Here is a 57,671-nt window from a genome sequence, read left to right on the forward strand (position 1 = left end):
CTTGGCGTTGTGATGCTGGCGCGTCTTGCATGCAGTTTTATGACACCCGGACGCACGACCGATACGAACGGCTGAGCAGGATTGCCCGGGGCGGGCGTCACCGCCGTTGTTGGGGCTGGGCGCTGGCGGCGCTGGTAGTGCTGTGGCTGCCGGCCATGGCGCTGGCGACGGACGGAATGGATGCTGGCCGTGGCAACGAGCAGCAACGCTACACCTTCGACATCCCGGGCCAGTCACTGCCGGATGCCTTGCGGCTGTATGGGGAGATCACTGGAGTGGCAGTACTGATAGATGCCCGCTTGCTGGGCGAGCTGCGCTCGGCCCCGCTATCGGGGCGTTACGGTTGGCGTGAAGCCTTGCAGCGGATACTGGAGGGGACCGGGCTGGCGCCGCACTTCGTTGGGAACGGTGCGTTCACGCTGGTGCCGTCTTCATCTGTTGGCAATGGCACGCTGCAAGAGACTACAGATCTGCCTGTGCAGGCGAACCTGTCCGAGCCGGATCGCCGCCGCGGCGCACGGGTGATCCAGCGCTCGCTTGAGCAGGCGTTGTGTAGTCACCCGCTCACCCGCCCCGGAGACTACCGGGCCAGCCTGCGCTTCTGGCTGGGCGCATCGGAACAGCGTATCCGCGCGCCCGAGTTGCTCGAATCCAGCGGCGACCCGGAACGTGACAGCGCCATCCTGTTGCGCCTGCGCGATCTGTCATTGCCTGGCCTGCCCGCCAACATCCCGCAGCCGATCACCTTGCTGCTGCTCCCGGAATCCCCCGGCGCGACACCGCCGTGCCGGGGCCGTTGATGAGCGGCCTGCGTAGTCTCTTCCTTGATCACTATGAAGGCTTCCGCAAGCGTCTGCGACGGCGGCTTGGATCGGATGACCTTGCGCTGGATGCATTGCAGGAAACCTGGCTTCGGGTCGAGCGCATGGGTAGCAGCGAGCCGCAGCGTAATCCGGTGGCGTACCTTTTCCGGATGGCGCTCAACGCTGCAACCGATCAGCGCATCGCTCATAGCCGTGTGCTCACCGGTGCCGAGGTCGAGGCGTTGATGGATGAAGCCGCCGACCACCTTGATCCGGCGACGGTGGCTTTCAGCCAGTCGGAGATGGAGGTGTTGGCTTCCGCCCTGCGTGAACTACCTGAGCGCCAGCGGGCGATCCTGATTGCCGCACGTATTGAGCAACAACCGATTGACAGTATTGCCGACCAGCACGGGGTGTCCTCGCGCATGATCGGCAAGGATCTCAAGAAAGCGCTGCAACACTGTGCGGGGCGACTCGACCGCCCGCTGGTACAGCGTTTCGGTCCGGGGGCGGGAAAACCGTCATGAAGGATATGAACACCACATCAAACGTTCCGAGCATTCCCGTCGAGCTGCAGGCACAGGCGCAGGATTGGCTGCTGCGGCTGCAAAGCGGCCCGGTGACGGCTGCCGATGCCGAGGCGTTCCGGCGTTGGCGCGCGCTTGATCCACTGCACGCAGCGGCGTTCGCACAGGTACGACGCCTGTGGGTGGCGCTGGCACCGGCAATGCAGTCGGCCGTGGCGCCAGCCATCGCGCCAATGCCGACTGGCGCAGCTGTCAGCACACTGCCGCCGAGTAGCCGGCGTCGTCCGCGGCATGCGGTCAATCTGCGCCGACGTGCGTTTCTCGGCGGAGCGGCCGCTGCGGCAGCCGGTTGGATGGTGGTGCGCTCGCCCTTGGGCATGTGGCCGGAGCTCACTGCATTGGCGGCCGACTACCGCACAGCTACCGGTGAGCTGCGCACGCTGAAGATTGCCGACGTCGATGTGACGATGGCCGCACGCACCACCATGAACCGGCCCGCCGATGGATCGCCCGGCATTGAGGTCAGCCAAGGCGAAGCGCAGTTCGCGCTGCAGGCAAGCACTCCGCAGGGCTTCGCCATTGCGGTTGCGGGTGCGCGTCTGCTGCCCGCACCCGGAGCCCGGGTGAATGTGCGCTGCGTCGGCGCGGACGTCCGTATCACCTGCCTGGCAGGTCGTGCGCAGCTGCTGCGCGGGACGCGTGCGGTGATGCTGGAAGCCCCCTGGCAGGCGCGCTTGATGGAAGATCGTATTGCTTCGGTCGCGCCTGTCGCTACCGACGCCATCGATGCCTGGCGCAATGGTTGGCTGCTGTTCGATGATCAGCCGCTGCAGGATGTGGTGGATGAGATAAACCGCTATCGCACCGGACGCATCGTGCTGGCCGGTGGCGCGCTGCCGCAACGCAGGGTGCAGGCGCGCATTCCGCTCGATCGCATCGATACCTTCATCGATCTGGTTCGGGACGCTTATGGCGCCAAGGTGATCACCATGCCTGGTGGTGTGGTTCTGCTCAGTTGATGGGCAGCGCGCTGGTAGCTGCGCAGCGATGCCTGCAATAGCGCGTCTCGCTCGATTCGAGCACGGCAGCATGACATTGGCGTGACGAAAGTGGGCTGGACTTCTGTTGCGTCGTCATTGCATGAATTTTCTATTACAGCGGTTCAGTCGCTGCCAACCAGTGCGGTCTTATCCAGCGTAACAAGCGCAACGCATTGCAGTGTCAATCTCGCTTCCGGTCGGAACAGGTTCGTATTGCAGCGCGGGGATATGCGCTTGCCCTTATCAGCGAACGATATTGCGACGGGTGACGGCGATGGTGAAGCAGCACAATGGTTCGGTTGTTCCCGGTACCACGCGGGCGCCGCAGGTACGGGTACTGTCACAGGCAATCGCGGTGCTGCTGATGGCCGGCAGCGTCAGCGGCGGCGTCAGTGCACAGCAGGCCTTCAGTCCCGCCTGGTTTGCCAGCAAGGGCGCGCAGCAGCAGACCGCAGCGCAGACCGGCAGGCTTCCCAATGGCATGCCGTCGAACCTGCAACGCAGCGACCAGCAGGCGCAGCAGGCGCGCGATACGCTAAAGACATCACTGGAAAACCTCAATACCGCCGCGCGGGCTATCGCCATGCAGCAGCGCCTGCAGCAGACCGCGCGCGATGCGGCACGTGCACGTCCCAGCCAGGTGCCGGACGGCCTCGGCGAAGGCGGCTTGAAGATCGATGACGATGCACTGACCCGTGGTTGGCACAACGCCAATGCGGCAAGCCAGAGCAGCAAGGATGGCGTCACCACGGTCAGTATCCAGCAAACCGCTGACAAGGCGATCCTCAACTGGGAGACCTTCAACGTCGGTCGCAATACCGTGGTGGACTTCGACCAGCAAGCGAGTTGGTCGTTGCTCAACCGCATCAACGACCCCACCGGTCGTCCCTCGCAGATCCTGGGGCGCATCCAGGGCGAAGGCACGGTGATGCTGATCAACCGCAACGGCGTAGTATTCGACGGCAGCAGCCAGGTCAATGTAAAGAACCTGGCCGCATCCGCTGTCAACATCAGCGATGCGCAGTTCGGCAAGGGCATTTACGGTGATGCGCAGGGCAATGGCTTCATTCCCACCTTCGCCAATGACCTGACCACCACCACGACCACGTTCAACCACTCGGCTGCAACTGGCGACGTGATCGTCGAGCGTGGCGCGCAGATCAGTACCCACGCGCCTTCCTCGGTGACGGAAGGCGGCGGCTATGTGCTTTTGCTCGGTCGCCAGGTACACAACGACGGCCAGATCAGCACCTCCAACGGACAGACGATGTTGGCCGCTGGTGATGCCTTCGTGATCCGCAAGGGCATGGGAACCGAGCAGAACCAGACCTCGACGACGCGCGGCAACGTGGTCACCACGCTGCGCAAGCCAGTTGCCGGCGGGGTTGATGTGGTCGCCGCCAGTGGTGTGGTCAGCAACACGGGCCTGATCCAGGCAACGACCGGCGATATCACCCTGGCTGGCCATGACGTGCGCCAGGATGGCGCGCTGGTCGCGACCACGTCCGTGCACACACGCGGCACCGTGCATCTGCAGACCGCGCGCGATGACGCCGATGGAGAAGTAGCGCTTGGCCAGGGCAGCACCACCGCAGTGGTGCTGGACAATAGCGCCACCACCGCATTGGATGTGCAGCGCGAGACCCTGGTGCAGGAATCGGACAAGGCCGGTGACGGCATCCTGCACCGTCGTGACCAGTCGCTGGTGCAGATCGTCAGTGGCGGTGATGTGCGCTTTGAGGATGGCAGCCTGACCCTGGCGACCGGTGGCCAGGTCTTTGTGGATGCAGCTGATGCCGAAGTTGAACGTGGCGCGCGCATTGATGTATCCGGCCACGTTGGCGTCAAGATCGCGATGGAAGCGAACAACGTCCAGATCAATGTGCAGGGCAATGAGCAGCGCGATGCATCGCTCAACCGCGATGACAAATCGCTCAACAGCAAGAACATCTGGCTGGATCGTCGTGATCTGGTCCTGGTGCCGGCCGGCACCAATGGCTATGAGACCGACCGCTGGTATACCGCCGGTGGTCTGCTGGAAGTTGGCGGCTACCTGGGCGTCACCGGCCATGGCATCGGTGAGTGGTCGGCGCAAGGTGGCACCGTGCAGTTCAACGGTGGCCGCGTGGTTACCCAGGCGGGCTCGCATATCAATCTTTCCGGCGGCACGCTTGACGTGCAGACCGGCTATATCCATCAGACCCATCTCAAGGCCGCCGATGGCAAGTTGTACAGCGCCTCGAGCGCACCCGGTGATCTGTTGTACACCGGTCTCTACCGTGGTTTCGAGGATGTGCACGCGCGTTGGGGCAACACCGAGTATTACTACAACCCGGTGATCGGCCCGGACAAGCGGCTGGAGAATGGCTATGTGGTCGGCCGCGACGCCGGTCGCATGGTGGTGGCCACGCAGTCCGCGCAGCTGGAGGGCGGGATCGAATCCACCACCTTCCAGGGTGATCGGCAGACGCGTGCACGCGATGCCGTGCTGGACGGCTACCAGCAGGCGCAGACCGCAGTTGCACGTGGTGGCCAACTGGTCATCGGCACCTACGACCCGTTCTACGACAAGGACACCGGCCAGCTACGCTTTGGTCCTGGCGCAGTTGTCGATGAAGTCTCGATTGGTTCCGGTGGTACTGCAGGCGAGGCCGGGCACATCACACTGGATGCGGCCTGGCTCAATGCACAGAAGTTCGCCGCGCTGGATATCCATGCGCTTGGCAGGGTGAGCGTGGATGAGGCGCTCACCGTCGCTGCTGGCGGTGGTATCGCCTTGCATGCAAGTGATGTAACCGTGAATGCCGACCTCACCGCCCGTAGCGGCAGCATCCGTCTGGGCAACATGCTGGTGCAGCACACGGCCAGTGGTGATCCCTGGCAGGACCGGCCGATCGGCGCGCTGGCCGCCGCCAGCTATGAGCGCAAGGTCGACATCGCCGATGGCGTGACGCTGGACGCGCGCGGGCTGTGGAACAACCAGTGGCAGGACCCACAGTCCATTGCCGGATTGCCTTTCATCAACGGCGGCGAGGTGATGCTGCGCAGTAGTGGCAGCGTCAGTCTTGGCCAGGGCAGTCTGATCGACGTGTCCTCCGGTGCCGCGGTTGCTGTTGATGGCAGTGTTGCCGGTGGCAAGGGTGGCAGCGTCACGCTGGCGGCTGGGCAATTCCAAGGCAATGGTGTGCTTGCACTCGATGGTGCCATCCGCGGCTACGGTGTCAAAGGCGGCGGTGCGCTCAACATCGAGCACGGCACGCTGGTGAGCATCGGCGGTGAGCTGGCCAGTGCGATCGAGCAGCTGCCAGCGGGCGAGAAGAGCGATCTGCCGTTGCGCCTGGCTGCCGATGTGGTGTTGCAACCAGGAGAGGTCATTCCGGTCAGTTTCAGCGTGGTGCAGACCCGTGTGCAGGGCGGCCAGGCGATGCCGGTGACGCTGCGGCCCTCGGTGGACAGCATCAACACGGTGACCACGCATGCCCCCTGGGTGCTGCCGGTGACGGTACAGCTGGCCAATAACGGACCGGTGATGTACGCCGGCCAGACCCTGCCCGCCGGCACTACCTTGTCGACCATCACCGATCTTCCTGCGGGTTATGTCGTCCCCGCCAACGTGTTTCCTGCCGGTTTGCCGATCCCACAGCAGACCTACAACTACGTCGCCGGTAGCGTCACCGATCGCGTGCTGGTGATGCCTGATGGCACCCGTATTCCGCCTGGCACGTCGTGGCACCGTGACCTGCCGGTGCAGTCGTTCCTGGCCCTGGACAGCAAGCTGTTCCAGTCAGGTTTCAAGAGCTACAGCGTCAGCGGTCGCGATGGTGTGGTGGTTGTCGATGGCGCACGCGTCGATGTGGCAATGCCACTGTTTCAGGTTGACCGGGCTGCCGCGCGTGATCTGGCCAGTGGTGGTGACCCGGATGAGGCCTTGTCGGTGTGGCTGCCGCCGTTGCAGCAGGACCAGCCGGGCAAGGGCACGGTCAGCCTGCGGCAGGGTGCAAGCCTCGCGTTGTCGGCAGGCACGGTACTGACCGCCGCCGACCTGTTGCTTGGCAAAGGCAGTCACATCGGCGTTGATCCGGGCCAGTCGATCACCCTGACCGGCAACGCCCAGATCACTCTGGAAGGCAGCCTGCAGGCCAATGGCGGTCGCATCTCGGTGCTGGGTGGCGACTTTGGCACCGGCAATGACGCGAACCTGCCGGCCGGTCTGCCTTCAGCGCGCTCGGTGTGGATCGGCGACAAGGCTGTACTGGATGTTTCCGGCAAGGCATTCACCGCGAACGACGATGCAGTTGGTCGTTATGGCCGTCTGCTCGACGGCGGCACCATCGAAATTGGTGCCAAACACAATCTGCTATCGCAGAACATCGGCGCGATAAACGCCTTCGTCGTGGTCCGCGAAGGCGCACGGCTGGAGGCATCGGGCGCGCAGGCTGTACTCGACCTGCCTGGCATGGGTGAAACAACGCTGGCCAGCCACGGTGGCGTGATTGCCTTGAGCTCGGACAATGGCCTGTTCATCGATGGCACGTTGAACGCTGCCGCAGGCGGCGCCGGTGCCATGGGCGGCACGCTGGCGTTGAATCTGGAGACGCCGATCTACGGGCCGGTAGATCGCTGGAGCTCCAAGGGCGAACTGGTCGACGACGCCGTCCGCGTGCCACGTGAGCTGGTGCTGGAACAGAACTACAGCGGCAGCGGGCTGGCCGCGGATGTCGGCGTGGGTGAGCTGGATGCGAGCCTGGCTTTTGGTCATGCCCGCTATGGCGTGGATGCCATACGCGCTGGTGGTTTCGATACCGCGTCGCTGTACGTCAATGGCTTGCTCAGCATGGATGGCGACATCGACCTGAGCATGCGTCAGGCCTTGTACCTGACTGCCAGCGCGATCGGCCTGTCCAGCAATGCGGCGCGCGACAGCCAGGTGCACCTGGCTGCGCCGTACCTGCGTATCGCAGGCGCCGCCCGTCGCCAGCGTGACAACACCTTGATGCCGAATCCGATCATCGGCTCCAGCAATGTTTCACCCGCCGCAGGGACCTTGGGCGTGCCGCTGGTGGCGGATGACGCCAACCTGACCCTGGCCGGCAGCATGGTCGACATCGTCGGCATGTTGGGCTTCGGCAGCCGCGGTGAGATCAAGCTCAACGCCGCTACGCCGTTGGCGGTCGAACGCGACGCGTTCGGCCAGGTCCGGATCCAGAGCGAGGGCGACCTGCGCCTGCAGCAGGCCAGCCTGTTCTCACCGGGTGACACCACCTTGGCGGCGGCACAGATCTACGGCAGTGGCAACGTCAGCGTCGGCCTGCACACCACGCTGAACCAATGGGGCCTGCCCCAGATCGAGCTGGACCCGGCCCGTGCACTCACCATCGAGCGCATGGGCAGCGCACTGCCGCCGATGCCGTACAGCGTGTTCGGCGCGATGGAGTTCAGTGCCGCCACCATCAACCAGGGCGGCGTGCTGCGCGCTCCGCTGGGCAGCATAACGCTGGGCAGCAACAGCAATGGCTATACGAGCGTGGTCAATCTGCTGCCAGGCAGCATCACCTCGGTCAGTGCCAACGGTCTGTTGATGCCTTACGGCGGTACTGTCGATGGCCTGACCTACAACTACAACGGCATGGACGCCGACTACCGTGGTATCGGCTGGGAACCGAAGGTGGAGTTCAAGGCGCATGCAGTGAATGCGCAGGCTGGCGCGGTGCTGGACCTGTCCGGTGGTGGCGAGCTTACCGGTGCGGCCTTCCTTTCCGGCCGTGGCGGTTCCACCGATGCGCGCTTCAATCCACTGGTGCAGATGGGCGTTGATGGTTTCACCCTGCCGGGCCTCAAGACCAACCCGGTGTATGCGATCGTGCCGGGCGTGCAGGCCGGATACGCACCAGTTGGCGCGGAGAAGGGCGCAGGCGATCCGGCCATCGGCCGCCAGATCACCATCGGTGCAGGTGTGCCCGGGCTTCCTGCCGGTACCTATACGCTGTTGCCGTCAACCTATGCCCTGCTGCCTGGCGCGTTCCGCGTCGAGCTCAACGGGCTGGCCAGCAGCGCGGCAGCCTTCGGTACGACGCAGGGCATGCGCAATGGCTCGTGGAGTACATCGGCGCAGCTCGGTATTGCCAATACCGGCGCGGTCGACGTCCTGCCTACCCAGGCGATCCTGACTTCGGCCGATACGCTGCGCAGCTATTCGCAGTACAACGAAACCAGTTATGCCAGCTTCGCTTTGCAGCAGGCCGCGCGCGAAGGCGCACCGCGGCCGCTGCTGGAACGTGATGCCAAGGCGGTGAACTTCGCCTTGATCAGCCCCAGCCAAGCGGGTGCGGTGGATCAGCCTGCGTTGCAGTTCGATGCCACGGTGCTGGGTGCGCCGGGCAAGGACGGTAATGGCACGGTGGCGCGTGTGTGGAGTGCGTCGAACTACGAAATCCTTGCCGACGGTGCGGCCGCTACCGATGGATACGACGGCGTTTCGGTCCATGCCAGTGAACTCAATGCGATTGGCGCGTCCCGTCTGGAGATTGGCGGTCAGTTGAGGAGCACCTACCTGGACCCCGCCACCGGCTCACTGCAGTCAGCCAACGTCATCTCGATGTCGGCCAGCGGCAGCAACAGCATCGTGCTGCGTGAGGGCGCGCAACTGCAGGCTGCGGATGTGTTCCTGATGACCGGTCGCACCGCCGGTGGCATCACCCTGGAGCAGGGCTCGGGCATCAATACGCTTGGGCGCGGCGCATCGGGCTACGGCGCCGAGCAGGGCTACGTCTACCAGCCGGGCAGGAACTCGGTGCTGGCGGTATCCAATGCGCAGCTGGATCTGCTTGCACCGCAAGCGCCTGATTCCGACGGCAATGGTGCCGGCGCCATCGAGATCGGCGTCTGTGCTGTCAATGCGAGCTGCATCGGTGATACCCGACTCTATTCGGAAGGCACCATCGCCACCGCCACCGACAATCGCTTCGTGCTCGGCGACACGGTCCGCTACGGTACCCGCAACCTGACGCTGGCGGTGGGCGGCATCAATGTCGGCAGCGCTGAGGCAATTGCCGCGGCCAACGCGAGGGGCACCCTGCCTGCTGGCATGGTCCTCAATCAGGACGTGCTGAGTCGGCTGTTGCTGGGTGATGCCAGCACCGGCGCGCCGGCCCTGGAAGCGCTGTCCTTGAAGGCGCGTGAATCGGTCAACTTTTTTGGCGACGTAAGTCTGTCCACCTATGATGCGGTCACCGGCAAATCCGCGCTGCAGCGGCTGGTGTTGGGGACCCCGGCCATCTATGGCTACGGCAATGCCGGTGATGTTGCCCGCATCCACACCGATACGTTGATCTGGAGCGGAGCGCTGACTCCGGCGGGCAGCGTGGTTGCGGGAGGACCGGGCACCGGTACGGGGCAGCTGGTGGTCGATGCACGCGACATCGTGCTTGGCTTCGGCCCCAAATCCCAGCCCGATACCGTGCGTGCGCAGGACCGGCTGGCACTGGGGTTTGCCTCGGTGCATCTGAATGCAAGCGAACGTGTGACAGCCAACAACAAGGGCACGTTGGCGGTATTCGAATCGCAGGGTGACTGGAACGCAACGACCAAGGCCTATGACCGTCAGGGCGGCGATCTGTTCATCAGTACACCGGTGCTGACCGGCAGCGCCGGCTCGGTCAACAAGATCACCGCTGGCGGTGATATCCATGTAAGCGGCAATGGCGCGCTGGTCACGCCGGACAACGCAACGCTGGCGTCGGCTCTGGGCGCCGAGATTGCCCTGGACAGCCGCGATGGTGCCTTGGTGGTGGATACGGCGGTTCTGCTGCCCAGCGGCAAGCTGTCGCTGTCGGCGCAGCGGGATGTGACGCTTGCCGATGGCGCGCGCCTAGACCTGGCCGGCCGTCGCATCGACTTCTTCGATACCAGCAAGTACAGCTGGGGCGGCGACGTGGTGTTGGACAGCCGCGCGGGTGGTGTCACCCAGTCGGCAGGTGCGAAGGTCGATCTATCCGCTTTGTTCAACCGCGGCGGGAAGCTGTCCGCCTTCGCCGAGCACGGCACCATCGGCCTGTTCGGGCAGCTGCTGGGCAGCAGCAGTGGGCACTACGATGCCGGCGGTACCGAGGTTCCGTTCTTGGCCGGGCGTATGGATCTGCAGGGGCGCTACATCGCGGATTTTGCCGGGCTCAATACACGCCTCAACGCCAGCGGCGTCAGCGGCAGCCGCAGCTTCCGCATCGGCGAGGGCGACCTGAGCATCGGTGATGAGCTCAAGGCGCACGAAATTTCTGTGGCGCTGGATCATGGTCAGCTGATCGTCAACGGCACCATCGATGCCAGTGGTGAGCAGGCTGGCAGCATTCGTCTGGCGGCCTCCAACGGCGTCACTGTGGGCGGTTCAGCTGTGCTCGATGCCAGCGCCGATGTGCTGCGCAAGGACAGCTATGGCAAGGCCATCGATGCCCCCAACCGGGCGCTGATCGAGATCGATTCGGGCAAGGGTGTGTTGGCGCTGCACAGTGGTGCGCGCATGGACCTGCGCGTGGCCGGCAGCACCAGCAACTTCGGCAGTGTGGCGCTGAATGCGCCGCGGCTGGGGGGCAACGATGTGGCCATCGATGCCGCCGGTACCGTTGCCATCGACGGTGCCAAGTCCATCCAGCTCAACGCCTTCATCAGCGATGCAAGTGCCGGGCTTGGCAGCGAGGTCACCACCGACGGCAAGAGCTACCAGGTCATCGACCAGACCTATCTGGATCGTCTGGACGGCCAGAGCCGGACCTTCATCAATGCCGCGCTGAACAACGCCGATTTGATGGATCGCAAGTTGGCCGGCCTGCGCACGCATGGGCAGCAGTTCCATCTGCGACCGGGTGTGGAAGTGGTGGCGGACACCTCGATCAACGTCGACGGCAATCTGCATGTCGATGGCGACATCGACCTGTCGGGACATCGCTATGCCAGCGTGAACCCGAACAACCAGCAGAGCCTGACCCGTGGCTCCGGCGAGGCCGGCTCGCTGTTGATACGTGCGCAGGGTGACCTGGAAGTGTTTGGCAGCATCAGTGATGGCTTCGACGGCAGCGTACTGGGTAGCACGCTGGATGACAGCGGTTGGTATCTGACCGCTGGTCGCCAGCTGTTTGGTTCGGATGTGGTGGTGCCGCATGGTGGACTGGTAACGCTGGCGAGCGGTACCGGATTCAACTCCGGCAAGGTGCTCAACTACGACCTGCCGATCGCCGCCATGCAGATGGCAGCCGGCACGCAGTTGCCTGCGGAGGCCACCTTGGCGTTGCCTCTGGCATTGGCCAAAGGCACGGTGCTGAGTGCAGCGGTGCACGACGCCTCCGGCGCACTGCTGTTCGCCGCCGGCGCGGTGCTGGCCGATGCGATCACCCTGCCACAGGGCACGCGTCTGTCCGCGGGCATGCGCCTGCCCCTGGCCGCGCGCATCGATGCGATGACCTGGCCGGCAGGAGTCGCGCTGCCGGCACCACCCATCGGGGAGATCGTTACCTTGGCTGCCGACCTTGCGCTGGCCAAGGGTGCTTTTATTCCCAGCGATACCGATGTGAAGCTGCCGGGTGGCGCCAAGACCGTCGACCTGCGCCCGACCGATGCCGATGGCAATCATGGGCGGATCTGGGCAGTGGCGCCAATGTTGCAGGCAGGTTCGCAGTCCTGGGATATCAGCCTGGTTGCAGGCGCCGATACAACTGCTGCCGATCGTCTCACCGTGATGCGTTCGAGCAAGGGCGATCTGCGCTTCTCCGACCCGCACTACGGGCAGGGCGGAGTGGTGGTCGAGGTGCCCGGCACCGGCTCGCCTGCAACCTACCTGTGGGGCGATATCGCCGGGTTCGAGCGCCTGGTGATGGATTTCTTTGGCGAGTACCTGCTCAGCTTCATGCCCGTGTCAGGCACGTCCATCACTGCTGACCAGGCTGGCGAGCTGCAGGGGTACGGCTTCTTCAGCGCGGATGTCAGCGAGCTCGACAGTTACGGCTACGGCCAGCTGACCGCGATTGATACGCCTGCTACCCCACCGGACAAGGAGTTCAGCACCGAGTCTGGCCGCCAGCAGATCGCCAGCGTGGTGCGCACCGGCACCGGTGACCTGCGCCTGGTGTCTGCCGGTGACATCGCCACCACCTCGCTGTTTGGCATCTACACCGCAGGCACACAATCGGCCTCGTTGGCAGGCGGTGCTGCCAGTGATCCCTACAACCTGCCGCGCGACAGGCCCACGACCGATGCAGGCACCGCTGGCACCGTGCTGGGTGCGCAAGGCAGCGTGTTCGAGCATCTGGTCGATGGCGGCAGCCAGAGCCTATATCAGGCCTGGTATCCCGAAGCGGGCGGCAACCTGTTGCTGCGGGCCGGCGGCAACATCAGTGGCGATAGCCTCGGGCGCCCGTCCTCAACCCTGCGCTACGAGACCTTGGGTGTGGCCACCCCGGGCTTGCTGCCCACAGCCTCGCTGGGCAACTGGCTGTGGCGGCAGGGCAGCGGCAGTGTGCAGCGTGGTGCCGATGGTGTGCCCACCGCATGGTGGATCAACTTCGGCACCTATGTGCGGCCAACCGACGGACCCAACTACTACAACAACTATGTGGGCATGCCACGCCAGGTCGGTTTCACCGGCTTCGGCACGCTGGGTGGTGGCAACCTGGTGCTGGAAGCCGCTGGCGATGCCGGCATGCTGCAGGGCCGCGGTGATGTTGGTTCGTACTTCCTGATGCGCAGTAGCGGCGTGAATCTGGCCGTGGCCAGTACCGGCCGTGTTGCTGCCAATGGGGAGTTGGTGCAGACCGGTGGCGGTGATCTGGATATCCGTATCGGCGGTGGCCTCAATGCTGATCCGGCGCTGCGTGCGTTCAGTGGCAGCAACACCGTGCCGGTCGCCAACGTGATCAACAGCGGCAACGCCCACCGCCTGGAACTCAATGGCAGCTTCACCAACCTGCGTGGCGCATTGCGCCTGGAGTCCGGCGCGGTAGGCGGTGTCGAGCTGCGCTACGGCGGCAAGGATGCCAAGGAATCGCGTGTCTATGACGTCTTCCAATCCACGGTGGGCATCGGCAGCGGCGGTCCAGTGCTGGTGCTGGGCGATGCGGGCGCGCGTCTGGACGCACGCGGCGACCTGGTGCTGGGCAGCGTGGTCGACCCCGGGCGAGTGCCGCTGGTCAGCGGTGGTACGCCGTTCAAGGCGAATGGTCAGGCCTACAGCGATGGTGGCTGGAGTTGGTTCTCGCTATGGACGCCATCAACAGCGGTGGACCTGCTCGCTGCCGGCGGCAATCTCACCCCGACCCTGGCGATGAATGATCCCGCCGTGCGTACCGATGCGCAGGCCACCGATGGTGATCACGTGTACCCCTCGGTACTGCGTGCGGCAGCGGCCAGCGGCAGCATCTTCTATGGCAAGGCGCGGACGTCGCCGATCATGGGCACGAACAACGAGCGCTTCGTGGCAGGCGTGGTGTTGGCGCCTTCACCGGTGGCCGATCAGTTCGTGGTGCAGGGCACGGGCCAGCTGGAGCTGCTGGCGGCAGATTCGATCTATTCAAACGGCACCGCGTTCTCGACCTCCGGTGCTGATCCGACCGCACTGTCCAATCCGTGGAATCCGGGCTTTATTGGACAGGGTCCGAAGCTGTGGTACGGGCGCCAGTTCCTGCATAACGTCAGCGCCAACGCGTTGGCTCCCAGTGTGCTGCTGGACGCGACCGATCCGCATGGCAGCGCCCAGGTGTATCCACTGTTTACTTTCACCTCACCCACCGCTTCGGGTCACGTCTATGTGGGGCAGACACCTTCGCGCTACTACGCGGTAAGCGGTGACCTGGTTGGCTTGCGCATGGGCAGCATCGTGACGGGGGTCAACTGGTACGACGGCGGCGGCGCGGTAGCGCTGCGCGCCGGTCGTGACATCGTGAACTCCGGCACGCCGTTAGGTGCCTATGACAACCAGGGTACGGTTTACAGCAATACCGTGGGTGCTTTGGGTTGGTTGGGCCAGGCCAATGGCAATGATCCATCTGCGCCGCAGCGGCCCATCGCTGCCACCAACGCGACCGCACGCGGCAACCTCATCGTGCATACCAGTGCCGATGATGTATCGGTGGTGCAGGCCGGGCGCGATATCCGCTTCAGTACGTTCTACATTGCCGGCCCCGGTTTGCTGGACATCAGCGCTGGCCGTGATGTGTACATGGCGGACAAGGGAGAGCTGCGCAGTCTCGGGCCGGTGGTCAACGTGGTTCCTGGCGACCGCAGCAGCGGCGCCGGCATTTCGGTGGCCGCTGGCATGGGCAGGCATGGTGCCGACTGGTCGGCGTTCGCAGCACGCTATCTGGATGCGGCCAACCTCGCCGATCCGGGCGCACCGCTGGCAGACCAGCAGGGCAAGGTGGTACGCGTCTATGGCGGAGCGGTCAGCCTGTCGCAATGGCTGCAGGCCGAGTTTGGCTATGCTGGTGACGAAGCCGGTGCCGAGCGCTTCCTGGCAGACAAGCAACTGGAGCTGGTTCAGATCCGCAACACCGCGCTGGCCAATGGTGGTACTGCCGCCAACCGCAGCCTGGCACGCGAGTACAAGCTGGAAAGCCAGCTGCACCTGGTCAATTGGCTGAGTGCCCGCTTTGGCGGAGCCAACGGACGCGGTCTGCATTTCGATGCAGCCACGATGGATGCGCGTGCTTTCTTCGCCGCCTTGCCGGTAGAGCAGCAGAGTGCATTCCTGCGCAATGTCTACTACGCCGAACTCAAGGCCGCTGGTCGCGAGTACAACGACGTGGACGGCTCGCGCCAGGGCAGCTATCTGCGCGGCCGCGAGGCGATTGCCACGCTGCTGCCGTCCAAGGACGCACAAGGTCGGGAAATCGCCTACGAAGGCGACCTCACCATGTTCAGCAGCGCGCTGTACTTCGATCAGAACGTTGACAGCGTGGCACGCCGTCGGCCGCTGCTTGGGAAGACCTACCTGAGCGAGGCGGAATGGATTGCCGCTGGCAGGCCCAGCTACGACGTGCCGTACTACACCGTGAACGATGCAGGCATCCACACCGACTTTGGCGGTGACATCAGTTTGATGGTGCCGGGGGGCCGCACCCTGGTCGGTGTCGATGGTGGCTTCAGTCCAGGTGCGGGTTCCGGCGTGCTGACCCAGGGCGAGGGCGACATCAACATCTACTCGCGTGACAGCCTGCTGCTGGGCCAGAGCCGCATTTTCACCACCTTCGGCGGCAATATCCTGGCCTGGTCGGCAGAGGGTGACATCAATGCCGGTCGTGGCAGCAAGACCACCGTGGTCTATACGCCGCAGCGCCGTGTGTACGACGCGATGGGCAATGTCGCGCTGTCGCCGAACACACCCAACACCGGTGCCGGCATCGCCACGCTCAATCCGATCTCCGAGGTTCCGCCGGGCGACATCGACCTGATCGCACCGCTGGGCACCATCGATGCCGGTGAAGCGGGCATCCGCGTGTCGGGCAACGTCAACCTTGCCGCGCTGCAGGTATTGAATGCCGACAACATCCAGGTGCAGGGCGAAGCAGTGGGCATCCCGGTGATCGCCGCGGTCAACGTCAGCGCATTGACCTCGGCCAGCGCCGCGGCCAACAGCGCGGTGCAGGCGGCGCAGGACATGGTCAAGCGGCAGACGCAGCAGACCCGGCCGTCGACGATCAGCGTGCAGGTGCTCGGCTTCGGCAATGAAACCAGCAGCGTGGCACCGCCGAGGCGCGAAGACGGCTACGACCCCGACAGTGTGGTGCAGGTGGTCGGCATGGGCAGCTTGAGCAACGAGCAACGTGCTCGTCTCGAATCGTCGACGACGAAGCGGCAGTGATGTGCATGCCCGCGCTCCGCGTGGCCAACGTGCGTGGTCGTGACCGCGCACGTCTGGCCGCATGCAATTGCCTTGCAGGTGCAATACGGCTGTTACCGCTGATGCACACACTTTCCGCATACGCAGCGCCCGCACATGGCGTCGGCCGATGTGCGCACCGGGGAACCGCTGCATCGGCATCACTTTCCGCATCGAGAAGCCACTGATGTCTTCAAATTTTCCGGCGCTGGCTTGGGCGCCGCTACCGTTCTTCCTGTTGTGCGTGATTCCGCTGGCCAGCGCGCAGAATGCTCCAGCAACCACGGCGGATGCGGCACCAGCTGCAGCGCCAGTGGAGCAGGCGCCGGCCGCCCGCGTCACCATCAACGAGTACCTGGTACGTGGCAACACCGTCCTGCAGGCGCGTGATATCGAAAAGGCGGTGACTGCCTATCTTGGCCCCGGTCGCACCATGGAAGATGTGGAAGCCGCGCGCAATGCCCTGCAGCAGGCCTACCAGGGCAAGGGCTACCAGTCGGTCTATGTCGATCTTCCCGAGCAGCAGGTTACCGGTGGTGTGGTGATCCTGCAGGTCACCGAGACCCGCATTGGCCAGGTCAGGGTGGTCGGTGCCGAGCACAATGATCCGCAGCGTCTGGCCGCTCGTGTGCCTGCCCTGCAGGCAGGTGCTGTTCCGGATTTCGAGCGTGCGCAATCGCAGCTGACCGAGCTGAACCGCAGTGGCAAGCGGCAGGTGGTACCGCTGGTAAAGCAGGGTGCCGCCGACGGCACCATGGACGTGGAACTCAAGGTCGATGACAAATCGCCGTGGCGCTACAGCGCGACGGTGAACAACGATCACAGCGTCGATACCGAGCCGCTGCGCAGCATCCTGACCGTTGGCCACGACAATCTATGGCAGCGCGAGCACACCGCTTCGCTGACGTTCTTTGCCGCGCCGCAGGACCTGGATCAGGCCAATGTATGGTCCGCTGCCTATGGCATGCCGCTAGGCAGTCCTGACTGGATGCTGGAGTTCTCCGGCTACCGCTCGGACAGCAACGTCGTCTCCACGGGGCAGACAAATGTCACCGGCAAAGGCCATGCGCTTGGCGTCAAGCTCAGCCATACCTTGCCGATGACCGGGGCATGGTGGCACCAGCTCTCGGCCGGGATCGATTTCAAGGATCTGGACGAATCCGTGGCGATGGTGGGCCAGGCTTCGAACTTCGCCCCGCTCAAGTACGCGCCGCTGACATTGGCCTATAGCGGCTTCCGCCAAGGCGACAAGCACCAGTTCAACCTCGGCCTGCAGGCGGTGTTCGGTGCACGCAGCATGTTTGGCTATGGCAGCAGTGATGACGAGTTCGACTGGAAGCGTGCTTATGCCGATCCCAGCTTCTTTGCCCTCAAGCTTGAGCTGAGCGACACCTATACGCTGGAGAGCGGCGCGCAGTGGTATGCGCGGTTGTCGGCACAGATGACCGACCAGCCTTTGGTGTCCGGCGAGCAGTTTGCCGCTGGCGGCATGTTCACCACCCGCGGTTACCGCTCGGCCGAAGGTATCGGCGACTACGGCGCGCTGGCCACGCTGGAATGGCGTACGCGGCCATTGGGCCTCTGGGGCCTGCAGGACTGGCGCTTCTATGGCTTCGTTGATGGGGCTTGGCTGGGCTTGCGCCAACCCTTGCCCGAACAGGCCGACAGCGCCTCGATGAGCGCCGTCGGCGTGGGCAGCAGCTTGCGCATCGGCCAGCACTACAACCTCCGCTTCGATTACGGCCGCACGCTCAGCGACGGCCCGACCACGACCAAGGACGCCAACCGGCTGCATCTCAGCGTTGGCGCCAGTTACTGATCCCGACATTCCACGACTTTCTGGAGATACCTTCAATGCAACGCTTCATTGCCCTGCTGTTGTTCTGTCTGAGCATGTCCATGCTCAATGTCGCGCACGCCGAAACCACCTGGTGGCAGGCCGACTGGAAGTACCGCAAGCCGATCACCGTGGATGCCAGCCCGAACGGCGCTGCGCTGGGTGGCAATCTTGGTCGCACGCCCGTGCTGATCCGCCTGCATACCGGCAACTTCGCCTTCGACGGCGTTGCGCCCGAGGGCAAGGACCTGCGCTTCATTGGCGCCGATGGCCACACCGTGCTCAATCACCAGGTCGAGCAGTACGACGCGGATCTCGGCATGGCGCTGATCTGGGTCGACGTGCCGACGATCAGCGGTACCGCCGCGCAGACGCTGTGGATGTACTACGGCAACCCGGGCGCCCCGGCTGCGGGCAATGGCCAGCGCGTGTTCGATCCGGACTACAGCGCGGTCTATCACTTTGCTGATAGCAGCGCCGAGGCGCGTGATACCACCGCATACGTGAATACATTGAGTGGCGAGTTCAAGCCGGCAGATGGCGCCATCATCGGTCGCGGCGCGCAACTTGGTGGCGCGCCGCTGCACTTGCCGGGTGCGCCATCGCTGGCCATCGCCGCTGGCGGTGCAATGACCTTCTCTGCGTGGATCAAACCGGACCAGCTTGGCCCGGACCAGGCCATCTATGCGCGTCGCGAAGGTGGCAATGTGTTGCTGGTGGGTGTGGACAACGGCGTGCCGTACGTGCGGGTGAACCAGCAGCGCAGCCAGCCGGTGCCGGCACTGGTGAACGGTCAATGGGCGCACATCGCAATGACCGCCGCCGACGGCGTGGTGACCCTGTACGTAGGTGGCCGCGAGGCCGTGCGGATGGACGCGGCCCTGCCCGCATTGGCCGGTGAAGCACTGCTCGGTGGCGACGCCGTCGCTGCTGACGCGGTCGGCGATGCCGCTGCTATTTCGGCCGCGCAGCCGTTCGCTGGCGTGGTCGATGAAGTGCGCGTGTCCAAGCTCGCCCGCCCGGCAACAGCCTTGCTGGCTGATGCCACTGCGCAGGGCGCAGAGTCGCGGTTGATCGCATTTGGTGAAGACGAGCAGTCGGCAGGCGTGAGCCACTTCGGCTTCATTCTCAAGGCGATGCCGGTCGACGCCTGGGTGGTGGTGATCGTGCTCGGCCTGATGCTGCTGTTGTCGTGGGCGATCATGATCGCCAAGAGCCGTTACTTCGGCACTGTTGCCAAGGCCAACGAGCGCTTCACCTCGCAGTACAAGAAGGTCACCGGCGCGCCGGTTGCTTCGCTGCTGGAACTGGAACGCACCGGCACGCTTGCACCGGAGATCCGCGAAAGCTCCACGTTGTGGCGCCTGTACCGCATTGCCATGGATGAAATGGACGGCCGCGGCTCGCATCATCATGGCTTGACCGCCGCCGCGATCACCTCCATCCGCGCATCGATGGACGCCGAAGTGACGCGTGAGACCGAGCGCATGTCCAAGCGCATGAACTGGCTCTCGACCACGATCGAAGGTGCGCCCTATATCGGCCTGTTCGGCACCGTCATCGGCATCATGCTGGTGTTCGCGGTGGCTGCCATGGCGGGTGCGGTTGACATCAACTCGGTCGCGCCGGGCATGGCTGCGGCACTGCTGTGTACCGCAGCCGGCCTTGGCGTCGCCATTCCCGCCCTGTTTGGCTACAACTGGCTTGCCTCACGCGCTGAAGCCATTGCCGCCGACATGTCGGTGTTCGTCGATGAGTTCACCGCACGCCTGGCCGAAGAGTTCGACCGCAGCACGCCGGCGACCGCGGCACGTCCGGTCCAGGCCTGAGGAGAACATCATGGCCAGGGCAAAGCGGTTCGGCATCAAGAAACGCGAGAAGGGCATCAACGTCACCCCGTTCGTCGATGTATTGCTGGTGGTGCTGGTGATCTTCATCCTCACCAGCAACGCCACCATTCCAGGCATTGAGGTCAACCTGCCGAAGGCCAGCTCCAGCATGGCGCTGGAGAAGCCCAAGACCAAGGCGATCACGGTCGACAACGCCGGGCAGATCTTCCTGGATGCCTATCCGGTGAGCCTGGCCGAGCTGGAGGACCGCCTGCGTACCGAGAAGGCACTGAGCCCGGACTTTCCGGTGATCGTGCGTGGCGACGCACAGGTGCAGTACGCACGCGTAGTCGAGGTGCTGGACCTGCTGCGCAAGATCGAGCTGACCCAGGTCGGCCTGGTCACCGGCAAAGTGCAGGGGTGAGGGCGTGACTTCCCTCCACTCCCACAGTGATGGCGCGGCACCGGCGTGGCGACGCTGGTGGCCGCTGCTGGCGGTGATCGGCGGCATTGGCGTGCTGGCGCTGCTGGTCTGGTTGTTGCTGTTCAAGAACACCGCCAGCACCCGCCGCCCGGTGGCCGATGTGCCAATGGTGATGCTGCCACCGCCACCTCTACCGCCACCGGAGCCCGAGCCGGAACCGCAGGACACGCCGGAAGAGGTGATGCCCGAACCGGAACCGCTGGATGAGGTGCCCAAGCCCAGCGAGGAAGCGCCAACTCCTGACACCGCCGACCCGGTGACGATGGACGCTGATGCGCAGGCGGGCAGTGACAGCTTCGGCATCCAGTCCGGCAGCGGCGGTGGCCGCAGCGGTACGGGCGCCGGTGGCGCCGGCAATGCCAGCTACGGCCGCTACCTCGGCTATGTGCTGCAACAAGCCGTCGCAAGTGACGACAAAGTGCGGCGACTGGCGTTCCAGCTGATGGTCAACGTGTGGCTGGACGAAAGCGGGCAGGTGACGCGCGTCGAGCTGGCCCGTGGCAGCGGCAATGGCGAGGCCGATGAAGCAGTGCTGCAGGCGATCCGCGCGATCGGCCGTATCGACGAGCGGCCACCGGCATCGCTGAGCTTCCCTGCGCGGGTACTGGTGCAGGGGCGCCGACCGGCCGGATGAGCATCCCGATCTCTTTTTTTCCCGATTCTTCCTTTCTGCGAGCAAGCCGATGACCTGTTCTACCTTACGTTCCGCGCTGCGCGGGTTGCGCACTACCACCCTCGCCGCCGGCGTCGCGCTGGTGCTTGCCAGCGGCGCTGCGCACGCCCAGGCCGGTGCCGGCGACAGCACCATGATCAAGTTGATCCGTGGCTTGATGGATAGCGGTGCGCTCAAGCCCGAGGTTGGCGCAGCCCTGTTGCTGGAAGCGCAGCGTGAAGCCGCACCGGCAGCTGCCACTGCCACCGCGGTGGTGGCGCAACCCGGCGATGTCCGCGTGCCCTATATCCCGCAGAGCGTGCGCGATGAAATCCGCGAAGAGGTCAAGGCCAGCGTGATGGCCGAAGCCAAGGACCAACGCTGGGCCGCACCCGACCAGGTGCCGGAGTGGACGCAGCGTTTGAAGGTGCAGGGCGATGTGCGTGTACGCAACGAAAGCCGCCTGTATTCCCAGCGCAACAGCGACATCGAGGTGGATTGGGCGCGCATCAATGCCGGCAATGGCTATGACGTCAACGGTAATACCAACCTGGATCTGCCAGCGCTGCGCAACAGCCGCCAGGACCGCAACAACTCCTGGCGCATCCGCGCGCGTCTTGGTGTGGTAGCCGAGCTGGGCGCGCACACCCGTGCCGGTGTGCGTCTGGCGACCGGCAACGACAATGGCCCGGTATCCACTACCCAGACACTCGGTGGCGGCCTGGGCAAGAAGGACGTGTGGTTGGACCAGGCGTGGTTGTCATGGTCGCCGCTGGCGGGACTGGACATCCAGGGCGGCCGTTTCGGCAATCCGTACTGGTCCACCGATACATTGTTTTCCAATGACCTCAACTTCGACGGTATGGCGATCAAGTACGCGCATCCCATCGGAGGCGACGGCCTCTCTCTGTTCGCAACGCTGGGTTTGACGCCGCTGGAGTATTCCTCCGACAGCTTCCCCAGCACCAGCCAGAACAAGATGAAGAGCGAGAACAAATGGCTCAATGGCCTGCAGGTGGGCGCGGACTGGCAGTTCGGTGACGCGCAGAAACTGCGCGCCGCAGTGGGTTACTACGACTTCCGCAACATCGCCGGTGAGTACTCGCAGCCCTGCGCGTTGTATGCAGGTGCCGATTACTGCAGCAGCGACTGGACGCGTCCGGCGTTCATGCAGAAGGGCAATACGCTGATGCTGCTGCGTAACATCGCGGTCAACCCGCTGGATCCGGCCAATACGCCGATGCCGCAATACGTGGGACTGGCCTCGGAGTTCGAACTGCTCGACCTCAATCTTGCATGGGAAACCCCCTTGTTCGACGGCATGGGTCTGCGCGTCGAGGGCCACGCCATCAAGAACCTTGCCTATGATCCCAAGCAAATGTGGAAGCGCGCACAAGGCGGCATCGTCACCAACCTTGCTGCGCCGGTGAATGGCGTGGCGGGCCCGCAGGACATCCGTAGCGGTGACATGGCCTATATGGCGCAGGCAACGTTTGGTCAGTTGGCACTCAAGCAGGCCGGCGATTGGAACCTGGCCCTGGGCTACAAGCGGCTGGAGGCGGATTCATTGCCCGATGCCTACAACGACTCCAACTTCCATCTCGGCGGCACCAATGCGAAGGGCTACTACCTGGGCGGCTCCTACATGTTCGACAGGAACGTGTGGCTGACCGGGCGCTGGATGGCAGCCAAGGAAGTGACTGGCGCACCGCTGTCGATCGATGTCTTCCAACTGGAAGTGAACGCAGGCTTCTGACCGGCGTCCGCACGCTCTCAATCGAGGAGGCAGCTTCTGCTGCCCCGACATCACAACTGGAAGGACCTGCTAAATGACGACCGATACCGTACTCGACCAAGACACGACACCGGCTGCAGATGCTCCGGCGGTGCAAGTTGAAAGTGATGCTGGCAGCACGCCTCCCGCTTGGCCGATGCTTTACCGCAACCCGGTGGTGCTGTCCTCGCAGGCACATGGCCATTGGCGGTTGCGCGCTGGCGATGCCGCGTTTGCCGCTGGCAGCCATTCCGTGCCGCTGATGATCGGCGAGTTTGCCGCTGCCTCGCGGGCCTACCCGATGGTGTTCGCCGGTCCGGACCACCTGCCGGTGGCCGTGCTTGGCCTGGAAGCGGAGCAGAACCGCTTCGTCATTGCCGACCTATGGCGGCCGCAGACCTATGTGCCTGCTTACCTGCGGCGCTATCCGTTCGTGTTCGCCCGTACCAGTAATCCCGATGGCTATGTACTAGCCATCGATGCCGATGCGGACATGCTGGTGCAGGATGGCGAGGAAGGTCAGCCGTTGTTCGAAGGTGACCAGCCGGCGGCGATCACCCGCCAGGCCATGCAGTTCTGCGAAACCTTCACCCGTGAAGACGCCGCCACCCGCGCGTTCAGTGCGGCGCTGGCCGATGCGGGCGTGCTGGTACCGCGGCAGGCCGATGTAGCCCACGCGGATGGCCGAAGGCACAGCCTGCAGGGCTTCCATGTGGTCGATCCGGCGCGCCTTGCGGCCTTGCCGGACGCCACCGTGTTGCAGTGGCATCGGCAGGGCTGGCTGGCCCCGGTGCACTTCCACCTGGCCTCGTTGGCGCGGTTCGCCGACTTGACCACCGACTGATCCTGTTCACGCGTGGCGCCGGGCAGGTGCCGTCGCAGTCCTTGCCGATTGCAGGCGGCAAGGTTGACGGTGACTGCCCGGTGACCACGCCCTTGGTGTGGATGCGCGGTTTTGCAGAAATGCCTGCAAGCGTCTTTGCACGGGTGCTGGCGGCGGCACCTCCGTCGCATCCAGTTGTGATCCGGGTGTCTGAAAGGGGTTAGCTGCACAGCACGCAATGGTCGCCAAGCCAAGGGCGAATGGCGGTACTGCGTCCAAGCCTTCGGCTCGAAGGCGACGACATCCAGGGTTGTCAGCGGATTTGACCCGCCCGCGTCACAGGTGCAAGCTCGGGTACAGCGCTGCGCAACTCAGGAGTCCCGATCATGACTGCTGTAGGTTCGATGAGTACCCCGGGCGACAAGCTGCCGCCCTCACGTTTGTGGCGTGTGTTCTGGCTGCAGGGGGTGATTCCCAGCAACCTGTTATGGGCCGCCGCGCTTTGGGCGCTGGCACAGGGCAAGACCAGCTTGCTACTCGGCCTGTTCGCCGTCTTGCTGCTCTACACCGGCTGGATCATTCCCACGGTGTGGCGGGCCGCACCCAGTGCACATACCCCTGGCTATGGCATGGCCGCACGCGGCCTGACCGTGGCATGGGGCGTGAATACCGTGCTGGTGATCTTCTTCCTGTTGCTGCAGCTTGCGACCTGAGCGGGTTGCAAGCTGGCAACGCTGCGTGCTGGTTGAGCTGCGCCCTAATAGAACTGCACAGGTGCGCCATCGCGGTCAAACGCGGCGAAGCGGCTGATCTGGCCGTCGTTGACCGCATTGACCATCAAACGTAGTGGCTGTGCGGCTTCATCACTGGAGGGAGCAATGCCGGCGCGGCCGTCCAGCGAGGCGACGAATACCAGGTCCCAGGCCAGGCCGGTATTTGCGGATTCGGCGGCCAGTGCAGCGAACGAGGCGATTTCCTGCGGGGCTTTGTCCACGCACAGCACCGGACTCAGGGTGCCGCCTTCACCGCTGTCATGGCGCGCATGTTGATCGGCGGTTGGTGATTCGGGGAGGTCGGCTTTGACGAACACGAACAACAGGCGTTGTGGCTCGGTCTGCTCCAGCGCGGCACGCAGTAGATCGTCGAAATCACTCAGCATCATGATTGTTTTCACAAGGAGGAAGCCATTGAGAAGCCATGCTGCCACAGCTGACCAAGGTCTGGCTGGGGTCTGAATTGATTTAAGTCATGCCATCGTCGCAATGCCCCGCGTAGGCTGGCAGCCTGTCAACAAAGGCGAGGGCATCCCGGCATGCCGGGCGAGCGTGCAAACGTGGAGTCAGAAGGTGAAACAGCCATGAGCCAACTCACCGACGGCTTCGGTCGCAGCTTTCCATACCTGCGTCTGTCGCTGACCGAGGCCTGCAACTTCCGTTGCAGCTACTGCCTGCCCGACGGTTATCAAGCCGATGGTCGGCCGCAGTTCATGGCGGTGGATGAAATCGAGCGCCTGGTGCGCGGTTTTGCCGCACTGGGCATGCACAAGATCCGCCTGACCGGCGGCGAACCCAGCCTGCGCAAGGACCTGCCGCAGATCATCGCTACCGTGGCGCAGGTGCCGGGTATCCGCAAAGTGGCCATCACCACCAATGGCTGCCTGCTGCCGCGGCATCTGCCCGGCTGGCACCGCGCCGGGCTGACTGCGCTCAATGTCAGCATGGACAGCCTGCAACGTGATCGCTTCCACGCAATCACCGGCCACGATCGGCTGCCCGAGATCATGGAAGGCATCGCTCTCGCCCAGGAGCTGGGCCTGCAATCGATCAAACTCAACGCGGTGCTGCTGCGCGGCCTCAACGATGACGAGCTGCCGGCGTGGATGGAGTTCCTGCGCGAGCGCCCAATCAGCGTGCGCTTCATCGAGCTGATGCGCACCGGTGACAACCGCGAGTACTACGAGCGCCATCATCTGCGCGCCGACGTGGTGATCGAACAACTGTTGGCTGCCGGTTGGAGTGAGCGCAAGCGCGCCGCCGATGCCGGCCCGGCACGTGAGTTCAGCCACCCCGAGCATCGCGGCAGCATTGGCATCATCGCCCCGTATTCAAAGGATTTCTGCAAAGGCTGCAATCGCCTGCGGGTTACTGCGCGCGGCGATCTGCGCCTGTGCCTGTTCGGCGACTTCGGCGTGGCGCTGCGCCCGCTGCTGCAGTCCGACGCGGACCAGGATGCGCTGCTGGCGCGCATCACCACCCAGCTTGGGCTCAAGGCGGCCGGGCATGGACTGCACTTCGGCCAGACCGGGCTTACCCCGCACCTGGCCTCGATTGGAGGATGAAACAAGCAATGAGTGGGCAGATAAGTGCGGCATTCCATATGGCCGATGTACGCGACAAACGCATCACCCGCCGTCGCGCGGTGGCGGTGGGTGAACTGATCGCCGGGCCTGTTGCCTATCCATTGATCGTCGAGCGCCGCCTGCCCAAGGGTGATGCGCTGGTGATGGCTGAGATTGCCGGTCTGCAAGGCGCAAAGATGGCCTCGGCATTGATGCCGATGTGTCATCCGCTGCCGTTGGAGCTGGTGCGCGTGTACTGCGCGCCGGTGCCGGAACGGCAGGCGATCCGGGTCTGGTGCGAGTGCGCCAGCGAAGCGCGTACCGGTGTGGAGATGGAGGCACTGGCCGGCGTCAATGCGGCCTTGCTGACCTTGTACGACCTGAGCAAGCCGGTCGAGCCGGCGCTGGAAATCAGTGCCATCCGCCTGCTGTTCAAGGAAGGCGGCAAGAGCGGGGTGTGGACACACCCGCAAGGCATGGATGCCGGCGAGCTTGAACGTTTCCGGCCGCGCCCGCCCAAGACCCTGGGGGCCGCGCGCTGTGCGGTGATCACCCTCAGCGACCGCGCCAGCCGTGGCGATTACGTCGACGAGTCCGGGCCGGTGCTGGTCAAGGGCCTACAGGCCTTGGGCGGTGACGTGGTCAGCAATGAAGTATTGGCAGACGGCATCGAACCCCTTGTCGCGCGGCTGCGTGCGCTGTCTGCCGATGGCGTGCGTCTGTGCCTGTGCACTGGCGGCACTGGCTTGGGCCCACGTGATCTGACACCCGAGGCCTTGCAAGCATTGGGCGGACGCCCGGTGCCGGGGATGGCGCAGATGCTGCGCGGGCTCAGTGCCCAGCACACACCGATGGCCTGGCTGAGCCGCGCAGAAGTCGTGCAGCTGGACGATCTGCTGGTCATCGCCCTGCCTGGCAGCCCGCGCGCCGCCGCACAGTGCATGAACATCCTCACCCCCGTGCTCGGCCATGCGCTGGCAATGATGGATGGGGGCGCACACGCATGATCAGTTATGCGCAGGCCCTGCAGCAGTTGCTGGCAGCCGCACCGGCAGCACGCAGCGAACAGGTTTCCATCGATGCTGCCGCCGAGCGGATACTGGCCGCACCGGTAAACAGCGCGCAGGACCTGCCGCCGTTCGACAACGCTGCGATGGACGGCTTCGCGCTTTGCGCGAACGGGCAACCGGTGGCAGCGGGCCGCGTGCTGCAGGTGCAGGGTTGGCAGGCCGCAGGCGATACCGCCGCTGCAGGTGGCGATTCCGCGCAGGCCTGGGAAATCATGACCGGCGCGCGCATGCCGTCGGGTCTGGACAGCGTGGTGCCTATTGAACAGGTCGAGGTGCTGGAGGCCGTGGATGGCCGTCCCACTCGCGTGCGCCTGCAGGCGCTGGTGAAGCCAGGACAACACGTCCGCCTGCGCGGTCAGGACGTGGAGCAGGGCGAAACCGTGCTGGCTGCGGGGGCGCCGCTGGACGTCAATGCGATGACCTTGCTGCATGCGCTCGGCGTAGCCACGGTGCAGGTACAGCAACAGCCAAAGCTTGCGGTGATCAGTACCGGCAAGGAACTGATCAGCGATGCGACTGCGGAACTGCAGTCCGGGCAGATCCGCGACAGCAACCGCCCGTTCCTGGTCAGCCGCCTGCGTGCAGCAGGTGCTGATGTGGTCTGGAACGGTGTGGTCAGCGATGACGTGGCCGCGTTTGATGCCGCTCTGGATGCGGCCTTGGCTGCCGGCGCCCGCGTGGTGTTGAGCACCGGCGCAGTGTCGCAGGGACGCTATGATTTCATTCCCGATGCGCTGCGTGCACGCGGTGCCGAGATTCTGTTCCATAAGGTCGCCATCCGTCCGGGCAAGCCGCTGCTGTTCGCGCGCCTTGCCGATGGCACGCTGTACTTCGGCTTGCCGGGTAACCCCATTTCTGCCGCAGTTGGCCTGCGTTTCTTTGTCGAGCCGGTGTTGCGAAAGATGCTGGGTCTGGCCGAAGAGGTCGTTCTGCAGTTGCCACTGCAGGCTGACGTGCGCAAGCCACCGGGCCTGCGTTTCCATGCGCGCGCACGCGTGCAGGCGGATGCAAGTGGGCAGCTGAGAGTGAGTGTGCTGGCCGGGCAGGAATCATTCCGCCTCAAGACCATGCTGCGCGCCAATGCGTGGGTGGTGCTGGAAGGCGAGGGTGACCTGGCCACCGCCGGCAGTCTGGTACGTGTACAGGGCTGGGGCCACCGCGAGCCGGTGCAGCTCAGTCCGCAGGAGATGTCATGAAAGAGATAGTGGTGCAGCTGTTTGGTGCGTTCTCCGAGCTGGACCCGCAGCGCGAGATCAGCGTGCCGGTCGAAGGCGGGCAGGTCATCGACCTGCGCAGGGCGCTGCGCGCATTGCTGCAGCAGCGCTACCCGCAGTTCCGTGCCGGCCTGGTCGATTACTCGGCATTCGCCGACGAACAACGCGTATTGCGCGACAACGATGTGCTGCCCGGCGACGGGCGGGTGGCGATCCTGCCACCGGTAAGTGGAGGCTGAGATGAGCTTCGAAAGTGTATGGAAAGTGGTGGACCGTGCCGATGCGCCGATTGATCCGAGCGAAGGTATTGCCGCCGTGTCCGATCCGGGCTTCGGTGGTATCGACGTCTTCATCGGCAAGGTACGTGATCTGAACCAGGGCCGGCCGGTGCTGGGCATTACCTACGACCTGTTCGAGCCGTTGGTCATCAACGAGTTCCAGCGCCAGATTGCTGAGATCACCGCTGACTTCGGCCCGCGTATCAAGTTGTACGTGGCGCATGCCAAGGGTCGTCTGGCGGTAGGTGATGTCGCCGTGGTGGTCGCCGCTGGCAGCCCACACCGTGATGAGGCCTTCCGCGCCTGCCGGCAGTTGATCGAGGGGGTGAAGCACCGTTCGCCGATCTGGAAGCAGGAGCATTACCAGGATGGCGACAGCGAGTGGAGCGAGGGCTGCAGCCTGTGCCAACCCGACACCGAGCATGCGCACATCGACGGACATGTCCACGACCACTCACATTGAGCCGGCACCGGTCGCCGGCATCGTGCTGGCCGGCGGGCTGTCCAGCCGCATGGGCCAGGACAAGGCGCTGCTGCGCTGGCGTGGGCGCACGCTGCTCGAACACAGTTGTGCGCTGCTGAGTACGCTTGGTGCCCATCCGGTAAAGGTGAGCGGCGACTATCCCGGCTTCGATTCGGTGCCCGATGCGGTACCGCGCTGCGGCCCGCTGGGCGGCCTGCACAGCGTGGTGGAAACCCTGGATGACGGACCGGCATGGGTAGTACCGGTGGATATGCCCTTGCTGGATGTGACATTGCTGCGACAGCTGGCTGGGGCGGGAGCCGCGTCGTGTGCAACTTTTTGCGGGGAACCGGTGCCGATGTACTTGAACATCGACGGCACATGTCGCAGTCTGCTGTATGAAATGGTCACGGGTACAGACGGGCCACGCTCGCTACGGATGTTCCAACGCCGCCTCGGTGGCCTGGAGTTGCCGCTGCCAGCCGGTGCCGAAGCCCGCCTTGTGAACTGCAATACCCCCAGCCAATGGGAGGAAGTTGCGTCATGAAAGTCCAGATCCAGTCGCAGTCGCTACGGCTGCGCATTGATGAAAGCGAGCTGGCACGCCTGCTCGCTGGCGAGGTGCTGGAGAACCAGACCTGGCTTGGCACGCCCGGAGCCCTGTCGCAGCGCTTGCAGCTGCACGACATGGCGGAGGCGCTGCTGGATGGCGATGCAAACACGTTGATGATCAAGCTGCCGCGCGAAGACGTGCTGGCGCTGCAGGCGCGTCTGCCATGCCGTGACGGCTTGAGCTTCACCCTGCAAGCGCAGGCGCAACCATTGCAGCTTCAGTTCGATGTGGATGTACGTGACAGCGTGCGTCAACGCGGCGTGCAGCGCCGCAATCCGGCCGACGCCGTAAGCATCAGTTGATATTTGTCAGGTAGTCGGCGCGAGAGCGCCGTTGGATTGATCAAGATCAAGACTGCCCCAGGGGGCGCCGGGCCTAATGACGCCGTGGCGACTGGGCAAGCAACAGCACAGCAAGCCAGCGCCGTATCAAACAGCCTTGGAGCGATGCATGAGTGCCAGTCGCGATGTAGCAAAGCAGAGCAGTTCCGGTCCCGGTCGCGTCATCAACGATTGGAGGCCGGAGGATCCTGATTACTGGGAACGCACCGGCAAGAAGGTCGCCACCCGCAATCTGGTCATATCGATACCGTCACTGCTGCTGGCGTTCTCGGTTTGGGTGTTGTTCTCGGCGGTGACCATCAGCCTGCCCAAGATCGGCTTCGCCTTCACCACCGATCAGCTGTTCTGGCTGGTGGCCCTGCCCAGCCTGTCCGGCGCCACGCTGCGCATCTTCTATTCCTTCGTCATCCCGATCTTCGGCGGCCGCCGCTGGACCGCGTTGTCGACCGCATCGCTGCTGCTGCCGACCTTGTGGCTGGGCTTTGCGGTGCAGAACCCGGCCACGCCGTATTGGGTGTTCGTGCTGATTGCCATCCTCTGTGGCTTCGGCGGCGCCAACTTCTCCTCGTCGATGTCCAACATCTCCTTCTTCTATCCCAAGCAACGCCAGGGCATGGCGCTGGGTTTGAATGCGGGTCTGGGCAACGTCGGCGTATCGGTATCGCAGGCCGTCGTTCCGTTGGTGATCAGCGTTGGCGTGTTTGGCGCCATGGGTGGAGCGCCGCAAGCGGTCGTGGATGGCGGTTCGCCGCTGTTCGTGCAGAACGCAGGCTTCATCTGGGTGCCGTTCATTGCGTTCTTCGCGATTGCCGCCTGGTTCGGCATGAATGACCTGACCAGCGCCCGCTCCTCGTTCTCCGAGCAGGCGGTGATTTTCCGCCGCAAGCACAATTGGTTGATGTGCTGGTTGTATATCGGCACCTTCGGTTCATACATCGGCTTTTCCGCTGGTTTCCCGATGTTGGTGAAGAGCCAGTTCCCGGACGTGAATCCTCTGGCCTATGCCTTCATCGGCCCGCTGCTTGGCGCACTGATGCGCTCGGTGGGCGGCAGCATGGCGGATCGCTGGGGCGGCGCACGCCTGACCTTCTGGGTATTTGCGCTGATGATCGCGGCGGTATTCGGTGTGCTGCACTTCCTGCCCAGCAATGGCCAAGGCGGCAACTTCTACGGTTTCCTGCTGTCGTTCATGGCCTTGTTCGTGCTCAGCGGCATCGGCAACGGCACCACCTTCCGGATGATCCCGGTGATCTTCCGCACCCTGCACGATCGCCTGTCGGCCAATGAAGGTGCCGAAGGCAAGAAGGCCGCTGCCCATCAGGCCAGCATCGAATCCGCCGCCGTTGTCGGCTTCTCCGGCGCCATCGGTGCCTATGGCGGCTTCTTCATCCCCAAGAGCTACGGCTCGTCCATCACCTTGACCGGCAGCCCGGACATGGCGCTGTACGGCTTCATTGCGTTCTACATCACCTGCCTGGTCGTGACCTGGTGGTGGTACTACCGGCGCGGGGCTGAAACCCCCTGCTGAGTAACACACGCACCGCAGCCAGATTCCACACATAGCCACGATGCAGCAGTTTGCGAACGGAGATTCACCATGAGCTATTTCCTTGATCGCTTGCAGTTCTTCAAGCGGGATCCACAACCCTTTGCCGATGGCCACGGGTTCAGCAAGAGCGAAGGGCGGGACTGGGAAAACAGTTATCGCGCCCGCTGGCAGTACGACAAGATCGTACGTTCCACCCACGGCGTGAACTGCACCGGCTCCTGCAGCTGGAAGATCTACGTCAAGAACGGCCTGGTCACCTGGGAAACCCAGCAGACCGACTACCCGCGCACCCGCCCGGACCTGCCCAATCACGAACCACGCGGCTGCCCGCGTGGCGCCAGCTATTCCTGGTACCTGTACAGCGCCAACCGGCTCAAGTACCCGTTGATCCGCGGCACCTTGCTGCGCATGTGGCGGCAGGCGCGCAAGACCATGTCACCGGTCGAGGCCTGGGGCAGCATCGTGCAGGACCCGGCCAAGTCGCGTGAGTACAAGCGTCGCCGCGGCATGGGCGGTTTCGTGCGCCTGAACTGGGACGAGGCCAACGAGATCATCGCCGCCTCCAACCTCTACACCACCAAGGAATATGGCCCGGACCGCATTGTCGGTTTCTCGCCGATCCCGGCGATGTCGATGGTGTCCTACGCCGCCGGTGCGCGCTATCTGTCGCTGCTCGGTGGTGCCTGTCTGTCCTTCTACGATTGGTACTGCGATCTGCCGCCGGCCTCGCCGCAGGTATGGGGCGAGCAGACCGACGTGCCGGAATCGGCCGACTGGTACAACAGCCGCTACATCATCGCCTGGGGCTCGAACGTGCCGCAGACGCGCACGCCCGACGCGCACTTCTTCACCGAGGCGCGTTACAACGGCACCAAGACGGTGTCGATTTGCCCCGACTACTCCGAGCTGGCCAAGCTCACCGACCATTGGCTGCATCCCAAGCAGGGCACCGACGCCGCATTGGCATTTGCCTTCGGCCACGTAATCCTGCGCGAGTTCCACGTCGACACGCCCTCGCAATACTTCCAGGACTACTGCCGCCAGTACTCGGACATGCCGATGCTGGTGCGCATCGAGCGCCGCGCCGATGGTCGCCTGGTGCCGGGCCACTTCCTGCGCGCCAGCGAGCTGGGCGGTCTGGGCGAGAGCAACAACCCCGAGTGGAAGACGCTGGCGTTCGACGAGAACAGCGGCGACATCACCGTGCCGAATGGCTCGGTCGGCTTCCGCTGGGGCGAGAAGGGCAAGTGGAACATCGAAGAAAAGGCCAGCGATGGCCATGACACCCGCCTGCGCCTGAGCCTTGCCGACATCCACGACGGCATCGAGGCGGTGAGCTTCCCGTACTTCGGTGGCATCGAGAGCGACGGCTGGACCGCCGCACCGGCCGAAGAAGTGCTGGAGCGCAATATCCCGCTGCGTCGCCTGCCGCTGGCCGATGGCGGCGAAGCGCTGGTTGCCACGGTCTATGACCTGCTGCTGGCGCAGTACGGCGTGGATCGCGGCTTCGGCGGTGCCAATGTCGCCAAGAGTTTCGATGACAACGTGCCGGGCACACCCGCCTGGCAGGAGCGGATCACCGGTGTGTCACGCGCCGAGGTGATCGAGATCGCCCGTGAGTTCGCCCGCACCGCCGACAAGACCCATGGTCGCAGCATGATCATCGTCGGCGCCGGCATGAACCACTGGTTCCACAACGACATGAACTACCGTGGCCTGATCAACATGCTGGTCATGTGCGGTTGCGTCGGTCAGACCGGTGGTGGCTGGGCACATTACGTGGGCCAGGAAAAGCTGCGCCCGCAGACCGGCTGGCAGCCGCTGGCCTTCGGCCTGGACTGGAGCCGTCCGCCGCGCCAAATGAACGGCACCTCGTTCTTCTACTTCAATACCGGGCAGTGGCGTTACGAGAAGCTGCAGGTCGACGAACTGCTTTCACCGCTGGCCGATGCCTCCAAGTACAGCGGCAGTCTGGCCGACCTCAACCTGCGCGCGGTGCGCATGGGCTGGCTGCCGAGCGCGCCGCAGCTGGACCGCAATCCGCTGCAGCTGGTGCGCGAGGCCGAGCAGGCCGGTATCGCGCCGGCCGACTACGCGCTGTCCAAGTTCAAGGATGGCTCGCTGGACTTCGCCTTCGCCGACCCGGATGCCGCGCAGAACCACCCGCGCATGATGTTCATCTGGCGCTCCAACCTGCTCGGCTCCTCCGGCAAGGGCCACGAGTACATGCTGCGGCATCTGCTCGGCACGCGTCACGGCCTGCAGGGCAAGGACCTGGGCGAGATGGGCGCGGTCAAGCCCGAGGACGTGAAGTGGCATGACGAAGCCCCGGAAGGCAAGCTCGACCTGCTGGTGACGCTGGACTTCCGCATGTGCACCACCGCGCTGTACTCGGATATCGTGCTGCCGACCGCCACCTGGTACGAGAAGGACGACCTCAATACCTCGGACATGCATCCCTTCATCCACCCGCTGTCCAAGGCGGTGGACCCGGCCTGGGAATCGCGCAGCGACTGGGACATCTTCAAGGGCGTTGCACGCACGCTCAGCGAGATGGCACCGGGCGTGCTTGGTGTCGAGAAGGATCTGGTGCTGGTGCCAACCCTGCACGACACGCCCAACGAACTGGGCATGCCGTTCGGCGTCGCCGACTGGAAGAAGGGCCAGTGCGAAGCCATCCCCGGCAAGACCATGCCGAGCATGGCGGTGGTCGAGCGCGACTACCCCAATCTCTACCGCAAGTTCACCTCGTTGGGCCCGCTGCTGGACAAGCTCGGCAACGGCGGCAAGGGCATGAGCTGGGATACCAAGCACGAGGTGGAATTCCTCGGCAAGCTCAACCACACCGTGCTGGAGGAAGGCATCAGCAAGGGCCGCCCGTCCATCGACACGGCGATCGATGCCTGCGAAGTGGTGCTGCACCTGGCACCCGAAACCAATGGCCATGTCGCGGTCAAGGCCTGGGAATCGCTGGGTACCTTCACCGGTCGCGAGCACACCCATCTGGCGCTGGGCAAGGAACACGAGGCGATCCGCTTCCGTGACATCCAGGCGCAGCCGCGCAAGATCATTTCCTCGCCGATCTGGTCCGGATTGGAAGACGACAACGTTAGCTACAACGCTGGCTACACCAACGTGCACGAGTTGATCCCGTGGCGCACGATCACTGGTCGCCAGCAGTTCTACCAGGACCACGAGTGGATGATCGACTTCGGTGAGGCCTTCATGAGTTACCGGCCACCGGTCAATACACGCACGGTGGAACCGCTGCTCAACAAGCGCCAGAACGGCAACAAGGAGATCGTGCTGAACTGGATCACCCCGCACCAGAAGTGGGGCATCCACAGCACCTACAGCGACAATCTGATCATGCAGACCCTGTCGCGTGGCGGCCCCATCGTCTGGTTGAGCGAGGACGACGCGCGCAATGCCGGCATCGAGGACAACGACTGGATCGAGCTGTTCAACGTCAACGGTGCGATCGCCGCGCGTGCGGTAGTCAGCCAGCGGGTGATGCCGGGCATGGCGATGATGTACCACGCCCAGGAACGCATCATCAACGTGCCGGGTTCGGAGATCTCCGGCACCCGCGGCGGCATCCACAACTCGGTGACCCGCATCGTGCTCAAGCCTACCCACATGATCGGCGGCTACGCGCAGCTGGCCTGGGGCTTCAACTACTACGGTACCTGCGGTACCAACCGCGATGAGTTCGTGATCGTGCGCAAGATGGACAAGATCGATTGGCTGGATGACGAGCAATCAAACTCGAATGCCTCGGGCGCTGCACGGGAGGTGGTGTGATGAAAGTACGTGCCCAGATTGCGATGGTCTTGAACCTGGACAAGTGCATCGGCTGCCACACCTGCTCGATCACCTGCAAGAACGTGTGGACCTCACGTGAAGGCGTGGAGTACGCCTGGTTCAACAACGTCGAAACCAAGCCCGGCATCGGCTACCCCAAGGAATGGGAAAATCAGGAAAAGTGGAACGGCGGCTGGGTGCGCAACAGCGCCGGCAAGCTGGTGCCGCGCGCCGGTGGCCGCTGGCGGATGCTGGCCAAGATCTTCTCCAACCCCGACCTGCCGCAGATCGACGACTACTACGAGCCGTTCGACTTCGATTATCAGCACCTGCACGACGCGCCCGAGCTGAAGCATCAGCCGACCGCGCGCCCGCGCTCGCTGCTGACCGGCCAGCGCATGGAGAAGATCGAGTGGGGCCCGAACTGGGAGGAAATCCTCGGTACCGAGTTCTCCAAGCGATCGCGCGATTACAACTTCGACAAGGTGCAGAAGGAGATCTACGGCGCCTTCGAAAAGACCTTCATGATGTACCTGCCGCGCCTGTGCGAGCACTGCCTCAACCCGGCCTGTGTCTCGGCCTGTCCCTCCGGTGCGATCTACAAGCGCGAGGAAGACGGCATCGTGCTGATCGACCAAGACAAGTGCCGTGGCTGGCGCATGTGCGTATCGGCCTGCCCGTACAAGAAGATCTATTACAACTGGAAGAGCGGCAAGTCCGAGAAGTGCATCTTCTGCTACCCGCGCATCGAGATGGGCGAGCCCACCGTGTGTTCGGAAACCTGCGTGGGTCGCATCCGCTACCTCGGGGTGATGCTGTACGACGCCGACCGTATTGCTGAGGCTGCATCGGTGGCGGCGGAGAAGGACCTGTACCAATCGCACCTGGACATCTTCCTGGACCCGTTCGACCCGGCGGTGATAGCCGCCGCACGTGCCGAAGGCATCCCCGACAGCTGGCTGGAATCGGCCAAGCAGTCGCCGGTCTACAAGCTGGCCATCGACTGGAAGCTGGCGCTGCCGCTACACCCGGAATACCGCACCCTGCCGATGGTCTGGTACGTGCCGCCGTTGTCGCCGATTCAATCGGCGGCCGAGCGTGGCCACGTTGGCATGAGCGGTGAACTGCCGGATATCGCCTCGCTGCGCATCCCGGTGCGTTACCTGGCCAATCTGCTGACGGCTGGTGATGAAGCGCCGGTTATCCGCGCCTTGGAACGGTTGATGGCGATGCGCGCCTGGCGCCGTGGCAAGAATGTGGACGGCGTGGAAGACATGCGCGTGCTCGAACAGGTTGGTTTGACCCCGGCGCAGGTGGAAGAGATGTACCGCTACCTGGCCATTGCCAACTACGAGGACCGCTTCGTCATTCCGAGTGCGCACCGTGAGTACGCCAACGATGCCTTCGGCGAACGCGGCGGTTGCGGCTTCACCTTTGGCAATGGTTGCAACGGCGACAGCCCGGCCGACCTGTTCACCCAGCGCAAGAGCACCACCTTTGCGGTGCATCCCAATCGCCAGCACCGGCACGAGGTGACGAAATGAGTGTGCTCAAGCTGATTGGTGTCTTGCTGGATTACCCACGTGACGAGCTTTGGCAGCATGGCGAGGAGCTGCTCGAGGCCTGCGACGATCCGGCGCTGTCGACGGCCCGTCGCGGGCAGTTGCAGGCCTTCGTCCGTGACCTGCTTGCTACCGACCCGCTGGACGCGCAGGACCGCTGGCTGGCCACTTTCGACCGTGGCCGCTCGATGAGCCTGTTGGTGTTCGAACACATCCACGGCGAATCACGTGACCGCGGCCAGGCCATGGTCGACCTGATCGATGCCTATCGCAAGAACGGTTTCGAGCTGGATGCGCGCGAGTTGCCCGATTACCTGCCGCTGCTGCTGGAATACCTGTCGCACCGGCCGCAGGCCGAAGCCAAGGACTGGCTGCACCACATCGGCCACATCGCCGGCATGCTCGCCGCGCGTGCCGCCGAACGGCAGCTGCCGCACGCGGTGCTGCTGGAGATCCTGGTCGAGGCGGGCGAGGGCAAGGTCAACTTGGCCGTGCTGCGTCAGCGCGCAAGCGAAGAAGTGCGCGACGACACCGTCGAAGCCATGGACCGCCTGTGGGAAGAGGAAGCAGTGCGCTTTGGCGCCGATGCACCTTCGCAGGAGTGTGATCCACCCCATCGTTCACCGGCACGCGCGCAGCCGCGGGAGATCCAGCCATGAATTACCTCAATCAGTTCGCCTTCCAGTTCTATCCCTACATCGCGGTGGCGGTGCTGTTGATCGGCAGCTGGGCGCGCTATGACAAGGCCATGTACAGCTGGCGTACCGGCTCCACCCAGTTGCTGTCCGACCGCGGCATGCGCTTTGGCAGCAACTGCTTCCACATCGGCATCATCGCCATCCTCGGCGGCCACTTCGTCGGCCTGCTGACCCCGCATGCGCTGTACGAGCCCTTCATCACTTCCTCGCAGAAGCAGTTGCTGGCGATGGTGGTGGGTGGCTTCTTCGGTGCGCTGTGCTTCGTCGGTATCACCATCCTGCTGGTGCGGCGACTGACCAATGCGCGGGTACGCGCGATCGGCAGCTTCGGTGACACGCTGGTGCTGGTGCTGCTGTTCGCCCAGCTCTGCCTTGGCCTGTACAGCATCAAGGTCTCGGCCGGGCATCTGGATGGCGGCGTGATGGTGATGCTGGCCGAGTGGGCACAGCACATCGTCACCTTCCGTGCCGGTGCGGCGGATTATGTCGAAGGCGTGCATTGGGTGTACAAGGCACACATCTTCCTCGGCCTGACGCTGGTGCTGATCGCACCGTTCACCCGCCTGGTGCATGTGTGGAGCGTGCCGATCAGCTACCTGTGGCGGCCATATCAAGTGGTGCGTCGCCGCCAGGCCACGCTGCGCTACGGTCCGCGGGAGTAAGTCATGGGCAGCCTGCCACGCATTCTCCCGATCACCGTCATCGACTCGCAGACACCGGTGCCGGCCGAGGCCGGCCACCATCATGAGCAGGACGCAGGCACCCGCGGACTCGGCCAACCGGCGCCGTGCAGCCTGTACGTGCAGGACACCGCGATCAGCGAGGCCGATATCGCCCGCGAGATGCAATACCACCGGGCGATGCGCCCGGAGCAGTCACGTGCCGATGCGGCACGTGCGCTGGTGGTACGCGAGCTGCTGCGGCTTGAGGCCGAGCGGCTTGGCCTGGCCGACGCCACTGGCGTTGGCCAGGAGACCGGCGAGGAAGCACGCATCCAGCAACTGATCGAACAGACGCTGGAAGACCGCGTGCCCAGCGAGGACGACTGCCAGCGCTACTTCGCGCAGAACCCCGAGCGCTTCCGCTCACCGGACCGCATCCGTGTACGCCACATCCTGCTGGCGGCACCGGCCGACGATATCGCCGGCCGGCTGAAAGCCCGCACCCAGGCCGAAAAGCTGATCGCCGAGCTGTTGGAGCAGCCACATCTGTTCGCCGATCTGGCTGCGCGCCACTCGCAATGCCCGTCCAGCAGTGAAGGCGGCGATCTTGGCTGGCTGCAACGCGGCCAGACCACGCCCGAGTTCGATCGTCAGGTATTCCGCCTGCGGCAGGGCTTGGCGGGTTTTCCGGTGGAATCGCGCTGGGGCTACCACGTGGTCAACATCGATGTACTGGAAGCCGGCGTAGCACTCAGCTACGAACAGGTGCAGCCACAGATCAGCGATTACCTGGAGCTGCAGGTGCGCCAGCGCGACGTGCAGCAATTCCTGCTCGAGCTGCGCGAACGCTACCCGGTACGCGGGCTGGAAGACATCGAAGCACAGGCTGAGTAAGACGTAATCCCCAGGAGCGGCAATGAGCCAGAATCTACAGAACATCAGCAGCGGCGAACAACAACGTGCGCTATGGCTGAGCACCTTCGCCTTCACCGTGTGTTTCGCGGTGTGGATGATCTTCGCCATCATCGGTATCCAGATCAGCGAGCAGCTGGGCTTGAACGACACCCAGTTCGGTCTGCTGATCGCCACGCCGGTATTGACCGGCTCGGTGATCCGCGTCTTCCTCGGCATCTGGTCCGACCAGTTCGGCGGCCGCAAGGTGATGACCTTGGTGATGCTGTGCGGCGCGGTCGCGACCTGGCTGCTGACCTATGCGCAGACCTATCCACAGTTCCTGCTGGCGGCCTTGTTCGTCGGTATCGCCGGCGGCAATTTCTCGGTCGGCGTCACCTATGTGTCCAAGTGGTTCCCACCGGAGAAGCAGGGCACCGCGTTGGGCATCTTCGGTGCCGGCAACATCGGCTCGGCGGTGACCAAGCTGCTGGCGCCGTTGGTGATGGTGGCCTCTGGCTGGATGATGGTGGCCAAGCTGTGGGCGGTCGGTCTGGCGGTTACCGCCATCCTATTCTATCTGTTCAGCAAGGAAGATCCCTCGCTGGAAGACCGCCGCCGCAGCGGCGTCAAACCGATGTCCTTCGCCGAGCAGATGGCACCGCTGAAGAACCTGCAGGTATGGCGCTTCTCGCTGTACTACTTCTTCGTGTTCGGCGGTTTCGTCGCGCTGGCACTGTGGCTGCCGCACTACCTTGTCGGTGCCTACGGCATGGACGTGGGCACGGCCGGCGTACTGGCTGCGTGTTATTCGATCCCGGCCAGCCTGTTCCGGGTGGTGGGTGGCTGGATGTCCGACCGCATCGGTGCACGCCGGGTGATGTACTGGACGCTGGGGGTGTCGGTGATCTGTACCTTCATCCTGGCCTATCCGGATACCCGCTACATCGTGCAGGGCATACACGGCGAGATCAGCTTCCATCTGGCGATCAGCGTGACCATGTTCACCGTGCTGGTGTTCGTGCTCGGCTTCTTCATGTCGCTGGGCAAGGCCGCGGTCTACAAGCACATTCCGGTCTATTACCCGCAGCATGTGGGCTCGGTTGGTGGCGTGGTCGGCATGATCGGCGGCCTTGGCGGCTTCATCCTGCCAATCGTCTTTGGCGCCTTGAACGATGCGCTGGGCATCTGGAGCAGCTGCTTCATGCTGCTGTTCGTGCTGGTCAGCATCTCCCTGGCCTGGATGCATTTCGCCATCCGGCGGATGGAGCGTCGCAACTTCCCGCAGCTCGATCGCGAGACCGATCTACCCGAAGCCATTGATGCCGGAGCAGCGGAGAAACAGCGCCGCGCTTGATCCAGATCAGTGAAAACCGGCGGTCGCTACGCGAGGATGCTTGCATGTCAGTAGAGACCGCCGGGATGGATGACGCCACATTGCATGTTGCACTGCTGCAGCAACCCGCGCACGTGCTGTTCCCGGCGCCGGCGGAGCTGAGCCCGGGCTTTGCCGAGGCCGGTTGGCGTGCAGCCATGCAGGCCAGCAACGAGCATCTGATTCCACGTGCGCTGACCTTGGGCTTCTGTGCGCCGCCGCATGACCTGGAGCGCGCCGAGAACGTCCTCGATGCGCTGCTGGTATGCCTGCGTCTGCACGCCGACATGCTGGCCAGCGACCGCGAAGTGGCGGCGATGGTGCTGCAGCCCGGCATCGTCGAGCATCTGCCGCCCGCCCTGCTGGGCCGCCTGTTGGACGCGGTGCCGGAGCAGCTGTGCACCATCGCCCGGCCGCAGGTCGAGGTGCGTCTGGATGCGGCCAGCGATGTCGCGCCGGCTTCACTGCGTGAGGTCGGCTGCACCCGGATGACGGTGATCGACCACGCTGGTGTGGACGGGCCGGCAATGTTGGCGCAAGCCCAGCAGGCCGGGTTCACCGCCTGCTATTACCAGCTGCGTGTGCCCTGCTACGCCGATGTGTCGTTCCTGCAGCGGCTGCAGCGGGTAGTGGAGCTGGCACCCGAGCGTATCGTCCTGCCGTCGCCAGCCCTGCTGCCCGAGTACCCATTGCCGACGGACTGGCTGCAGGCATGGCGGCTGCTGCGTGCAGCAGGCTACCTGCCGCTGGGCGGCGATCACTACCAACGGCCGGACCTGCCAATGCCGCTGCGCAACGGCGACGGTCAGCGTCATTGCGATCTGCTCGGGGTACCGCGCCGCGAGCGGCATGACCTGCTCGGCATAGGCGTTGGCGCCTGCAGCCAGATCGGCGATGTCATCTGCCGCATCGAGCCCGAGCCGAGCCATTGGCGCGCCTGCCTGGTGGTTGGCCAGCCGGGCATTTCCTCCGGGCTTATTCTTTCAGAGCATGAACGCATGACCGATGAGGTGGTGCAGAGCTTGGCCTGCGACCACGCATTGGACATGCGCGCCTTCGAATGGCGCAACGCACAGCCATTCGACGCCTGTTTCGAGCATGCGTGGAGCCGCGTCGCCATGTTCATCGAACGTGGTTGGCTGCGCCGTGACGGCGACATGCTGTTGATCCAGAACGAAGGTGAGCTGCTGTGGCGTATGATCGCAGCGTGCTTCCGCCCCTTGGCCGCTGTTGCTTGAAAACGGAATGACGTCACCTACACCCCCACCGCGCGGTCCCTTGGGCACCGCGACGCCGAATCCAGCCGCTGCCGGCGACGGTGACGCGCTGCATTTCTGCACGACCTGTGCGTTCTCCGATGCCTGCAGCTCGCAGGGCTATGACAAGACTGCGCTGAATGAGCTGCACGTGATGGTCGATCACGTTGGGCCCTACCATGCGGGCGATTACATCTTCCGTGCGGGCGAGCCCTTCGATTCCATCGCTGCGGTACGCGCCGGCATGGTCAAGACCTTTGTCGATGACAGCCTCGGCAACGAGCAGGTGCTGGGCTTTGCCTTGCCCGGTGAAGTCATCGGCTTGAACGCCATCCATGGTTCGCGCTATCCCTGCAATGCGGTGGCACTGGATACCGTGCATCTGTGCCGTATCTCGTTTCCGCGCATCAGCATGCTGGCCAGCCGCATGCCCGGCCTGCAAGCCAAGCTGTTCAGCCTGCTCAGTGCCGAGATCGGCAAGGCGGCGCTGCTGGCCGCCAATTACCGTACCGAGGAGCGCATGGCCGCGTTCCTGCTGGATATCTCCAACCGCTACGCGCGGCGCGGCTTCTCGGCACACCGCTTCAACCTGACCATGACCCGCACCGAGATCGCCAATTACCTGCGCATGGCGCCGGAAACCGCCAGCCGGGTGCTGCGGCGCTTGAGCGACGAAGAAGTCATCGCGGTGAAGCAGCGCGAGATCATCCTGCTGCAACCGGAGCGTCTGGCGTTGATGGCGGCCACCGATGACGCAAGCGAATGATGCCCAACCGAGGAAGCATGCATGAACAAGCTGTGGGCGTTGTTGTTGCTGGCTGCCACGCTGCCGGCAAGCGCTGCTGAACTGACGGTCTCCGCTGCTTCCAGCCTGACTGAAAGCTTTCGCGAGATTTCCGCTGCGTATGAGAAGGCCAACCCGGGCACGAAGGTTGATCTGAACTTCGCCGCCTCCGGCACCTTGCTGCAGCAGATCGCGCGCGGCGCGCCGGTCGATGTGCTGGCCTCGGCCGACCAGACCACGATGGCGCAGGCCAACACCGAAGGTCTGATTGATCCAACGACACAGCACGTATTCGCCCAGAACAGCCTGTGGGTGGTGGTGCCGCCGCAGGCCAGCAACAAACCGACCACGTTGGCGGCACTGGCCAGGGCTGATGTGAAGCGCGTCGCCATCGGCAACCCCGACAGCGTGCCGGTTGGTCGCTATGCACGCGGCGCGCTGCAGCAGGCCGGTTTGTGGCCGGCAGTGCAGGCCAAGATGATCAGCACCCAGAACGTGCGGCAGTCACTGGACTACGTGGCGCGCGGTGAGGTGGACGCAGGCTTTGTCTACGCCACCGACGCACAGGCGATGAGCGAGCGCGTACAGCGCGCCTTCCAGGTGCCGGTTGCCGGCGGTATCAGCTATCCGCTGGCAATGGTCAAGACCAGCCGCAATGCCGCCGAAGCCAAGCGCTTCATCGCCTTCGTGCGCTCGGCGCCGGGCCAGGCGATTCTGCACAGGCACGGATTCGGCAGCCCTTGATGGTGGATCTGGACTGGAGCGCGTTGTGGTTGTCGCTGAAGGTGGCCGGCTGGGCGACCGCGATCAACCTCGTGCTCGGTGTTGGATTTGGCGCCTTGCTGGCGCGACGGCGCTTTCCCGGCCGTGAGTTGCTGGACACCATATTCACCTTGCCGATGGTGCTGCCGCCTACGGTGCTGGGCTATTACCTGCTGGTGCTGATCGGCAGCAAGGGGCCGCTTGGTGCATGGCTGGAAAACAGCTTCGGCATCAATCTTGTGTTTACCTGGCAGGCGGCGGTGATCGCTGCGGCGGTGGCGTCGTTTCCGCTGGTGTTCAAGCCGGCGCGTGCGGCCTTCGAGGATGTGGATGGGCAGTTGGAGCAGGCCGCGCGTACCTTGGGCGTGTCCGAGCTGGCGCTGTTCTTCCGGGTAACCTTGCCGCTGGCATGGCGCGGCATTCTTGCCGGCCTGTTGCTGGCGTTCGCCCGCGCGATGGGCGAGTTCGGCGCCACCATCATGGTCGCCGGCAGTATTCCCGGCCGCACCCAGACCTTGTCCATCGCCATCTACGAGGCGGTGCAGGCCGGTAACGATGGCCGCGCAAACGCCCTGGTGCTGCTGTCCTCGCTGGTCTGCATCAGCGTGCTGCTGCTCGCCGCGCGACTGGTGGGGCGGCGACAGGAGGGGGCACGCAATGTGGCTTGAACTGGATATCCGTCGCCAGCTGCAGGCAGCAGGCCAGCAGTTCCAATTGCATGCGGCGCTGCGTTGCACGCAACCCAATGTTGTGTTGTTCGGCCCGTCCGGTGCTGGCAAGAGTTTGACCTTGAAGGCGGTGGCCGGGCTGCTGCGACCAGATGCCGGTGTGATCCGCATGCACGGACAAGCGCTGTTTGATGCGGCGGCAGGTATCAACCTGTCACCGCAGCGGCGCCGTATCGGCTATGTGTTCCAGGACTACGCCTTGTTCCCGCACCTGACGGTGCGGCAGAACGTCGGCTTCGGTCTGCAGCAGGGTCTGTTGAACCCACCGCGCGGTCGTCGCATCGACGCGGTGGAACAATGGCTGCAGGCCTTCCGCATCGATCACATCGGTGACCTGTTGCCGGCGCAGATCTCCGGCGGCCAACGTCAGCGCACGGCCTTGGCACGGGCGCTGGTGACGAAGCCGCAGGCGCTGCTGCTGGATGAGCCGTTCGCGGCGCTCGATCACGCCTTGCGTGCGCATCTGCGCCAGGAGCTCGAGACGGTGCTGGACCAGACCGGTATCCCGCTGCTGCTGATCAGCCATGATCCGGAAGACGTAGACATGTTCGGCCAACAGGTGGTGCATCTGGCCGACGGCCGCGTACAGGCCTGAGCGCCGTGCCGCGCGATCTGCGCGGCTTGTTGGACGCAGTTTGCTTAGTCCGGTTTGCCATCCGCACGCGGGCGCCAGTAGATCCACCCCAACCGCAGCAACCACGGTGCAAGCACCAGCAGCCAGCCTGCGGCGGCGACGGCATGCCAACGCCAAGGATCGTCCAGCAGCGGCGCGAGGATGCGCAGCACTGCGACCAGTTGCAGGCCGAGCAGGGCGATCCAGGCGACCACCGGCATCACCAGCGCCCGCCCGGAATGGCCTTGGGTTACGCGGGTGACCATCGCCACCAGCAGGCTGCCGAACAGGCCGATCGCCAAGGCATGCAGCGGCGCGCGTTCCAGCCAGCCAACGTGGCCGGCGAGGGCGGCGATGTCCTGCAGCAGATACAACAGCATCGCCAATGGCCACCACGCCAGCCCGTAAAACAGCACGCTCAACAGCGGCGGCTTTGGTCCGCGCGGCCACCAACGCCACAGCGAATACAGTGACAACAGCAGCAGGCCGGCGTCGGCCAACAGTGTGACCAGTGGCAGCAGCAGCGATTCGCCGAGCAGGTGCAACAGGGACAGCGCCCACAGGATCGCCAGCCATTGCGGCGGCCGCCACGCCTGGTAACCCGGCACCACATTGCCGGCGAAGAACGGAAACATGCGATGGGCGACGCTGGCGTAGATTGGCAGCAACAGTCCGAAGGTACCGATCGAAACGCTCAGTGCCTGCCAGCGGATATCGCCGCCTGCGGCGGCGATAGCGAAGCAGAGCAGGCCTATCCAGCCCATCAGCAAGCCGGACCAGCACGACCACGCATGCCAGGTGCGGCCTTTCTCCTGCAGCAGCAAACGGCCGAGTGCGACCAGGCCGAACGCCCAACCCAGCACCGCCAACAGCAGGGCCAGCCACACTCCCGGCTGCCAGCCGAGACTGGCAGCAAGCAGCGCGATCTGCGCACCGAACAGGCCGCCGCCAACGCACGCGTACTGCCAACGCGGAAGTGCAGACAATCCCATCCAGCGCGGGAACACCGTCAGCAGGAAGCCGAAGATGAAACTGGGCAATACCAGGTATTGCATCCACAGCCCGTGCAGCCAGGCCGGCGGCAAGCCGGGCGCTGGCAGGGGGTTGCCCAGCTGCAACCCGCCCAGCCACAACGCCCACCAGCCCATCGCCAGGCCGAGGTTGCAGACACCAATGAAGAACAGCAGCCGGTGCGGCGTGTTGAAGATGTGCAGGCGGGTGGGAGTGGTGTTCACGACGAAAGTATCCGTCCGCTGGAAGCCGGCTGTACTGATCAATGTCAACGTCGGTGACGGCAGGTGGAACCCCAGGCAGGGATACCCAAAAAATCAAAACCGGTGCTGCAACGCAGCGTCGTCGTTCCGGCCAGCGTCGTCTGGGGTGTTGTGCAGGCCAGCCTGCCTGTTGCGTGCATCCAGTGTTTTATCCGTAGAGCGCGGGCATATCCCAATTCAGCGTCATGTGCGGGATCTGCCATATGAAATCCTTACGTCATAGTGCGCTTGACAGCGTTTTTTTCTCGGCTATATCTTTGCCGAACCGGGCACAACTGCATCAACGTCGATGTGGGTGTGCCAACCAGATTGAGTAACAAGAGCAAATGGGCTCTCCCGGAATTCTCCGGGAGGGCCTTTTTTTGTCCGAAAAAAACCATCAGGAGAGGCAAATCATGCGTCATGGTGATATTTCCAGCAGTGATGACACGGTTGGCGTAGCGGTAGTCAACTACAAGATGCCGCGCCTGCACACGCGTGCAGAGGTATTGGCCAATGCACAGAAGATCGCCGACATTGTTGTTGGCATGAAGCAGGGCCTGCCAGGCATGGACCTGGTGATCTTTCCGGAATACAGCCTGCAGGGAATCATGTACGACCCGGCCGAAATGATGGAAACCGCGGTTTCCGCACCGGGCGTGGAGACAGAGCTGCTTGCCAGCGCGTGTCGCAAGGCCAATACCTGGGGCGTGTTCTCGCTTACCGGTGAGCGCCATGAGGAACACCCGAACAAGACGCCTTACAACACCCTTGTGCTGATCAACAACAAGGGCGAGATCGTGCAGAAGTACCGCAAGATCATTCCGTGGTGCCCGATCGAAGGCTGGTACCCGGGCGGCCAGACGTATGTCAGTGACGGCCCGAAGGGCATGAAGATCAGCATGATCATCTGTGACGACGGTAATTACCCGGAGATCTGGCGGGATTGTGCGATGAAGGGTGCCGAGCTGATCGTGCGCTGCCAGGGCTATATGTATCCAGCAAAAGAGCAGCAGGTCTTGATGGCCAAGGCAATGGCCTGGGCGAACAACAGCTACGTTGCCGTGGCCAATGCGGCAGGTTTCGATGGGGTCTATTCCTACTTTGGGCACTCCGCGATCATCGGCTTCGATGGTCGTACGCTGGGCGAGTGCGGTGAGGAGGAGATGGGCATCCAGTACGCGCAGTTGTCGGTGTCGCAGATACGCGATGCGCGTGCCAATGATCAATCGCAGAACCATCTGTTCAAGCTGCTGCACCGTGGTTACACCGGCTTGCAGAACTCAGGAGAGGGCGACAAAGGCCTGGCCGAGTGCCCGTTCGAGTTCTACAAGACCTGGGTCAACGATGCGGAGCAAGCCAGGGAAAACGTTGAAAAGATGACCCGGTCCACGGTAGGCGTGGCGCAATGCCCGGTTGGGCGTCTGCCTTACGAGGCAAAGGAAAAAGAGGCCTGAAACCAGCGGAAACAAGCGTGATGCGCTGTTGCCGCAATGCGGCCGGCAACAGCGCAGTTGCGCCTTGTCCTGCAACTGCACAAGGAGTGAAGCAATGCCGTTTCTAACCGATATGCTGGAGCAGACCCAGCGCAAGCGCGCGCTGGACGGCGTACTTTCCGTCGAGAACAGGGCCCCGGACGGCCTTGTCCAAGCGCACCTGTGCGCAAGCAGTTCGCTGGAGAGCCGGTATCGCTTCGATATCGGCGTCATCATGGCCAGCCTGCGCAGCGAGATCCTGGGCCAGGACGCAGCACTACAGTCGGTCGAGGACATGCTCAAAGTGGTGCGTGCGGATATCACCGACCCGCGCCGGCCACTGTTCACCGCGTTGTTTCTGGGGCCAACCGGCGTGGGTAAGACCGAAATCGTGCGGGCGCTGGCCCGTGCACTGCACGGCGATGCCGATGCGTTCTGCAGGGTAGATATGAATACCTTGTCGCAGGAGCACTACGCCGCCGCGCTGAGCGGCGCACCCCCTGGCTACGTCGGCGCCAAGGAAGGAACCACGCTGCTGGACCAGGAAAAGCTGGAGGGTAGTGTTGGCCGTCCCGGAATCATGCTGTTCGACGAGCTGGAAAAGGCCAGTCCGCAGGTAGTGCAGACGCTGCTGAACGTGCTCGACAACGGGATGCTGACGGTGGCGTCCGGCGAGCGTACCTACAGTTTCCGCAATACCTTGATCTTCATGACCAGCAATCTTGCCGCACACGAAATACAGCGCTACGACCAGCGCCGTACAGGCTGGCGAGGTCTCATCCGCGGAGCGACGGCGGCGTCGCGCCAACGTGCCGTGGACGGCCTGGTGCGCGCCAGGCTGCTGAAGGCATTCGCACCTGAGTTCATCAACCGGATCGACAAGGTCATCACTTTCAATTGGATAGAGCAGGGTGTTGCCGAACAGTTGGCCGCGCTTGAGGTCAAACGGCTCAATCGACGCCTGCAGAAACATGGCTGCGCGTTGGAAGTGACGCCGCCGGTGCTGGCCAGGGTCATCGCCAAGGGCTTCGACAGGCAGTTTGGCGCGCGTGCGCTTCGTCGCAGCATGCGCCAGCATCTGGAGGTGCCGCTGGCCGGTTACCTTATCGATCACCATGCCCGGACAACGGCAACTGCGAACATCGTTTACCTGGCCGTGCTCGAGCACGGTGAGGTCCACTTTCTGCGCCGCTGAGCGACGCCAAACCGGGAGCAGTGCAGCATGGCAAAAACCAGCGACCAGCCGAGCTTGGGGCTTCTGTTTTCCGAGACAGGCGTTACTGCCGATATCGAGCGCTCTCAACGGCATGGTGCGCTGCTGGCGGTCGATCAGCTCAATCGTGAAGGTGGCGTCGAAGGGCGTGCCATCGAGGTGCTTTCGCGTGATCCAGGCGGGGATCCCGACCGCTACCGGCTATATGCGGAAGACCTCATCCGCAATCATGGGCTGCGGATGTTGGTGGGCTGCTACATGTCGCACACGCGCAAGGCGGTGATGCCGGTGGTGGAGCGCATGGACGCGCTGCTGTGCTTTCCAACGCCGTACGAAGGTTTCGAGTACTCGCCAAACATCATCTACGGCGGCCCAGCGCCCAACCAGAACAGCGCGCCATTGGCGGCGTACCTGATCCGCCATTACGGCGAGCGGGTGGTATTCATAGGCTCGGACTACATCTATCCGCGCGAAAGCAATCATGTCATGCGGCATCTCTATCGGCAGCATGGTGGCAAGGTGCTGGAGGAGATCTATATCCCCCTGTATCCCTCCGACGAGGACCTTGCGCATGCGGTGGAACGCATCGTCAGGGCCAGGGCCGACGTGGTGTTCTCGACGGTGGTTGGTATCGGCACCGCAGCGCTGTACCGGGCCATGGCGCGACGCTACGGGGATGCGCCGCGGCCGCCCATCGCCAGCCTGACCACCAGTGAGGCCGAAGTGGCCAGGATGGGCGCGGATGTGGCAGAAGGCCACGTAGTGGTAGCGCCCTATTTCTCCAGCATTGATACGGCGGAGAACCGAGCGTTCGTGAGCGCTTGCCAGGCAACGTTTCCGCCGGGGGTAAGCATCACCGCTTGGGCCGAGGCGGCCTACACCCAGACGCTGATGCTCGGCCGCGCAATGCAGAAGGCAGGCAGCTGGCGGGTGGAGGATGTACAGCCGGAGCTGTACGGGTTACGAATCTCTGCGCCCCAAGGTGAGGTATGGGTAGAGCCGCAGAACAATCACAGTCATCTTGCCGCACGCATTGCCGAGATAGACAGCAGCGGCACCTTCCAGGTCAAGTGGCAATCGCCGGAGCCGATCCGCCCGGATCCCTATGTTGTGGTTCACAACCTGGATGACTGGTCGACCAGCATGGATGGGAGCGTGCCGGCATGAGTGCTTCCACCATCCTGGCAAGCTTGCGCGAGCTGCAGGTGATGGTGCTCAGCCCGCCATCTGAAGTGAGTGACACGCTGGTGTTGCAGCTGATCCGTATCGGCTGCTCGGTGCGTAACTGTTGGCCACCACCCAAGCGCTTCGATGTGGCGGTGGATGTCATTTTCACCGGCATCTTCCAGAACAGGCACCACGAGGACATCAGTGCGCTGATTGCGAGCGGTCAACCCAGCACCACGGTGCTGGCCCTGGTTGAGTACGAGAGCCCGGCGGTGCTCTCGCAGATCATCGAGCTGGAGTGTCATGGCGTGATCATCCTGCCATTGGATGCGCATCGAGTGCTGCCATCGCTGGTTTCCGCACGGCGAGTCAGTGGTGAGCTGCTGAAGCTCAAACAGAAAAATACCCAGCTGCAGGAAAAGCTCGCCAGCCAAGCGGACATCAATCGCGCCAAGGTGCTGCTGATGAGCCGCCATGGTTGGGAGGAGGGCCAAGCCCACGCATGGTTGTCGCAGGAGGCGATGAAGCAGCGCGAGTCGATCCAGAAGATTGCACAAGATGTGGTGAAAGCTACAAATCCGGCGGTACGCCGCCCTGATGACAGCAGGAGTTGATCATGATGCTTGGGCTGATATTGCTCTACGTGGGTGCGGTGCTGTTTGTAAACGGCGTGTGGCTGATGGACCGTATCAGCGGCAAGGAGGTGGCGGTCATCAATAGCCTGGTGGGCGGCCTGAGTTTGTTGGTGGCGCTGTATACGATCTTCGTTATCGTCGATGTAAAGAGCGGCGCCTTCACCTTGCTGTTTGCCTTTACCTATCTGTGGGTGGCGGCCAACCAGCTGATGGGCAACGACGGCAGGGGGCTGGGCTGGTTCTGCCTGTTTGTCAGCATCACTGCTGCCACCGAGGCGGTGCGGACGTTTGCCGCACTGGATGGCGTGTTCGGGCTATGGAATGCGATCAACTGGAGTGCATGGACGGCGCTTTGGTTCAGCTATTTCCTGCTGCTGGGCTTGGCCCGCAACATCCAGAAGCCAGTGGCCGGGTTCACCGTGTTGTGCGGGGTATTCACTGGGTGGTTGCCGGGATTGCTGATACTGGGCCAGGTGATCAAGCTCTGAGCGCGGCCACCGGGGATGGTGGCCGATTGGCAGGCTTCCATTCGCCATGCCTTTGCGGCAACACTGCATTGGGCAGCCACCTGTTCCTGCGGGGAAGCGCAATGATGTTCCGAAGCCGCATCAATGTCTGGTCGGTGGTACGCCGGGTCGCGCTGGCAGTCGCGCTCGGGTCGCTGGCCGGGCTCGCCTTGCCAGGCACGGCGGTCGCCGCCGATGAAGCAGCGCAGGTTGAAGGGCCGGTTCCGGCGACGGCGCGTTATTACAATCGCGACATACTTACCTTCCGCGGCGCTTTCATGGGCCGCTCGCCACTGCAGCGGGCGCAGGTCACCGAGTTCAACATCAAGCGGATCGTTGAGGAGCCCGGCATGCCCGGCGTCAGCTTCAACGACACCGCCGATGGCGCGATCCTGCTGCTCGGCGGCGAGGTCGTCACCATCATCACCCCCGCCGACGTGGATGCTGCACAGGGCCAGAGCCTGGGTCAGGTGCGTGAGGAAGTTCGCAGCCGGCTGGGTGATGCGGTTGCCGCTGCCGAACGTGAGCGGGCGCCTGGGCGGGTGCTTCGCGGTGTGCTGTACAGCCTTGTCGCTACGCTGTTGGCGGGCGCATTGATCTGGTTGCTGGCATGGGCTGCGCGCAGGCTGCGTGCGGCGATGCTGGCATGGGTTGGAAAGCGAGCGAGTGCGTTGCACAGCGCGCCGGTCAAGCAGATGCTGCACGGGGCAAATGCTTTGGCCGACTGGCTGTCGCGTGCGGTGCTGCTGGTGGCGGTGCTGGTGTTGGCAGAGGAATGGCTGCGCTACGTGTTCCACCAGTTCGATTACACCCAACCCTGGGCCACGGCGATGACGGTGTGGCTCGCCGCCCAGGCCAAAGCCTGGTTGTGGGCGGGTGTGGCAGCGATTCCGGGGCTGGTCACCGCGATCATCATTTTCCTGTTGGCGCGCTTGGCCAGCCAGATCGTTGGCATGCTGTTCCGCGGCGTACAGAACGGGCGCTTCCAGATTTTTGGCATCGACCGCCAGTTGGCCGAGCCCAGCCGCAAGCTCACGGTGGCAGGCATCTGGCTGTTCGCACTGGCGATGGCCTATCCGTATCTGCCCGGCTCCAGCAGCGACGCGTTCAAGGGCTTGAGCGTATTGCTGGGCGTGATGATCTCGCTGGGCGGCTCCAGCATCGTTGGCCAGGCCGCGGCCGGCTTCACCCTGCTCTATGCACGGACAATGTCGGTCGGTGATCTGGTCAAGCTTGCCGATGTCGAAGGCCAGGTGCTGCAGATCGGCTTGTTTACCACCCGCATCCGCACCATCACCGGGGTGGAAGTCAGTCTGCCCAACATGCATGTGCTCAGCGGCAAGCTGCTGAACTACTCGCGCGACCCACAAGCAGCGGGCATGTGGCTGGAGACCAGCATCACCATCGGTTACGACACGCCGTGGCGACAGGTGCATAGGCTGTTGCTGGAGGCTGCGGGCAAGACCGCGCATGTGCAGCGGGTCCCGGCCGCGCATGTGCTGCAGACCGCGCTGAACGATTTCTACGTTGCCTATGTCCTGCGCGTGCACGTCATTCAGCTGCCGCTGCGTGCGCAGATACTCAGTGAGCTGCATGCCAACATCCAGGATGCGTTCAACGCCGCCGGGGTGCAGATCATGTCGCCCAACTACATCGCCGACCCGGAGCTGCCGAAGATCGTGCCGCCGGACGATTGGGACCCGAAAGGCCCCGCTTCGTGATCGTCTGGCCGGCGTTACGCGCCTGAACAGTCAGCGCGCATGACTGACATGTGCCGGGCGTAAGCTTGCCGGAAAACGCGATGCAGCAGCCGCAACGGCTTGCTGCGGCGCTGGTTTGACGCGCTGCCGCAAGGCCTTTCCGCAGCCGCTCGCTAAACTACTTTCATTTGCAACGGAGGTGGTATGACTGGTTTTCGTCCGGTGTCGCTGATTGGCGTGCCTACCGATGTGGGTGCTGGTGCGCGCGGTGCGCGGCTTGGCCCGGAGGCGCTGCGCATTGCCGGCTTGCCTGAGGCGTTGGTCGAGCGCGGTGTGGAAGTGCGTGATATCGGCAACCTCGACGGCCCGCGCAATCCGTGGACCGGCCCGGTGCAGGGCTACCGCCATCTCGATGAAGTGGTGGCGTGGAACCATGCGCTGATGGAGGCGACCTATGCTGAGCTGAATGAAGGGCGCCTGCCGATCATGCTCGGTGGCGACCACTGCCTGGGCGTGGGTTCGATCACCGCGGTTGCGCGCTGGTGCCGTGAGCAGGGCAAGCAGTTGCGCGTGCTGTGGCTGGATGCACACTCGGACTTCAATACCTCCGATGTCACTCCGTCCGGCAACATCCACGGCATGCCGGTGGCCTGCCTGTGCGGCCTGGGCCCGGAAGGCCTGACCCATCTGGGCGGCAGCGCCCCGGCGATCGCACCGTGGCAGGTGCACCAGATCGGCATCCGCTCGGTGGACCCGGAAGAGAAGCGCTTGATCAAGCAGCACCGTGTGGACGTGTACGACATGCGCCATATCGACGAAGCCGGCATGAAGCGCACGATCGAAGCCGCGCTGCATGGCGTTGATGCCAATACCCATCTGCACGTGAGTTTCGATGTGGATTTCCTCGACCCCAGCATCGCCCCGGGTGTTGGCACCACGGTGCCCGGCGGCGTCAATTATCGCGAGGCGCAGCTGGTGATGGAGATGATCGCCGACACCGGCCTGATGGGCTCGCTGGACATCGTCGAACTGAATCCGCTGCTCGATCACCAGAACCGCACCGCCGAGCTGGCCGTGGACCTGGTGGAAAGCCTGTTCGGCAAATCCACCTTGATGCGTGATTAACGTTTGATCGACATCGCTGAACGTGTGCTGCGCGGTTTCACGCGGAGCACACGGCCCAGCCGCCAGATTCGTCTTCACACGCGGAATGCCTGTCGCCGGCTCCTCGGCACGACTTCCGCCTTATCAGTGAGGAGACGATCAACAATGAAGCGATTACTGATGTTGGCCCTGGTGGGTGCGTTCTCGGTTGGCATGCTCAGCGGCTGCAACACCATGGCCGGCGCTGGCAAGGACATGCAGAAGGCGGGGGAAAAGGTCGAAGACAAGGCGCAGGACTGTAAAGACGGCAAGTGCTGATGAACGCGCGGTCCCTTGCGGGCCGCACCGATGGAACCACCACAGGAGAATCACATGAAGCGTTTGGTCGCCCTGATGTTGTTGTCGCTGTTCTCAGTCGCGGTGCTGTCTGGCTGCAACACGGTTGCCGGTGCCGGCAAAGACGTGCAGAAGGTGGGCGAGAAAGTTGAAGGTGCTGCCAAGGGGCATTGATCCGGCAGCACCATCCAGATGAATGAAGAGGCCGGCATCGCCGGCCTTTTTCATGCCTGGGTTTGCTAGCTGAAGCGATGTTCACCAAGGTCAGCAGCACACAACGAATCATGGACCTGATGCCAACGGCGCGGCAGCGAAGGTGGTCCCACGCGAATCAACCGCGTATCCCCCGGAGGAGCAGCGTAATGAACAAAGACATCATTTCCGGCAAGTGGACCCAGCTCAAGGGCAAGGTACAGGCCAAGTGGGGCGACATCACCGACGACGATCTGAAGGTGGCTGAAGGCAACGCCGAATACCTGGCCGGTCGCCTGCAGGAACGTTATGGCTGGGCCAAGGACCGCGCCGAAACCGAAGTGCGCGACTTCCAGAAGGCGCTGCACAAGGACTATCCCGATTACCACTGATGTGGGGTGATTGAGGTAAGTGGTTTGCCTCAATCAGAAGCCGATGCCAGACCTTTGGCATCGGTTTCTTTTTGCTTTTTGTAGGAGCGGCGTAAGCCGCGAAGCAAGGGCATCATCAGATGACATGGTTGTTGAGTGCTTGAGCCGCGCCAGCTTCGCGGCTCACGCCGCTCCCACAAATCAATGGCTGTCTGGTTTCGCGGTCAACGCCCACGCGCCGGCGGATCAGGCACAAAGCCGCTGGGAGAAGGCCTGTTGCTTTTGTGGGAGCGGTGTAAGCCGCGAAGCAAGGGCATCATCAGATGACATGGTTGTTGAGTGCTTGAGCGGCGTCAGCTTCGCGGCTCACGCCGCTTCCACAAATCAATGGCTGTCTGTTTTCGCGATCAACGCCCACGCGCCGGCGGATCAGGCACAAAGCCGCTCGGGAAGGCCTGCGGCGAGTTGTCTACCCGAGGATAGCCGCGCGGCAGGATGCCCATCGCCACCAGGCGCTGACGTGAGTCATAACGCACCTCACTGACCTGCACCGGATTGCGGCTGGCACGCTCGAAGCTGGTCAGCGACGAGCTCGACCACTCACGCTCACCGTGACCGGTGCCCAGCCGCTGCCGCGACTCACTCTTGGCCGACGCACTGGGCGCAGCGGCTTCGGCCGCGCGGCTGCTGGCGCTCGCACCGGCCTGCGCACGGTCTTCGTACTGCGGCATCGGTCGCGGGGTCGGCCGCGGCATTGGCAGCGGACGCGCGTCATACACCGGCCGGCGCGCCTCGTTGAACACCGCGATGCCGATCACCCCGACATTGGCCGGGCGGCCGGTGCGGCTGGCATAGCTGTCGCTGGAGCTGGTGAACACGAACTGCGCCACCTCGGCATTGGACTTGCGCCAGCCGGTGATCTCGCTGCTCTGCCAGGGCTCCAGCACATAGCCGGACTGGCTGGGCGAGGCGGTCTGGCCGGTGATGGCATTGACCCCGTCCACCGACAGCACCACCAGCACGCGCTGGCCGCTGCGGTTCTGCATGCGCACGCTGTAGCGGTGGCCGGGGCTGCCGGCCACCCATTGCTGGCCCCGGTGCGGATACAGGTCCAGCTCCTGCCCGTCGTCGCGGTCGATCACCGACAGCTGCACCGGACCCTCATCTGCCGGCCGTACCGGGCTGAACCCGCATAGCGCGACAACCGACAACACACTGGCTAGAAAACGGTACATGGCAGGCTCCTTGGCGGGGTACGTGGCTTCAAACGGCCGGCCGCGGGCAATGGGGTTGAGGGCGGGGACAGGCTGGGGCGGTTACACTGGCCCGGTTCATCCGCTCGTCAGCTTGGTTTACATGACTACCCGCGTCCTTACCGGCATCACCCCCTCCGGCACTCCCCATCTCGGCAATTACGTCGGCGCCATCCGCCCGGCCATCGCCGCCAGCCAGGCCTCGGATATCGAGAGCTTCTTCTTCCTGGCCGACCTGCACAGCCTGATCAAGGCGCAGGAGCCCGAGCGCACCCAGCGTTCGACCCTGGAGATCGCGGCCAGCTGGCTGGCCTGCGGCCTGGACCCGGACAAGGTGTGGTTCTACCGGCAGAGCGACATCCCGGAAACCACCGAGCTGATGTGGTTCCTCACCGTGGTCGCCAGCAAGGGCATCCTCAACCGCGCCCATGCCTACAAGGCCGCGGTGGACAAGAACCGCGAGGAGCAGCTCGACGACGACGCAGGCGTCAGCGCCGGCCTGTTCATGTACCCGGTATTGATGGCCGCCGATATTCTGATCTTCAACGCCAACAAGGTGCCGGTGGGTCGTGACCAGATCCAGCACATCGAGATGGCGCGCGATTTCGCCCAACGCTTCAACCACGTCTACGGCAAGGAGTACTTCGCCCTGCCGGAAGTGATCATCGACGAACAGGTGGCCACCCTGGCCGGCCTGGACGGCCGCAAGATGAGCAAGAGCTACAGCAACACCATCCCGCTGTTCGTGCCGCGCGAAGAGCTGAAGAAGCTAGTGTTCTCCATCCTCACCGACTCGCGCATGCCCGGCGAGCCCAAGGACACCGAAGGCTCGGCGCTGTTCCAGATGTACCAGGCCTTCGCCAGCCCGGAGCAGACCGCAGCTTTCGCCAAGGCTTTTGCCGAGGGCATCAGCTGGGGCGATGCCAAGCAGCAGTTGTTCGAGCGCATCGACGCCGAACTGTCGCCGCTGCGCGAGCGCTACAACGCCTTGATGGCCGAGCCCGAAAAGATCGAAGCCATCCTGCGCAGACGCGGCCAGCAGCTGCGCGAGCAGTTCGCCATCCCGCTGTTGAAGGAACTGCGCCACGCCGTCGGCCTGCGTGACCTGTCTGCCGCGGGTGACAAGCCCAAGGCCGCCGTCGCTGCCAAGGCTGCGCTGCCGCTGTTCAAGCAGTACCGCGAGAAGGATGGCCGCTTCTACTTCAAGCTGCTCGATGGCGAAGGTGAACTGCTGATCCAGAGCGAAGGCTTTGATTCACCGCGCGATGCCGGCCAGCTGATCGCCGTGCTCAAGCAGGCCGAGCAGGGCGATGCGCTGCAGAGCGAGCTGTTCAAGGTCGAAGTAGAAGTGGAGCCGGTGCTGGCGGCATTGCGCGAGCTGCGTGAGGCTGCGGCGAAGGAATAAACCCCTGTGGAGGAGCACGTCGATGGCCTGGTTGTCGTTGTTGTTGTTTCTCCCATGGTTCTGCGTGATGGGTGCGCTGTACTGGTGGTTCCCACGCCAGCCGCGCAACCGCGCACGCACCTTGTTTGACACATCGATGCTGGTGCTGGCCCTGGTGGCCAGCATCGGCTTCATGTTGTGGGGTTACCACGTGGGTGCCACCGAGGTCGCCGAAGGCCTGTGGAAGCAGATCCTGGCCGTGCTGTACGCCTACGGCGGCTTCCTGGCAGTGATGGTGCTTGCCCTGCTGCTGCGCCCACGCGTACTGCATCACTGAACTGACGCGGCTGCGACAAAAGTCCGGGTTGAGTGGCGGCGGGACGGCTGGCAGGATCGAAGCCAGTTTCTGCCGGAGTCCCCGCATGTCTGCTGCCCATGGCATCCACACCATCGA

The 57,671-nt window shown here is 63.9% G+C and carries 46 protein-coding genes (1 of these 46 running past the window's edge); 43 read left to right on the plus strand and 3 right to left on the minus strand.

The features are described 5' to 3' along the window. Positions 1–29: 29 nt before the first annotated feature. From ACVOLR_RS03775 to ACVOLR_RS03825, 11 genes are all read left to right on the plus strand, one after another. Positions 30–800, plus strand: a complete 771-nt coding sequence (locus ACVOLR_RS03775) for an STN domain-containing protein (protein WP_481535256.1) — start codon at positions 30–32, stop codon at positions 798–800. Beyond that, entirely contained in the window at positions 800–1,330 is a 531-nt protein-coding gene (locus tag ACVOLR_RS03780) for an RNA polymerase sigma factor (RefSeq protein WP_481535295.1), read from the plus strand. Before ACVOLR_RS03775 ends, ACVOLR_RS03780 begins: the two co-directional genes overlap by 1 nt. Then, positions 1,327–2,349, plus strand: coding sequence for a FecR family protein (locus ACVOLR_RS03785; RefSeq protein WP_481535257.1), 1,023 nt, complete (start codon positions 1,327–1,329; stop codon positions 2,347–2,349). The genes ACVOLR_RS03780 and ACVOLR_RS03785 overlap by 4 nt, the downstream gene beginning before the upstream one ends. Before the next feature lie 295 nt (positions 2,350–2,644). Next, a complete protein-coding gene (locus tag ACVOLR_RS03790; RefSeq protein ID WP_481535258.1) occupies positions 2,645–16,210 on the plus strand; it encodes a filamentous haemagglutinin family protein in 13,566 nt (4,521 codons plus the stop codon). A 205-nt stretch (positions 16,211–16,415) separates the two neighbouring features. Further along, the gene (locus ACVOLR_RS03795; RefSeq protein WP_481535259.1) at positions 16,416–18,047 is read left to right on the plus strand and encodes a ShlB/FhaC/HecB family hemolysin secretion/activation protein; all 1,632 of its coding nucleotides are present in this window, start codon (positions 16,416–16,418) and stop codon (positions 18,045–18,047) included. Between the two features lie 35 nt (positions 18,048–18,082). Next, complete coding sequence (locus tag ACVOLR_RS03800; RefSeq protein WP_481535260.1) at positions 18,083–19,894, plus strand: DUF2341 domain-containing protein; 1,812 nt, start codon at positions 18,083–18,085, stop codon at positions 19,892–19,894. Between the two features lie 10 nt (positions 19,895–19,904). Beyond that, the gene (locus ACVOLR_RS03805) at positions 19,905–20,318 is read left to right on the plus strand and encodes an ExbD/TolR family protein (RefSeq protein ID WP_296248885.1); all 414 of its coding nucleotides are present in this window, start codon (positions 19,905–19,907) and stop codon (positions 20,316–20,318) included. 4 nt (positions 20,319–20,322) lie between these two features. Then, positions 20,323–21,012 (plus strand): energy transducer TonB family protein, encoded by a 690-nt coding sequence (locus ACVOLR_RS03810; RefSeq protein ID WP_481535261.1) that lies wholly within the window; start codon positions 20,323–20,325, stop codon positions 21,010–21,012. 49 nt (positions 21,013–21,061) lie between these two features. Then, on the plus strand, positions 21,062–22,786 hold the full coding sequence (locus ACVOLR_RS03815; protein ID WP_481535262.1) for a putative porin: 1,725 nt from the start codon (positions 21,062–21,064) through the stop codon (positions 22,784–22,786). A 73-nt stretch (positions 22,787–22,859) separates the two neighbouring features. Then, entirely contained in the window at positions 22,860–23,648 is a 789-nt protein-coding gene (locus ACVOLR_RS03820; RefSeq protein WP_481535263.1) for a SapC family protein, read from the plus strand. A 365-nt stretch (positions 23,649–24,013) separates the two neighbouring features. After that, positions 24,014–24,340, plus strand: a complete 327-nt coding sequence (locus ACVOLR_RS03825) for a hypothetical protein (protein ID WP_481535264.1) — start codon at positions 24,014–24,016, stop codon at positions 24,338–24,340. Between the two features lie 44 nt (positions 24,341–24,384). Here the strand turns inward: ACVOLR_RS03825 and ACVOLR_RS03830 are convergent, their stop codons facing one another. Then, positions 24,385–24,789 carry a ribonucleotide reductase subunit alpha gene (locus tag ACVOLR_RS03830; protein ID WP_481535265.1) on the minus strand — a complete coding sequence of 135 codons (405 nt, stop codon included), beginning with the start codon at positions 24,787–24,789 and terminating at the stop codon, positions 24,385–24,387. A 195-nt stretch (positions 24,790–24,984) separates the two neighbouring features. Between ACVOLR_RS03830 and moaA the strand changes: the two genes are divergently transcribed. From moaA to ACVOLR_RS03925, 19 genes are all read left to right on the plus strand, one after another. Beyond that, on the plus strand, positions 24,985–25,965 hold the full coding sequence (gene moaA / locus ACVOLR_RS03835) for a GTP 3',8-cyclase MoaA (protein ID WP_481535266.1): 981 nt from the start codon (positions 24,985–24,987) through the stop codon (positions 25,963–25,965). Positions 25,966–25,973: 8 nt separating this feature from the next. Beyond that, positions 25,974–26,972 carry a bifunctional molybdenum cofactor biosynthesis protein MoaC/MoaB gene (gene moaCB / locus ACVOLR_RS03840; protein WP_481535267.1) on the plus strand — a complete coding sequence of 333 codons (999 nt, stop codon included), beginning with the start codon at positions 25,974–25,976 and terminating at the stop codon, positions 26,970–26,972. Beyond that, positions 26,969–28,231, plus strand: coding sequence for a molybdopterin molybdotransferase MoeA (locus ACVOLR_RS03845; RefSeq protein WP_481535268.1), 1,263 nt, complete (start codon positions 26,969–26,971; stop codon positions 28,229–28,231). The genes moaCB and ACVOLR_RS03845 overlap by 4 nt, the downstream gene beginning before the upstream one ends. Further along, on the plus strand, positions 28,228–28,488 hold the full coding sequence (locus ACVOLR_RS03850; RefSeq protein ID WP_313171153.1) for a MoaD/ThiS family protein: 261 nt from the start codon (positions 28,228–28,230) through the stop codon (positions 28,486–28,488). The genes ACVOLR_RS03845 and ACVOLR_RS03850 overlap by 4 nt, the downstream gene beginning before the upstream one ends. Before the next feature lies 1 nt (position 28,489). Next, positions 28,490–28,990, plus strand: coding sequence for a molybdenum cofactor biosynthesis protein MoaE (locus ACVOLR_RS03855; protein ID WP_481535269.1), 501 nt, complete (start codon positions 28,490–28,492; stop codon positions 28,988–28,990). Beyond that, positions 28,968–29,537: a molybdenum cofactor guanylyltransferase gene (gene mobA, locus ACVOLR_RS03860; protein WP_481535270.1), complete on the plus strand. Its 570-nt coding sequence runs from the start codon at positions 28,968–28,970 to the stop codon at positions 29,535–29,537. The genes ACVOLR_RS03855 and mobA overlap by 23 nt, the downstream gene beginning before the upstream one ends. Then, complete coding sequence (locus tag ACVOLR_RS03865) at positions 29,534–29,905, plus strand: DUF7009 family protein (protein ID WP_481535271.1); 372 nt, start codon at positions 29,534–29,536, stop codon at positions 29,903–29,905. The genes mobA and ACVOLR_RS03865 overlap by 4 nt, the downstream gene beginning before the upstream one ends. A 148-nt stretch (positions 29,906–30,053) precedes the next feature. Then, the gene (locus tag ACVOLR_RS03870; protein ID WP_481515070.1) at positions 30,054–31,472 is read left to right on the plus strand and encodes a NarK family nitrate/nitrite MFS transporter; all 1,419 of its coding nucleotides are present in this window, start codon (positions 30,054–30,056) and stop codon (positions 31,470–31,472) included. A 69-nt stretch (positions 31,473–31,541) separates the two neighbouring features. After that, positions 31,542–35,297: a nitrate reductase subunit alpha gene (locus tag ACVOLR_RS03875; RefSeq protein WP_481535272.1), complete on the plus strand. Its 3,756-nt coding sequence runs from the start codon at positions 31,542–31,544 to the stop codon at positions 35,295–35,297. Further along, positions 35,297–36,841, plus strand: coding sequence for a nitrate reductase subunit beta (narH, locus tag ACVOLR_RS03880; RefSeq protein WP_481535273.1), 1,545 nt, complete (start codon positions 35,297–35,299; stop codon positions 36,839–36,841). Before ACVOLR_RS03875 ends, narH begins: the two co-directional genes overlap by 1 nt. Continuing rightward, complete coding sequence (narJ, locus tag ACVOLR_RS03885) at positions 36,838–37,518, plus strand: nitrate reductase molybdenum cofactor assembly chaperone (RefSeq protein ID WP_481535274.1); 681 nt, start codon at positions 36,838–36,840, stop codon at positions 37,516–37,518. Before narH ends, narJ begins: the two co-directional genes overlap by 4 nt. Continuing rightward, entirely contained in the window at positions 37,515–38,219 is a 705-nt protein-coding gene (gene narI, locus ACVOLR_RS03890) for a respiratory nitrate reductase subunit gamma (protein ID WP_004146540.1), read from the plus strand. Before narJ ends, narI begins: the two co-directional genes overlap by 4 nt. Before the next feature lie 3 nt (positions 38,220–38,222). Then, positions 38,223–39,113, plus strand: a complete 891-nt coding sequence (locus tag ACVOLR_RS03895) for a peptidylprolyl isomerase (protein ID WP_481535275.1) — start codon at positions 38,223–38,225, stop codon at positions 39,111–39,113. Between the two features lie 22 nt (positions 39,114–39,135). Beyond that, on the plus strand, positions 39,136–40,467 hold the full coding sequence (locus ACVOLR_RS03900) for an MFS transporter (protein WP_481535276.1): 1,332 nt from the start codon (positions 39,136–39,138) through the stop codon (positions 40,465–40,467). A gap of 44 nt (positions 40,468–40,511) precedes the next feature. Continuing rightward, positions 40,512–41,723, plus strand: coding sequence for an oxygen-independent coproporphyrinogen III oxidase (locus tag ACVOLR_RS03905; RefSeq protein ID WP_481535277.1), 1,212 nt, complete (start codon positions 40,512–40,514; stop codon positions 41,721–41,723). A 7-nt stretch (positions 41,724–41,730) separates the two neighbouring features. Beyond that, a complete protein-coding gene (locus tag ACVOLR_RS03910; RefSeq protein ID WP_481531238.1) occupies positions 41,731–42,507 on the plus strand; it encodes a helix-turn-helix domain-containing protein in 777 nt (258 codons plus the stop codon). 21 nt (positions 42,508–42,528) lie between these two features. Beyond that, the gene (modA, locus tag ACVOLR_RS03915) at positions 42,529–43,269 is read left to right on the plus strand and encodes a molybdate ABC transporter substrate-binding protein (RefSeq protein ID WP_481535278.1); all 741 of its coding nucleotides are present in this window, start codon (positions 42,529–42,531) and stop codon (positions 43,267–43,269) included. 2 nt (positions 43,270–43,271) lie between these two features. Continuing rightward, the gene (gene modB, locus ACVOLR_RS03920) at positions 43,272–43,955 is read left to right on the plus strand and encodes a molybdate ABC transporter permease subunit (protein ID WP_481535296.1); all 684 of its coding nucleotides are present in this window, start codon (positions 43,272–43,274) and stop codon (positions 43,953–43,955) included. After that, positions 43,945–44,610, plus strand: coding sequence for a sulfate/molybdate ABC transporter ATP-binding protein (locus tag ACVOLR_RS03925; protein WP_481535279.1), 666 nt, complete (start codon positions 43,945–43,947; stop codon positions 44,608–44,610). The genes modB and ACVOLR_RS03925 overlap by 11 nt, the downstream gene beginning before the upstream one ends. A gap of 44 nt (positions 44,611–44,654) precedes the next feature. On the opposite strand, the gene ACVOLR_RS03930 is transcribed toward ACVOLR_RS03925, so the two are convergent. Next, positions 44,655–45,863: an NnrS family protein gene (locus ACVOLR_RS03930; RefSeq protein ID WP_481535280.1), complete on the minus strand. Its 1,209-nt coding sequence runs from the start codon at positions 45,861–45,863 to the stop codon at positions 44,655–44,657. 434 nt (positions 45,864–46,297) lie between these two features. On the opposite strand from ACVOLR_RS03930, the gene ACVOLR_RS03935 reads away from it, so the two are divergent. From ACVOLR_RS03935 to ACVOLR_RS03980, 10 genes are all read left to right on the plus strand, one after another. After that, positions 46,298–47,338, plus strand: coding sequence for an aliphatic amidase (locus tag ACVOLR_RS03935; RefSeq protein WP_481535281.1), 1,041 nt, complete (start codon positions 46,298–46,300; stop codon positions 47,336–47,338). Between the two features lie 94 nt (positions 47,339–47,432). Next, positions 47,433–48,551: an AAA family ATPase gene (locus ACVOLR_RS03940; RefSeq protein WP_481535282.1), complete on the plus strand. Its 1,119-nt coding sequence runs from the start codon at positions 47,433–47,435 to the stop codon at positions 48,549–48,551. Positions 48,552–48,578: 27 nt separating this feature from the next. Beyond that, positions 48,579–49,736 (plus strand): aliphatic amidase expression-regulating protein AmiC, encoded by a 1,158-nt coding sequence (amiC, locus tag ACVOLR_RS03945; RefSeq protein WP_481535283.1) that lies wholly within the window; start codon positions 48,579–48,581, stop codon positions 49,734–49,736. Next, on the plus strand, positions 49,733–50,350 hold the full coding sequence (locus tag ACVOLR_RS03950; protein ID WP_481535284.1) for an ANTAR domain-containing response regulator: 618 nt from the start codon (positions 49,733–49,735) through the stop codon (positions 50,348–50,350). Before amiC ends, ACVOLR_RS03950 begins: the two co-directional genes overlap by 4 nt. Before the next feature lie 2 nt (positions 50,351–50,352). Continuing rightward, positions 50,353–50,859 (plus strand): AmiS/UreI family transporter, encoded by a 507-nt coding sequence (locus ACVOLR_RS03955; RefSeq protein WP_481535285.1) that lies wholly within the window; start codon positions 50,353–50,355, stop codon positions 50,857–50,859. Between the two features lie 101 nt (positions 50,860–50,960). Further along, entirely contained in the window at positions 50,961–52,598 is a 1,638-nt protein-coding gene (locus ACVOLR_RS03960; RefSeq protein WP_481535286.1) for a mechanosensitive ion channel family protein, read from the plus strand. Between the two features lie 183 nt (positions 52,599–52,781). Then, positions 52,782–53,702 carry an arginase gene (gene rocF, locus ACVOLR_RS03965; protein WP_481535287.1) on the plus strand — a complete coding sequence of 307 codons (921 nt, stop codon included), beginning with the start codon at positions 52,782–52,784 and terminating at the stop codon, positions 53,700–53,702. A gap of 144 nt (positions 53,703–53,846) precedes the next feature. Continuing rightward, entirely contained in the window at positions 53,847–53,999 is a 153-nt protein-coding gene (locus ACVOLR_RS03970; RefSeq protein ID WP_481512942.1) for an entericidin A/B family lipoprotein, read from the plus strand. A gap of 54 nt (positions 54,000–54,053) precedes the next feature. Continuing rightward, complete coding sequence (locus ACVOLR_RS03975) at positions 54,054–54,191, plus strand: entericidin A/B family lipoprotein (RefSeq protein WP_481510314.1); 138 nt, start codon at positions 54,054–54,056, stop codon at positions 54,189–54,191. 188 nt (positions 54,192–54,379) lie between these two features. Further along, a complete protein-coding gene (locus ACVOLR_RS03980) occupies positions 54,380–54,601 on the plus strand; it encodes a CsbD family protein (protein WP_481515056.1) in 222 nt (73 codons plus the stop codon). Between the two features lie 386 nt (positions 54,602–54,987). On the opposite strand, the gene ACVOLR_RS03985 is transcribed toward ACVOLR_RS03980, so the two are convergent. Further along, entirely contained in the window at positions 54,988–55,815 is an 828-nt protein-coding gene (locus ACVOLR_RS03985) for a hypothetical protein (RefSeq protein WP_481535288.1), read from the minus strand. A gap of 121 nt (positions 55,816–55,936) precedes the next feature. Between ACVOLR_RS03985 and ACVOLR_RS03990 the strand changes: the two genes are divergently transcribed. The 3 genes from ACVOLR_RS03990 to ACVOLR_RS04000 form a co-directional block, all read left to right on the plus strand. After that, positions 55,937–57,238, plus strand: a complete 1,302-nt coding sequence (locus tag ACVOLR_RS03990; protein WP_481535289.1) for a tryptophan--tRNA ligase — start codon at positions 55,937–55,939, stop codon at positions 57,236–57,238. A 22-nt stretch (positions 57,239–57,260) separates the two neighbouring features. Next, positions 57,261–57,554 (plus strand): hypothetical protein, encoded by a 294-nt coding sequence (locus ACVOLR_RS03995; protein ID WP_481535290.1) that lies wholly within the window; start codon positions 57,261–57,263, stop codon positions 57,552–57,554. Positions 57,555–57,639: 85 nt separating this feature from the next. Beyond that, a protein-coding gene (locus ACVOLR_RS04000; protein ID WP_481535291.1) for an MBL fold metallo-hydrolase crosses the window boundary here: on the plus strand, positions 57,640–57,671 show its start. The gene runs 901 nt beyond the window's last position; 32 of the gene's 933 nt are visible here — the first part of the coding sequence; it begins with the start codon at positions 57,640–57,642; its stop codon lies off the right edge, out of view.

This window comes from Stenotrophomonas sp. STEN030 (genome assembly GCF_056759995.1).

Excerpts from the sequence above, each read along its gene's own strand:
- ACVOLR_RS03775 (WP_481535256.1), top strand. The coding sequence starts at position 30 with ATGCAGTTTTATGACACCCGGACGCACGACCGATACGAACGGCTGAGC.
- ACVOLR_RS03970 (WP_481512942.1), top strand. The coding sequence starts at position 53,847 with ATGAAGCGATTACTGATGTTGGCCCTGGTGGGTGCGTTCTCGGTTGGC.
- ACVOLR_RS03780 (WP_481535295.1), top strand. The coding sequence starts at position 800 with ATGAGCGGCCTGCGTAGTCTCTTCCTTGATCACTATGAAGGCTTCCGC.
- modA (WP_481535278.1), top strand. The coding sequence starts at position 42,529 with ATGAACAAGCTGTGGGCGTTGTTGTTGCTGGCTGCCACGCTGCCGGCA.
- ACVOLR_RS03790 (WP_481535258.1), top strand. The coding sequence starts at position 2,645 with ATGGTGAAGCAGCACAATGGTTCGGTTGTTCCCGGTACCACGCGGGCG.
- ACVOLR_RS03865 (WP_481535271.1), top strand. The coding sequence starts at position 29,534 with ATGAAAGTCCAGATCCAGTCGCAGTCGCTACGGCTGCGCATTGATGAA.
- ACVOLR_RS03815 (WP_481535262.1), top strand. The coding sequence starts at position 21,062 with ATGACCTGTTCTACCTTACGTTCCGCGCTGCGCGGGTTGCGCACTACC.
- ACVOLR_RS03870 (WP_481515070.1), top strand. The coding sequence starts at position 30,054 with ATGAGTGCCAGTCGCGATGTAGCAAAGCAGAGCAGTTCCGGTCCCGGT.
- moaCB (WP_481535267.1), top strand. The coding sequence starts at position 25,974 with ATGAGTGGGCAGATAAGTGCGGCATTCCATATGGCCGATGTACGCGAC.
- ACVOLR_RS03940 (WP_481535282.1), top strand. The coding sequence starts at position 47,433 with ATGCCGTTTCTAACCGATATGCTGGAGCAGACCCAGCGCAAGCGCGCG.
- rocF (WP_481535287.1), top strand. The coding sequence starts at position 52,782 with ATGACTGGTTTTCGTCCGGTGTCGCTGATTGGCGTGCCTACCGATGTG.
- ACVOLR_RS03955 (WP_481535285.1), top strand. The coding sequence starts at position 50,353 with ATGATGCTTGGGCTGATATTGCTCTACGTGGGTGCGGTGCTGTTTGTA.
- ACVOLR_RS03925 (WP_481535279.1), top strand. The coding sequence starts at position 43,945 with ATGTGGCTTGAACTGGATATCCGTCGCCAGCTGCAGGCAGCAGGCCAG.
- moaA (WP_481535266.1), top strand. The coding sequence starts at position 24,985 with ATGAGCCAACTCACCGACGGCTTCGGTCGCAGCTTTCCATACCTGCGT.
- ACVOLR_RS03825 (WP_481535264.1), top strand. The coding sequence starts at position 24,014 with ATGACTGCTGTAGGTTCGATGAGTACCCCGGGCGACAAGCTGCCGCCC.
- ACVOLR_RS03855 (WP_481535269.1), top strand. The coding sequence starts at position 28,490 with ATGAGCTTCGAAAGTGTATGGAAAGTGGTGGACCGTGCCGATGCGCCG.
- ACVOLR_RS03820 (WP_481535263.1), top strand. The coding sequence starts at position 22,860 with ATGACGACCGATACCGTACTCGACCAAGACACGACACCGGCTGCAGAT.
- ACVOLR_RS03935 (WP_481535281.1), top strand. The coding sequence starts at position 46,298 with ATGCGTCATGGTGATATTTCCAGCAGTGATGACACGGTTGGCGTAGCG.
- narI (WP_004146540.1), top strand. The coding sequence starts at position 37,515 with ATGAATTACCTCAATCAGTTCGCCTTCCAGTTCTATCCCTACATCGCG.
- ACVOLR_RS03950 (WP_481535284.1), top strand. The coding sequence starts at position 49,733 with ATGAGTGCTTCCACCATCCTGGCAAGCTTGCGCGAGCTGCAGGTGATG.
- ACVOLR_RS03995 (WP_481535290.1), top strand. The coding sequence starts at position 57,261 with ATGGCCTGGTTGTCGTTGTTGTTGTTTCTCCCATGGTTCTGCGTGATG.
- mobA (WP_481535270.1), top strand. The coding sequence starts at position 28,968 with ATGTCCACGACCACTCACATTGAGCCGGCACCGGTCGCCGGCATCGTG.
- ACVOLR_RS03985 (WP_481535288.1), bottom strand. The coding sequence starts at position 55,815 with ATGTACCGTTTTCTAGCCAGTGTGTTGTCGGTTGTCGCGCTATGCGGG.
- ACVOLR_RS03850 (WP_313171153.1), top strand. The coding sequence starts at position 28,228 with ATGAAAGAGATAGTGGTGCAGCTGTTTGGTGCGTTCTCCGAGCTGGAC.
- ACVOLR_RS03830 (WP_481535265.1), bottom strand. The coding sequence starts at position 24,789 with ATGATGCTGAGTGATTTCGACGATCTACTGCGTGCCGCGCTGGAGCAG.
- ACVOLR_RS03795 (WP_481535259.1), top strand. The coding sequence starts at position 16,416 with ATGTCTTCAAATTTTCCGGCGCTGGCTTGGGCGCCGCTACCGTTCTTC.
- ACVOLR_RS03895 (WP_481535275.1), top strand. The coding sequence starts at position 38,223 with ATGGGCAGCCTGCCACGCATTCTCCCGATCACCGTCATCGACTCGCAG.
- ACVOLR_RS03785 (WP_481535257.1), top strand. The coding sequence starts at position 1,327 with ATGAAGGATATGAACACCACATCAAACGTTCCGAGCATTCCCGTCGAG.
- ACVOLR_RS03975 (WP_481510314.1), top strand. The coding sequence starts at position 54,054 with ATGAAGCGTTTGGTCGCCCTGATGTTGTTGTCGCTGTTCTCAGTCGCG.
- ACVOLR_RS03900 (WP_481535276.1), top strand. The coding sequence starts at position 39,136 with ATGAGCCAGAATCTACAGAACATCAGCAGCGGCGAACAACAACGTGCG.
- narJ (WP_481535274.1), top strand. The coding sequence starts at position 36,838 with ATGAGTGTGCTCAAGCTGATTGGTGTCTTGCTGGATTACCCACGTGAC.
- ACVOLR_RS03800 (WP_481535260.1), top strand. The coding sequence starts at position 18,083 with ATGCAACGCTTCATTGCCCTGCTGTTGTTCTGTCTGAGCATGTCCATG.
- ACVOLR_RS03805 (WP_296248885.1), top strand. The coding sequence starts at position 19,905 with ATGGCCAGGGCAAAGCGGTTCGGCATCAAGAAACGCGAGAAGGGCATC.
- ACVOLR_RS03845 (WP_481535268.1), top strand. The coding sequence starts at position 26,969 with ATGATCAGTTATGCGCAGGCCCTGCAGCAGTTGCTGGCAGCCGCACCG.
- ACVOLR_RS03990 (WP_481535289.1), top strand. The coding sequence starts at position 55,937 with ATGACTACCCGCGTCCTTACCGGCATCACCCCCTCCGGCACTCCCCAT.
- ACVOLR_RS03910 (WP_481531238.1), top strand. The coding sequence starts at position 41,731 with ATGACGTCACCTACACCCCCACCGCGCGGTCCCTTGGGCACCGCGACG.
- ACVOLR_RS03875 (WP_481535272.1), top strand. The coding sequence starts at position 31,542 with ATGAGCTATTTCCTTGATCGCTTGCAGTTCTTCAAGCGGGATCCACAA.
- ACVOLR_RS03905 (WP_481535277.1), top strand. The coding sequence starts at position 40,512 with ATGTCAGTAGAGACCGCCGGGATGGATGACGCCACATTGCATGTTGCA.
- narH (WP_481535273.1), top strand. The coding sequence starts at position 35,297 with ATGAAAGTACGTGCCCAGATTGCGATGGTCTTGAACCTGGACAAGTGC.
- ACVOLR_RS03960 (WP_481535286.1), top strand. The coding sequence starts at position 50,961 with ATGATGTTCCGAAGCCGCATCAATGTCTGGTCGGTGGTACGCCGGGTC.
- amiC (WP_481535283.1), top strand. The coding sequence starts at position 48,579 with ATGGCAAAAACCAGCGACCAGCCGAGCTTGGGGCTTCTGTTTTCCGAG.
- ACVOLR_RS03980 (WP_481515056.1), top strand. The coding sequence starts at position 54,380 with ATGAACAAAGACATCATTTCCGGCAAGTGGACCCAGCTCAAGGGCAAG.